The 47,899-nt window shown below is 65.7% G+C and carries 40 protein-coding genes and 2 tRNA genes; 15 read left to right on the top strand and 27 right to left on the bottom strand.

Annotated elements, in window-relative coordinates:
* From Q8R75_RS12160 to Q8R75_RS12140, 5 genes are all read right to left on the bottom strand, one after another.
* Window positions 1-2,144 (bottom strand): histidine kinase dimerization/phospho-acceptor domain-containing protein (locus tag Q8R75_RS12160; RefSeq protein WP_305663674.1); only part of this gene is annotated, 2,144 nt, incomplete at its 3' end.
* Between the two features lie 2 nt (window positions 2,145-2,146).
* Entirely contained in the window at window positions 2,147-2,344 is a 198-nt protein-coding gene (locus Q8R75_RS12155) for a hypothetical protein (protein WP_305614861.1), read from the bottom strand.
* 13 nt (window positions 2,345-2,357) lie between these two features.
* A complete protein-coding gene (locus Q8R75_RS12150; RefSeq protein ID WP_305614860.1) occupies window positions 2,358-2,711 on the bottom strand; it encodes a hypothetical protein in 354 nt (117 codons plus the stop codon).
* A 144-nt stretch (window positions 2,712-2,855) separates the two neighbouring features.
* Window positions 2,856-4,661: a sodium:solute symporter family protein gene (locus tag Q8R75_RS12145; protein WP_305614859.1), complete on the bottom strand. Its 1,806-nt coding sequence runs from the start codon at window positions 4,659-4,661 to the stop codon at window positions 2,856-2,858.
* A gap of 4 nt (window positions 4,662-4,665) precedes the next feature.
* Entirely contained in the window at window positions 4,666-4,920 is a 255-nt protein-coding gene (locus Q8R75_RS12140; protein WP_305614858.1) for a DUF4212 domain-containing protein, read from the bottom strand.
* A gap of 234 nt (window positions 4,921-5,154) precedes the next feature.
* Between Q8R75_RS12140 and Q8R75_RS12135 the strand changes: the two genes are divergently transcribed.
* Window positions 5,155-6,897 (top strand): potassium/proton antiporter, encoded by a 1,743-nt coding sequence (locus Q8R75_RS12135; protein WP_305614857.1) that lies wholly within the window; start codon window positions 5,155-5,157, stop codon window positions 6,895-6,897.
* Between the two features lie 409 nt (window positions 6,898-7,306).
* On the opposite strand, the gene Q8R75_RS12130 is transcribed toward Q8R75_RS12135, so the two are convergent.
* From Q8R75_RS12130 to ilvD, 14 genes are all read right to left on the bottom strand, one after another.
* Window positions 7,307-8,212, bottom strand: a complete 906-nt coding sequence (locus tag Q8R75_RS12130) for a hypothetical protein (protein WP_305663673.1) — start codon at window positions 8,210-8,212, stop codon at window positions 7,307-7,309.
* Between the two features lie 471 nt (window positions 8,213-8,683).
* Window positions 8,684-8,759: transfer RNA gene (locus tag Q8R75_RS12125), tRNA-Lys, on the bottom strand.
* Between the two features lie 39 nt (window positions 8,760-8,798).
* Window positions 8,799-8,874: transfer RNA gene (locus Q8R75_RS12120), tRNA-Lys, on the bottom strand.
* Between the two features lie 86 nt (window positions 8,875-8,960).
* Entirely contained in the window at window positions 8,961-10,076 is a 1,116-nt protein-coding gene (locus tag Q8R75_RS12115) for a YeeE/YedE family protein (RefSeq protein ID WP_305614899.1), read from the bottom strand.
* A gap of 39 nt (window positions 10,077-10,115) precedes the next feature.
* Window positions 10,116-10,805: a 7-cyano-7-deazaguanine synthase QueC gene (gene queC / locus Q8R75_RS12110; RefSeq protein WP_305614900.1), complete on the bottom strand. Its 690-nt coding sequence runs from the start codon at window positions 10,803-10,805 to the stop codon at window positions 10,116-10,118.
* 2 nt (window positions 10,806-10,807) lie between these two features.
* The gene (gene ybgF, locus Q8R75_RS12105) at window positions 10,808-11,572 is read right to left on the bottom strand and encodes a tol-pal system protein YbgF (protein ID WP_305614901.1); all 765 of its coding nucleotides are present in this window, start codon (window positions 11,570-11,572) and stop codon (window positions 10,808-10,810) included.
* Window positions 11,572-12,135 carry a peptidoglycan-associated lipoprotein Pal gene (gene pal, locus Q8R75_RS12100; RefSeq protein WP_305614902.1) on the bottom strand — a complete coding sequence of 188 codons (564 nt, stop codon included), beginning with the start codon at window positions 12,133-12,135 and terminating at the stop codon, window positions 11,572-11,574. Before pal ends, ybgF begins: the two co-directional genes overlap by 1 nt.
* A 67-nt stretch (window positions 12,136-12,202) precedes the next feature.
* Window positions 12,203-13,477: a Tol-Pal system beta propeller repeat protein TolB gene (gene tolB, locus Q8R75_RS12095; protein ID WP_305614903.1), complete on the bottom strand. Its 1,275-nt coding sequence runs from the start codon at window positions 13,475-13,477 to the stop codon at window positions 12,203-12,205.
* 34 nt (window positions 13,478-13,511) lie between these two features.
* A complete protein-coding gene (locus Q8R75_RS12090; protein ID WP_305614904.1) occupies window positions 13,512-14,348 on the bottom strand; it encodes an energy transducer TonB in 837 nt (278 codons plus the stop codon).
* The gene (locus Q8R75_RS12085) at window positions 14,348-14,758 is read right to left on the bottom strand and encodes an ExbD/TolR family protein (protein ID WP_305614907.1); all 411 of its coding nucleotides are present in this window, start codon (window positions 14,756-14,758) and stop codon (window positions 14,348-14,350) included. Before Q8R75_RS12085 ends, Q8R75_RS12090 begins: the two co-directional genes overlap by 1 nt.
* 14 nt (window positions 14,759-14,772) lie before the next feature.
* Window positions 14,773-15,462 carry a protein TolQ gene (gene tolQ, locus Q8R75_RS12080; RefSeq protein ID WP_069039064.1) on the bottom strand — a complete coding sequence of 230 codons (690 nt, stop codon included), beginning with the start codon at window positions 15,460-15,462 and terminating at the stop codon, window positions 14,773-14,775.
* A 2-nt stretch (window positions 15,463-15,464) separates the two neighbouring features.
* Window positions 15,465-15,932 carry a tol-pal system-associated acyl-CoA thioesterase gene (ybgC, locus tag Q8R75_RS12075; RefSeq protein WP_305614905.1) on the bottom strand — a complete coding sequence of 156 codons (468 nt, stop codon included), beginning with the start codon at window positions 15,930-15,932 and terminating at the stop codon, window positions 15,465-15,467.
* 112 nt (window positions 15,933-16,044) lie between these two features.
* Entirely contained in the window at window positions 16,045-16,893 is an 849-nt protein-coding gene (locus Q8R75_RS12070; RefSeq protein WP_305614906.1) for a DMT family transporter, read from the bottom strand.
* Window positions 16,894-16,917: 24 nt separating this feature from the next.
* A complete protein-coding gene (gene ilvD / locus Q8R75_RS12065; protein ID WP_305625970.1) occupies window positions 16,918-18,783 on the bottom strand; it encodes a dihydroxy-acid dehydratase in 1,866 nt (621 codons plus the stop codon).
* 70 nt (window positions 18,784-18,853) lie between these two features.
* On the opposite strand from ilvD, the gene Q8R75_RS12060 reads away from it, so the two are divergent.
* The 3 genes from Q8R75_RS12060 to Q8R75_RS12050 all read left to right on the top strand — a co-directional run bounded on the left by Q8R75_RS12060 (window position 18,854) and on the right by Q8R75_RS12050 (window position 21,616).
* Complete coding sequence (locus Q8R75_RS12060; RefSeq protein WP_305611086.1) at window positions 18,854-19,933, top strand: glycosyltransferase; 1,080 nt, start codon at window positions 18,854-18,856, stop codon at window positions 19,931-19,933.
* A gap of 179 nt (window positions 19,934-20,112) precedes the next feature.
* Complete coding sequence (locus Q8R75_RS12055) at window positions 20,113-20,703, top strand: CBS domain-containing protein (RefSeq protein WP_305611088.1); 591 nt, start codon at window positions 20,113-20,115, stop codon at window positions 20,701-20,703.
* Between the two features lie 136 nt (window positions 20,704-20,839).
* The gene (locus tag Q8R75_RS12050; RefSeq protein WP_305611090.1) at window positions 20,840-21,616 is read left to right on the top strand and encodes a ferredoxin--NADP reductase; all 777 of its coding nucleotides are present in this window, start codon (window positions 20,840-20,842) and stop codon (window positions 21,614-21,616) included.
* Here the strand turns inward: Q8R75_RS12050 and Q8R75_RS12045 are convergent, their stop codons facing one another.
* The 4 genes from Q8R75_RS12045 to Q8R75_RS12030 all read right to left on the bottom strand — a co-directional run bounded on the left by Q8R75_RS12045 (window position 21,617) and on the right by Q8R75_RS12030 (window position 26,833).
* Window positions 21,617-23,329, bottom strand: a complete 1,713-nt coding sequence (locus Q8R75_RS12045) for a glycosyltransferase family 2 protein (RefSeq protein WP_305611091.1) — start codon at window positions 23,327-23,329, stop codon at window positions 21,617-21,619.
* Window positions 23,326-24,522, bottom strand: a complete 1,197-nt coding sequence (locus Q8R75_RS12040) for a nucleotide disphospho-sugar-binding domain-containing protein (protein WP_305611093.1) — start codon at window positions 24,520-24,522, stop codon at window positions 23,326-23,328. Before Q8R75_RS12040 ends, Q8R75_RS12045 begins: the two co-directional genes overlap by 4 nt.
* A gap of 72 nt (window positions 24,523-24,594) precedes the next feature.
* Window positions 24,595-25,632, bottom strand: a complete 1,038-nt coding sequence (locus Q8R75_RS12035; protein WP_305611095.1) for a PEP-CTERM sorting domain-containing protein — start codon at window positions 25,630-25,632, stop codon at window positions 24,595-24,597.
* 124 nt (window positions 25,633-25,756) lie between these two features.
* Complete coding sequence (locus tag Q8R75_RS12030; protein ID WP_305611096.1) at window positions 25,757-26,833, bottom strand: glycosyltransferase family 4 protein; 1,077 nt, start codon at window positions 26,831-26,833, stop codon at window positions 25,757-25,759.
* Between the two features lie 146 nt (window positions 26,834-26,979).
* On the opposite strand from Q8R75_RS12030, the gene Q8R75_RS12025 reads away from it, so the two are divergent.
* Both Q8R75_RS12025 and Q8R75_RS12020 read left to right on the top strand, forming a co-directional pair.
* Window positions 26,980-28,203 carry a nucleotide disphospho-sugar-binding domain-containing protein gene (locus tag Q8R75_RS12025; RefSeq protein WP_305625971.1) on the top strand — a complete coding sequence of 408 codons (1,224 nt, stop codon included), beginning with the start codon at window positions 26,980-26,982 and terminating at the stop codon, window positions 28,201-28,203.
* A gap of 40 nt (window positions 28,204-28,243) precedes the next feature.
* Entirely contained in the window at window positions 28,244-29,338 is a 1,095-nt protein-coding gene (locus tag Q8R75_RS12020) for a lipocalin-like domain-containing protein (RefSeq protein WP_305611100.1), read from the top strand.
* A gap of 30 nt (window positions 29,339-29,368) precedes the next feature.
* Here Q8R75_RS12020 and Q8R75_RS12015 read toward each other — a convergent pair whose 3' ends face one another.
* Window positions 29,369-30,274, bottom strand: coding sequence for a demethoxyubiquinone hydroxylase family protein (locus Q8R75_RS12015; protein WP_305611102.1), 906 nt, complete (start codon window positions 30,272-30,274; stop codon window positions 29,369-29,371).
* A gap of 182 nt (window positions 30,275-30,456) precedes the next feature.
* Between Q8R75_RS12015 and Q8R75_RS12010 the strand changes: the two genes are divergently transcribed.
* The 4 genes from Q8R75_RS12010 (at window position 30,457) to sulP (ending at window position 37,007) form a co-directional block, all read left to right on the top strand.
* A complete protein-coding gene (locus tag Q8R75_RS12010) occupies window positions 30,457-31,032 on the top strand; it encodes a TMEM165/GDT1 family protein (protein ID WP_305611103.1) in 576 nt (191 codons plus the stop codon).
* A 230-nt stretch (window positions 31,033-31,262) separates the two neighbouring features.
* Window positions 31,263-34,241 carry an EAL domain-containing protein gene (locus Q8R75_RS12005; RefSeq protein ID WP_305611105.1) on the top strand — a complete coding sequence of 993 codons (2,979 nt, stop codon included), beginning with the start codon at window positions 31,263-31,265 and terminating at the stop codon, window positions 34,239-34,241.
* 56 nt (window positions 34,242-34,297) lie between these two features.
* A complete protein-coding gene (locus tag Q8R75_RS12000; RefSeq protein WP_305611107.1) occupies window positions 34,298-35,128 on the top strand; it encodes a spherulation-specific family 4 protein in 831 nt (276 codons plus the stop codon).
* A 187-nt stretch (window positions 35,129-35,315) separates the two neighbouring features.
* Window positions 35,316-37,007 (top strand): sulfate permease, encoded by a 1,692-nt coding sequence (gene sulP, locus Q8R75_RS11995; protein ID WP_305611109.1) that lies wholly within the window; start codon window positions 35,316-35,318, stop codon window positions 37,005-37,007.
* Window positions 37,008-37,037: 30 nt separating this feature from the next.
* Here sulP and Q8R75_RS11990 read toward each other — a convergent pair whose 3' ends face one another.
* On the bottom strand, window positions 37,038-37,955 hold the full coding sequence (locus Q8R75_RS11990; protein WP_305663672.1) for a hypothetical protein: 918 nt from the start codon (window positions 37,953-37,955) through the stop codon (window positions 37,038-37,040).
* Between the two features lie 37 nt (window positions 37,956-37,992).
* Complete coding sequence (locus Q8R75_RS11985; RefSeq protein WP_305611113.1) at window positions 37,993-40,113, bottom strand: type IV secretory system conjugative DNA transfer family protein; 2,121 nt, start codon at window positions 40,111-40,113, stop codon at window positions 37,993-37,995.
* 301 nt (window positions 40,114-40,414) lie between these two features.
* On the opposite strand from Q8R75_RS11985, the gene Q8R75_RS11980 reads away from it, so the two are divergent.
* From Q8R75_RS11980 to Q8R75_RS11970, 3 genes are read left to right on the top strand one after another with little or no spacing between them, the layout of a single operon-like run.
* Window positions 40,415-41,455 (top strand): aliphatic amidase, encoded by a 1,041-nt coding sequence (locus Q8R75_RS11980; RefSeq protein ID WP_305611118.1) that lies wholly within the window; start codon window positions 40,415-40,417, stop codon window positions 41,453-41,455.
* Window positions 41,452-42,306, top strand: coding sequence for a CbbQ/NirQ/NorQ/GpvN family protein (locus Q8R75_RS11975; RefSeq protein ID WP_305611120.1), 855 nt, complete (start codon window positions 41,452-41,454; stop codon window positions 42,304-42,306). The genes Q8R75_RS11980 and Q8R75_RS11975 overlap by 4 nt, the downstream gene beginning before the upstream one ends.
* A complete protein-coding gene (locus tag Q8R75_RS11970; RefSeq protein ID WP_305611122.1) occupies window positions 42,290-43,996 on the top strand; it encodes a VWA domain-containing protein in 1,707 nt (568 codons plus the stop codon). The genes Q8R75_RS11975 and Q8R75_RS11970 overlap by 17 nt, the downstream gene beginning before the upstream one ends.
* A 23-nt stretch (window positions 43,997-44,019) precedes the next feature.
* Here Q8R75_RS11970 and Q8R75_RS11965 read toward each other — a convergent pair whose 3' ends face one another.
* Complete coding sequence (locus Q8R75_RS11965) at window positions 44,020-44,934, bottom strand: LysR family transcriptional regulator (protein ID WP_305611124.1); 915 nt, start codon at window positions 44,932-44,934, stop codon at window positions 44,020-44,022.
* A gap of 133 nt (window positions 44,935-45,067) precedes the next feature.
* Here Q8R75_RS11965 and Q8R75_RS11960 point away from each other — a divergent pair, with 133 nt between their 5' ends.
* The gene (locus Q8R75_RS11960; protein WP_305611126.1) at window positions 45,068-45,526 is read left to right on the top strand and encodes a (2Fe-2S)-binding protein; all 459 of its coding nucleotides are present in this window, start codon (window positions 45,068-45,070) and stop codon (window positions 45,524-45,526) included.
* Window positions 45,527-45,536: 10 nt separating this feature from the next.
* Entirely contained in the window at window positions 45,537-47,753 is a 2,217-nt protein-coding gene (locus Q8R75_RS11955) for a xanthine dehydrogenase family protein molybdopterin-binding subunit (protein WP_305611128.1), read from the top strand.
* The last annotated feature ends 146 nt before the right edge of the window (window positions 47,754-47,899 follow it).

Below are 47,899 nucleotides of genomic sequence, written 5' to 3'. Positions count from 1 at the left end.
AGCTCAATCTTGGGGTCATCGCGCAGCATTTCGGCCAGCGCACGGATGGACGTGAGCGGCGTGCGCAGTTCGTGCGTCACAGACGACATGAAGTCGTCCTTGAGGCGGTCGAGGCTTTGCAACTGCTCGTTGGCGGCGCGCAGCTCGGCCGTGGCCTGCTCCAGCGAGCGCGACTTGCCCTCCAGCGCGCGCGAATAGGCACGAATCTGCGAGGCCTCGTCGAGAATGCGCAGCACGTCTTCGGGCGAGAGCGTTTCTTCCTCGGCCACCGAGGCCACCAGCGCACGGGCCGATGCACTGCCCACGGCCCCGGCCAGTTGGGTTTCGACAAACTGCACTAGCCGGGCGTCGGGCCGCAGCGCCTGTGCGTTGCGCACGCCCAGGCTTTGCGCATAGCCGTCGAGCAGCGCCTGCGCCTTGGCGGCGCCGAGAAAACGCTCGCACAGGCGCAGCAGGTCTTGCGTGTTGGCCCGCCCGCGCCAGAACACCGGGCTGGAGCCAGACGTGCGCTGAAACACATCCACAAACAGCAGTGCCTGGCTGGCCTCGCGGCCCGAGGGCGCGCGCCACAGCGACACCCCGACATAGGCCACCACATTGAGCAGCATGCTCCAGAACAGCGAATGCGTGAGGCCATCGAACCCCTGCAGGCCCAGCAACTGCTCGGGCCGCAGCCAGGCCAGGCCCCAGGGGCCGTGGGCAATAAACCCCATGTCGATCCAGCCCGACTTGGCAATCGACGGCAGCATGAGGGTGTAGGCCCACATCAAAAAGCCTGCCAGCAGGCCTGCCAGCGCGCCCAGGCGGGTTCCGCCCTTCCAGTACATGCCGCCCAGCACCACCGGGGCGAACTGCGCCACGGCGGCAAAGCTGATGAGCCCGATGCTGACCAGCGCATACGCCTCGCCCGCCAGATGAAAATACACATAGCCCAGCACCAGCACGCCCAAGATGGCCGCACGCCGGATGCCCAGCAAAATGCGCGTCAAGTCCTGCCCGCCGCTGCTGCGCAGGTGGCGCCAGCGCAGCAGCAGGGGCAGCACCAGCTCGTTGCTGACCATGGTGGAGACCGCCACGGTCTCCACGATGACCATGCCCGTGGCCGCCGACAGCCCCCCGACAAAGGCAAACAGCGCCAGCGCGTGCTGACCGGCCGCCAGCGGCAGCGACAGCACGAAGTTTTCGGCGTTGGCCTGCCCCGGCCCGAAATACAGCAGGCCGCCCAAGGCAATGGGCAGCACAAACAGATTGATGAGCAGCAGGTAGAGCGGAAACACCCAGACCGCGCGGCGCAGGTGGTCTTCGCGCACGTTTTCCACCACCATCACCTGAAACTGGCGGGGCAGAAACACCACCGAAAACATCGACAGCAGCATCAGCCCGAACCACTGCGCCCAGGCAAACTGCCCGCCCTGTTCCAGGCGCAGCAACTGCTGCAGTTCGGGCACGGCCTGGGCACGGGCGAACAGGTCGCCCAGGCCATCGAACAGGCCATACACCACAAAAAACCCGACCATCAGGAAAGCCACCAGCTTGACCACCGATTCAAACGCAATGGCGGCCACCATGCCCTCGTGCCGCTCGGTGGTGTCGAGGTGGCGCGTGCCGAACACCATGGTGAAGCCGGCCAGCGCGAGGGCGACGTACAGCGTGCTGTCGCGCCACCATTGCGCCGCCCCGGCGGCGCTCTCTCCCGGCATCGCGGTAAGGACGGCGTAGCCACTGGAGACCGCCTTCAACTGCAGTGCGATGTAGGGAACGATGCCGACCACGGTGATCAGTGTCACCAGCCCGGCCAGCAAGGGGCTCTTGCCGTAGCGGCTGGCGACGAAGTCGGCGATCGAGGTGATGCGGTAGGTGCGGGCGATGCGGATCATCTTGCGCACCACCATCCACGCCAGCACCATCGCCAGCGTCGGCCCGAGGTAGATGGGCAGGAACCACACACCCGAGGTCGAGGCGCGCCCGACGCTGCCGAAGTAGGTCCAGGCAGTGCAATAAACGGCCATCGACAGGGCGTACACCCAGGCGTTGCCGATCACCGAGCGCCCCTGCCGAGCCCGATGGTCGCCGTACCAGGCGATGGCGAACAGCACCAGCAGGTAGGCGAATGAGGTGCCGACGAGCAGCGGGGCGGACAGCACGGTCAGCGCTCCGGACGTTCGATGATCCAGCCGAGCAGCGCGATCAGCGCGCCCCACACGACGAACAGCGCGGCCGGGAACAACGGCAGGCCGAGCAGCGTCGCGTCACGGTCCCACAGCGCGAGCAGCGGGAAGTTGAACAGCAGCAGCGCCGCTGCGAACAAGGCCAGAAGGCGCTGGGTGCGAAGCGAGACCGTCACGGACGTCTCCGCCTCAGGCCGTCTTCTTGCCGGTCTGCAGATGGGCGTGCCGGCTCAGCGCAAAGCTGGCGAAGAACTTGCACCAGATGGTCGAGCCGGCGATGGCCGACCAGACTTCATACTCGAGCGAACCGCTGACCACGCCGAGGATGACGAACACCACCACGATGCCGGCCACCAGATTGATCGTCATTTCATAGGGTGCCCAGCGCGCCGCGTCGGCCGGCGGCTCGCCACGCTTGATCGCCACTTCGGAGAAATCGCGCTTCACCATGATGCGCCAGGCACGGCGCAGCCAGAAGAAGGCCATCGGGAACAGCGCGAGAAACAATATCCACGTCATTGCGACGCTGATGTCGAAAACCATGTCGGGCTCCTGACCTGCTCCGCCGGCAGATCTGCGCGGCGGATGCGGGAGAAAAAAGGCCCCGCCGGCAGGACCGGCGAGGCCTCACATTAAACCATCAGTCCGCGCGGCGGGCCGATGGTCCGGTCAGCATGAACCGCGTGCTCAGTGCGCGCCGTCCACCGCCTTGGAACCGCGCGGAATGCGCACGGCTTCGACCATGTGCTGGATGTGCTCCGGCGGCTCCTTGGTCACCTTGTCCACCAGGAAGGCGACGATGAAGTTCACCAGCGCCCCGATCGCACCGAAGGCTTCCGGCGTGATGCCGAAGAAGCTGTTGGCGCCGCCGATCATGTCGACGAACTCGGTGCCCTTCACGAAGAAGATGCCCTTGTGCGCAAACACGTAGAACAGCGTGACGGCCAGACCTGCCAGCATGCCGGCAATGGCGCCTTCCTTGTTCATCTTCTTGGAGAAGATACCCATCATGATGGCCGGGAACAGCGACGACGCCGCGATACCGAAAGCCAGCGCCACCGTACCAGCCGCGAACCCGGGTGGGTTCAGACCGAGCCAGCCCGAGATCACGATGGCAACCGCCATGGCGATCTTGCCGGCCAGCAGCTCGTTCTTCTCGCTGATGTCAGGAACGAAGATGTTCTTGATCAGATCGTGCGACACGGCGGACGAAATGGCCATCAGCAGGCCGGCGGCGGTCGACAGCGCCGCAGCCAGACCACCCGCAGCCACCAGCGCAATCACCCAGTTGGGCAGCAGCGCGATTTCCGGATTGGCCAGCACGATGATGTCGGCGTTCACCGTCAGCTCGTTGCCCTTCCAGCCGGCCGCTTCGGCCTTCGCTGCAGCTTCTTCGCTCTTCGTCTTGTCGTTGTAGTACTGGATGCGACCGTCGCCGTTCTTGTCTTCGAACTTCAACAGACCGGTCTTTTCCCAGCGCTTCATCCAGTCCGGACGATCTTCGGCCTTGATGCTGGACTCTTCGGCGTACAGGTCGCCGCCCGTGACGACCGCAGTATTCACCGTGCCGTGCAGGTTGAGCTTGGCCATGGCTGCCACGGCCGGTGCGGTCGTGTAGAGGATGGCGATGAACACCAGCGCCCAACCGGCCGAGCTGCGTGCGTCCTTGACCGTCGGAACGGTGAAGAATCGCATGATCACGTGCGGCAGACCGGCGGTACCGATCATCAGCGACAGCGTGTACACGAACATGTTGAGCGTGGAGCCCGCCGTGGTCGTGGTGTATTGGCCAAAGCCCAGATCGGTCACGACCATGTCGAGCTTGCTCAGCAGCGACACATCGGTACCCACCATGTTCGAACCCAGACCCAGTTGCGGGAGCGGCATGCCGGTGAGCTGCAGCGAAATGAAGATGGCCGGCACCGTGTAGGCCAGGATCAGCACGATGTACTGCGCAACCTGCGTGTAGGTGATGCCCTTCATGCCGCCGAACACGGCGTACAGGAACACGATGCCCATGCCGACATAGATGCCCACTTCGGACGACACGCCGAGGAAGCGCGAGAACGCCACGCCCACGCCGGTCATCTGGCCGATGATGTAGGTGATCGATGCGGTCAGCAGGCAGATCACCGCCACCATCGAGGCCGACTTCGAGTAGAAGCGGTCGCCGATGAACTGCGGCACCGTGAACTTGCCGAACTTGCGCAGGTAAGGGGCCAGCAACATCGCCAGCAGCACGTAACCGCCGGTCCAGCCCATCAGGAACAGGCCGCCGCCGTAACCCATGTTGGAAATCAGGCCGGCCATCGAAATGAACGATGCCGCCGACATCCAGTCGGCTGCGGTCGCCATGCCGTTGGTGACCGGGTGCACGCTGCCGCCGGCAGCGTAGAACTCGCTCGTCGATCCTGCACGAGCCCAGATGGCGATGCCGATGTAGAGCGCGAAGCTCAGGCCGACACCGATGTAGATGGTTGTTTGCAGATCCATGGCATCAATCCTCGTGTACGTCGAACTGACGGTCAATGTCGCCCATCTTCTTGGCGTAATAGAAGATCAGCACGATGAAGACGTAGATCGAGCCCTGCTGTGCGAACCAGAATCCGAGCGGGTAGCCGCCCAGCTTGATGCTGTTGAGGGCATCCGCAAACAGGATGCCGGCGCCGAACGACACCACGAACCAGACAATCAGGATCTTGGTGAGCAGGCCCAGTGTGGCTTGCCAGTAGCCACTGTTACCTTTTTCCATGGGTGTTTCTCCTCCGATGTTTTTGAACTACCCGGTTCCGCGGCTGTTGTGCCGGGGGCTTTTCTGACCGTAGTTCCGGGCGCCCTTTACTGCTGCGTGCCGGATACTAGGGTGCTTACCTTACGGCAAGCTTATGCGGCGCCGGTCGCAGCGCGACCAGCGCGCGATGGCACCCGCGCACCCCGGACGACCGTCCGGCGCGGCAAAACCGTCATCCCGTGGTAGTTTCGGTGCATGGTCGCAATCAACGGATATCTTCTGCTGGCCGGCCTGCTGCTGTTCGTAAGCGTGCTTGGCAGCACCGTGTCCACCCGGCTCGGGCTGCCGCTGCTGCTGCTGTTTCTCGTGGTCGGCATGCTGGCCGGCGAAGACGGGCCCGGCGGCATCATGTTCAGCGATTTCACTGCCGCCACGCTGGTCGGTCAGTTGGCGCTCGCCGTCATCCTGCTCGATGGCGGCCTGCGCACCCGTACCGAAACCTTCCGCGTGGCGCTGCGCCCGGCGGCCGTTCTGGCCAGTTGGGGAGTGGTCGCCACCGCTGTGCCGCTCGGCCTGTTCGCCACCTGGCTGCTCGATGTGGATTGGCGGCTCGGCATGCTGCTGGCCGCCATCGTCGGCTCGACCGACGCCGCAGCGGTGTTCGCGTTGCTGCGCAACAGCGGGGTGCGCCTGAACCAGCGCGTGAAGGCGACGCTGGAGATCGAATCCGGCGCCAATGACCCCATGGCCATCCTGATGGTGACCATGCTGGTCGAAATGCTGCTGCACCCGGAACAGTCGAGCCCGCTGCGCTTCGCGCTGATGCTGGTCAGCCAGATGGGGTTGGGTGCGCTGGCCGGCCTCGCCGGCGGCTGGGTGCTGGCGCGCCTGCTGCGCCGGCTCAAACTGGCCGAAGGCCTGTATGCCTTGCTCATCCTGTCCGGTGGTCTGCTGATCTTCGCCGCCACCAACCTGATCAACGGCAGCGGTTTTCTCGCCATATATATAGCGGGGCTCATCGTGGGCAACCGGCGCAGCCACGCGACCGAACACGTGCTGCGCGTGATGGACGGCCTGGCCTGGCTCGCGCAGGCCGGCATGTTCGTCGTGCTCGGCCTGCTGGTCACGCCATCGCACCTGCTCGACCACGCGTGGGAAGCGCTGGCCATGGCGGTGTTCCTGATCCTGGTTGCGCGCCCGTTCGCCGTCGCCACCGGCCTGCTGCCCTTCCGCTACCAGCCGCGCGAAGTGGCCTACATTTCGTGGGTCGGCCTGCGCGGCGCGGTGCCCATCGTGCTCGCCATCGTGCCGGTCATGATGGGCGTGCCTGATTCGCTGCTGCTGTTCGACGTCGCCTTCGCCGTCGTGCTGCTGTCGCTGCTGGTGCAGGGCGCCACCGTGCCGGTGGCCGCGCGCGTGTTAGGCGTCGAGGTGCCGCCGCGCGACGAGCCGGTGGACCGGCGCGAAGTGTGGGTCGGCGGCGACGCCGCGCTGGAGTTGCTCGAATATCTCGTCGGCGCCGGCTCGGCCGCCGAAGGGCGCCACCCGGACGACATCGCGGCCGACTTCGGCGAACCCGGCGAAGTGCGCTGCGTCGCCGTCACGCGCGCGCAGCGTCTGGTACGCCTGCAGCCCGCGTCCCGGCTGGCCGAAGGCGACGCGGTGTGGTTCGCCGCGCCGGAAGCGCTCGCCGAACCGATCGCCCGCGCCTTCGGCGCCGTGTCCGGCGGCCTGAGTGCGCACGCGGGTTTCTTCGGCGAATTCGTCGTCGACCCCAGCTGTCGCGCCGGCGACCTCGCACTGAACTACGGCTTCGAACTGTCGGCCAGCGATGCCGAACTCGACCTGAAGACGCTGATGCTGTTCCGCCTCGGCCGTGGCGCCGTCGTCGGCGACCGCGTCAGCGTCGGCGCCATCCAGCTCACCGTGCGCCGCATGGACGCCGCCGGCAACGTCGTCGCGGTGGGATTGAAGGTGCCCCAGGCGGGGGAGCACTGAGCGCCGGCCTGCTGGCGGCACGGGTTCAGCGCGCTTGCTCGACCGCCGCGACGGTGAATTCTTCAGTGAAGCGATGAACCGACTGCTTCTCTCCCAGACACATTTTCGGCTTGCCTTGATTGTAAGCTACATAGTAGCTAAACGCGGGACGAGTCAGCCCCCCGGATGCACGCGCATAAAATGGGTTGAATCGCGTGCGGCTAAGTCGCGCTAATCAGGATATGAACTTGGTTTTCAGGCGTTTAGTCCTGTATTCCCTTTTTTAGCGTAGAAAATGTTTGACTGATTTGCTGCGCGCTTCGGGAAACTTCTTTCAGGGTTGAAAGAAGATCTGTGTTTTTGGAATCTTTCGGTGTTCCGCTCTTTAATGGAACGGGTGGGCGAAGTTGACTAGCTTGAGATTTTTCTCTCATTGACATAATCCCTTCAGGTTCTCAAGTGTGAACTCGAGTTCAAGACGAAGTGCAAACATTTTAAGAATACTTTCGTACTCGCGCTTATGACGCTCTATGAATGCTTTCTTTCTAGGATAGAACACGGACACAACAAGTACAACATTTTTTCTGATGGTAGGAACCGGGTAGCAGATCAATGAACCGTCTACTGAATCAGAGTCGTCGCCTAAAAGAATATATCTCGGATTGTGGCCGGCGGCTTCGTTCAAAACACTAGGTACTACAAATATTTTCTTTGTCTTGATGCAATGCATTAATGCAGAGTGCGGAGTGTTCAGTTTCTCGATTACATCATGTGTAAAGACGGCCGTCTCTGGAAGATGTTGAACGAGTTCGACTGCTTTGCCATCTTCAACGCGAACCAAGCTCACGAGCGCCTGCATTGGTTGGTCTTTGTCTCCTCGGGCGGCATGATCAAAAAAAGAATAAATAGCCGAAACCAAACTCTCTGTTTGCTTTAAAGGCTCCGTGATCTTTTTGAAAACTTCTTTGCAACAAATTGCTGGTGCTGCTTGGGCGGTCGCTAGTGAGGTGCCCCTCTGCTTGAGGTAAAAGCCACTATAGGCGTCTCTGAATCTCCGTAGTTTCGCCGAGACTACGGTATTCAGTGCAGCGTGCATAATATTTGATGCATCCTTCCACCCTGTAGGCTCGCGCCGAATTCTTTCCGTAACTACATTGCGTAGCGTTTCAAGGATAGGAATCCATGCGGTGGCAATTAATGTCATTACAAGTGGCTCATTCTCGAGCCAATTGCTAAGCACAGGCCAGTTGGCCGCAAAATCCTTAGAGAACGGTTCGTTGGTGTAAACGTTGATGACCAAAAAGGATGGGGCTAAAGTTATTCCGCTCCAGATCATGCGGAATATTATTCTGTGATTCCAAAAAAAATCCTGTGCGAGAACGAGTACATGGTTAATTCCTCTCCCAACGCGCTCGTTCCATCCCGCCATCTGTTGCCGAGTACTCCGAAAAAAACCAGTTCTGCCCGACATCCGACGGCGCGCAGGTCCACTTGTTCCACCTCGGCGAGGTCTATTGTTCTTTGCCATGGCGCGCATTTTCAGCAAAGAACATGCATTCGTCAAACTGAAAAATGTCGCGCGAGCAATGCCTGAGTTATTAGCGCCCCCGTTTGCCCTCAACTTCGGCGTTGTAGACGAGCGGCTCGCGTACCAGCGAACCGACGCCAGTTTCTGCGCGTGTAGGGGATTAGTTCCCCGCCTGCTGACCGAGGGCGAACAACGCTTTCGTTTAGGCAACAAATTGTTACCTTGCGCCGGAAAAACAAAAGGCCAGCCCCGAGAGGCTGGCCTAAGTACTTGTTTTACTGGTGGGTTGTGAGTGGCTCGAACACTCGACCTACGGATTAAGAGTCCGCTGCTCTACCAACTGAGCTAACAACCCGAAACTGGATCGCAATAACTGACCTTTCGGCCCACCGGATGGTGGGTCGGGCGAGACTCGAACTCGCGACCAACGGATTAAAAGTCCGCTGCTCTACCGACTGAGCTACCGACCCTCGCCTTGCGAAGAGGGCGGATTATAGGAAGCGGGTTTTGATGCGTCAAGGCTTTCCGGCATCGGCGGCGTGCGGGCGCGTTCCGGCTACTCGCGCATCAGCCACCACATCGACGCCTTCATGGTCAGTGCCGAGCCGATGATGATGGCCAGCAGCGCGATCGCCGAGCCGAGCGCCAGCGTCGATACGCCGGTGATGCCCTGGCCCACGCTGCAGCCGGACGCCAGCACGCCGCCGATCGCCATCAGGGCGCCGCCGATGCCGTGGCGCACCAGGTCGGCGCTGCTGCGGAACCACTCGACGCGGAACTTGCCGGCCACGATGGCGTACAGGAAGGCGCCGACGATGACACCGACCAGCGCCATGATGCCGAAATTGAGCAGCGCGGTATTGGTCGGATCGAGCAGGTAGCGCGCGCTGTCGGCCATCGGGCCGACGAAGGTGTAGGACTGCGCTTCGACGCGGCTGGGCAGCACGTCGGCGAATTCGGCCCACTCCTTCCATTCCGCGGCGCGCGGGCCGGCGGTGAGCCACCAGCCGGCCAGCACGGCCAGCCCGAAGCCGAGGCCGCCGGCGATGTTGTCCGGGTCGCGCCGGAACTCGGCATTCGAGAAGGCCCAGACGGCAAGCGCGGCGGCGATCAGCCAGGCCAGCGCACGGTTCAGCGTGGCGGCGTCGCCACCGATCGTGCCGGCGACGACCGAGCCGAGCGCCTGCGAGTCGATGCCGCGCGCGTCGAGCGACAGCGTGAAGCTGCCCATCCAGCCGAAGGCCAGCGCGTAGAACTCGGTGAAGATCATCAGGTAGGCGAACAATGCGCCGACCGCCAGCACGAATACCGACTTGAGATTGCCGCCGCCGATGCGCACCAGCGTCTTGTTGCCGCAGCCGCTGGCCAGCGTCATGCCGACGCCGAACAGCAGGCCGCCGGTCAGATAACGCAGCCAGGCGAGTTGCGGGCTGCGGTAGGGCGGATAGGTGGTGCTCAGGTCGATGACACCGGCCGACTCCATGCCGACCAGGCCGGCCATCGCGGTGGCGATGGCGAGCATCCACGAGCGCATGCGGCCGAGGTCGCCGATGTTGATCCAGTCGGACACCGCGCCCATGGTGCAGAAATTGGTGCGCGAGGTCAGCGCGCCAAGCGCGATCGACAGCCCGAGCACGGCGGCCAGTGTTTCGGTGTGGATGTTGAGGTCCATCGTGTTCGGGTCCGGTTGTCGGCCCCTCGGACGGGGGCTCTATCTGTACGGCGTCGGGTCCGCGATGCCCGCGGCAGCGAAGCCTTCACTGCGCAGGCGACACGAATCGCACACGCCGCAGGCGCGGCCGTTGTTGTCGGCCTGGTAGCACGACACGGTCAGACCGTAATCGACACCCAGATCTGCGCCAGCGCGGATGATACCCGCCTTGGTCAATGCAATCAGCGGCGCGTGCACCGTCAGTTTTGCACCCTCCACCGCAGCCTTGGTGGCGAGATTGGCCATCGCTTCGAAGGCCTTGATGTATTCCGGCCGGCAGTCGGGGTAGCCGGAGTAGTCGACCGCATTGACGCCGCAGTGAATGTCCTGCGCGCCAAGCACTTCGGCCCAGGCCAATGCCAGCGACAGCATGATGGTGTTGCGTGCCGGCACATAGGTGACCGGGATGCCGGGCGCCACGCCGTCGACCGGCACGTCGATCGCGCTGTCGGTCAGCGCCGAGCCGCCGAAGGCTCTCAGGTCGAGCCTCAGCGTGCGGTGGCTGGCAGCACCCAGCGCCTTCGCCACGCGCGCGGCGGCTACCAGTTCGGCGCGGTGGCGCTGGCCGTAATCGACCGACAGGCAGTGGCAGTCATGTCCCTGCGCGCGCGCCATCGCCAGCACGGTGGCCGAGTCGAGCCCGCCCGACAGCAGCACGACGGCCGGCCGCGAAGAAGCGCCGCGCGTCATGGCTACTTCTTCTTCGCCGGCGGAGCCAGTTGCTTCAGGCGCTGACGTGCGACATCGGCCGCCGGCGTGCTGCCGTATTCGGCCACCACGGTGTCCAGCGTCTTCTTCGCGCCCTTGGCGTCGCCCTGAATCTGCTGCGTGTTGGCCAGCCCGAGCAGGGCCTCCGGTGCGCGCACGTCGGACGGCCACTGCGCATGCACCGTCTGGTAAAGCTCGGCGGCTCGCAGGTAATTCTTGGCCTGGAAGCCCGAGCTGGCGGCCCAGTAGTGCGCCGCAGGCTGGAAGCTGCTCTGCGGCCAGGCGATGATGAAGGCTTCGAAGGCGCTCTGCGCATCGGCAAACTTGCCGCCCTTGAGCAGGTTGAGCGCCGCTTCGTAGTCGCGTGCCTCGGCTGCCGGATCGGCTGCAGGTGTCGCCGCGGCGGCGGCGGCCGGTGCGGCTTCGAGCGTGCGCAGGCGATTGTCGAGATCGAGGTAGAAATCCTTCTGCCGCTTGGTGGCGGCTTCCAGTTCGTAGGTCAGCACCTCGTTCTGGCCGCGCAGCTTGGCGATTTCGCTGCGCAGCGCCTCGATCTGGTTGGTCAGATCAAGCTGGACGCGTTGCGACTGTTCAAGCTGCGCATCAAGCTTGCCCAGCCGTGTGGTGGATTCAAGCTTCAGCGTTTCGATGCGCTGACGCGCCACGTCGTCATCGAACAGCGCCCATGCCGGGGCGCTGCCGATGGACAACATGGCCAGCGCCGTCGCGATGCCGCGACGGGCCAGCATCAGAACTCACCCGAATAGAGCATTTCCGAGCGGCGGTTCTCGGCATAGGCGGCTTCATCGCTGCCTTCCATGCGCGGCTTTTCTTCACCCAGGCTGACCGATTCGATCTGCGCTTCCTGCACGCCCAGCAGCATCAGCGAGCGCTTGACGGCTTCGGCACGTCTCTGGCCGAGTGCCAGGTTGTATTCGCGCGAACCGCGTTCGTCGGTGTTGCCCTGGATCAGCATCTTCAGCTTCGGATTGGCGGCCAGCACCTTGGCGTGCGCCGAAATCAGGCTGGCGTAGCTGTCCTTGATCGCGTAGCTGTCGTAGTCGAAATAGATGATGCGCTTGGACAGCGGGCTGTTCGGATCCTTCAGCGACGCCATCAGCGCCTCTTCCGGCGTCATGGTCTTGCCGCTGACAGCGGGCGGGGCGACCGGCGTGCCGCTTGGGCCGGAGGGCGCAACCGGCGTCTTGCTTTCGGTCGGGGCGGCGGGCTGCTCCGGACCGGATGACGAGCACCCCGCGAGCAGTGCGAGGGTCAGGGTGGCGATGGCGATCTTGCTGGCGGACGTTTGCATGGCGGGGGCCTTTCTTGTGGTCGGAACGGGGAGTGTGACGTGAATCAAAGGTTTCATCTGTGCGGCGTCAGGGTTGATTGAACGGTCCCCAGGCCGGTTCGCGGACATCGCCGCCAGCCTGTCCGGACAGTTTCTGTTTCACGCGGCCGTCAGACGATACCGCCGACAGCACGCCCCGCCCGCCCACTTCCGATGCGTAAAGGATGGTGCGGCTGTTGGGTGCGAAAGACGGCGATTCGTCGCGCGACGAATCAGTGAGTATCTGGATCTGCCGGCTGGCCAGATCCATCACCGTGACCTGGAACCGGCCGCCGTTGCGCGATACGTAGGCCAGCAACTTGCCGTCCGGCGACAGCCGGGGCGACACGTTGTAGCTGCCTTCGAAGGTGACGCGCTCGGCGGTGCCGCCGGCGGCTGCGACGCGGTAGATCTGAGGGCTGCCACCGCGGTCGGACGTGAAATAGAGATACTGGCCGTCGGGCGAAAACTGCGGCTCGGTGTCGATGGTGGACGAGCCAGCGATGCGGCTCAGTCCGCTGCCGTCGGGGTTGATGGTGTAGATCTGCGAACTGCCGTCCTTGGTCAGCACCACGGCCAGCCGCTTGCCGTCCGGCGACCAGGCGGGCGCCGAATTCGAGCCCTTGAAGTTGGCCACGACGGTCTGCGCGCCGGTCGCCAGCGAATGCACGTAGATGATGGGCTTCTTGGCCTGGAAGGACACATAGGCCAGCCGTGTGCCGTCAGGCGACCAGGCGGGCGAAATGATGGGCTCGCTCGAGCGCAGCGCGGTGCGCGGATTCTGCCCGTCGGCGTCATCCACCTTGAGCTCGAAGCTCTTGCCGGTCTTGACCACATAAGCGATGCGGGTCGAGTAGACGCCGCGCTCGCCGGTCAGCTTTTCGTGGATGAAGTCGGCAATTCGATGGCCGGTTTCACGTACGGTCGAGGCACCGAACAGGAAAATCATGCCGTCCGGCTTGTTCTGCCGCGCGATGTCGTAAAGACGCATGCGCACTTCGTAGCGGCCGCCGGGCGCCGGCAGGATGCTGGCCAGCGCCAGCGCGTCGGCGCCGCGGTCTTTCCACTGGTTCAGGTCGATGGCAGCGTTCTCCGGTACCGGAGTGGTGCCCGGATCGACCAGCTTGAACAGGCCGCTGCGCTCCAGATCGGCGCGCACGACTCCGGTCAGCGCCTGTGGCAGCAGTCCGTCGCCGGCAAAGTTGGCGATCGCGACCGGAATGCGGTTGGCCCCGGCGCCGGTGATCTCCACCGTGAGCTGCGCCTGGGCGGCGGTCGCTGCAAGCAGCAGCGTGGTGGCCATCAATCTGAATACCTTGAACATCTGATCCTTTCGGTGAGAAGTGGTGGTTCGGTGGCTACTGTCCGAGCGGCCGGAACACCAGATCCAGGTTGCGCACGAAGACCGACGGATCGTCAGGTTTCGGCAGCGGTGACGACTTCACGATGGCGCGTAGTATCGCGTCATCGAGCGCCGGATTTCCGGTCGATCTTTTCAAGCGCGGTTCGCCAACCACCGAACCGTCCGGCAGCAGCGCAATGGCGACCAGCGCTTCCGGGTTGCCACTGGCGCCCGGCGGCAGCACGATGTTGCTGCGTATCCTGGCGCTGATCTTGTCGCCCCAGGCGCTCGCAGCGTTCCGGCGCGCGCCTTCCGCGGCTGCCTGTGCGATCAGGTCCGCTTCGCGCGAAGCCTCGCGCTTTGCCTGTTCAGCACTCTCGCGGGCCATCGCTTCCTTCAGCATCTTCTCCTGTGCTTCGATCTCGCGCCTTGTGTCCGGCACCGCCGGCTGCGGTTCTGGCTTTTTCTCGACCGGTTTCGGTTCGGGCTTCGGTTCGGGTTTCGGCTTGGGCTCGGGCTTCGGTTCGGGCTTCGGCTCCACCTTGGGAACCGGTTTCGGCTTCGGAGGTTCCTTGAACGTAATGTCCGGCTTGGCCGGCGGCGGCGGGGGGGGCGGCTCGACCACCGGTTCCGGTCGTTTCTCGACCACCGGCTCGGGTGGCGGGGGCGGACGCACCGGCGCTGCCACCGTCGGCATGCTGCTGATCAGTTCCACCTGCACGGCAGCCGGCTTGCTGGTCTGCCAGCGCACGCTGTAGAACAGGAACAGCCCGAGCAGCAGATGCATGCCGGCGGCCAGCACGGCCGATTGCCATTTGCCGGGTTCCGGGCGTTTGAGTGCGTGCTCGGGCATCAACGGGCCGGTTTCGCAGCCTGGCCGGTCTGCACCAGCAGACCGATACGGGTGATGCCGTTGCCTTGCAACGTATCCATCACCTTCAGGATTTCTTCGTAGCGCGCCGCCTTGTCACCGGCCACCACCACGGCGCGATCGGGTTTTGCGCCCTGCAGGTCGCGGATGCGCGTCACCAGCGCATCGCGTGTGACAGCTTCTTCCTTGCCGCCCTGGTCACGGTCGCGCAGCGCCAGCTTGCCGTCGGCCTTCACGATGACTTCGATCGGCTGCGCCGGGGTCTGCGACGCCTGACCGACGCTGGGCAGTTCGATGCTGCCGGTTGGCGTGGCCTGAGGCGCCACCATGAAAATGACGAGCAGCACCAGCATCACGTCGATATACGGCACGACGTTGATCTGGTTCATCAGACGGCGCTCTCTTCTCATTGCGCCTTACCGGGGCCCTGGCGCTGCAGGATGTTGGAAAACTCTTCCATGAAGCTTTCCCAGCGGATGGAAATGCGGTCGATGTCGTGCGCGAAGCGGTTGTAGGCGACCACCGCCGGAATCGCTGCGAACAGTCCGATTGCCGTGGCCACCAGCGCTTCGGCAATGCCCGGCGCGACCTGGGCCAGCGTCGCCTGGCCGACGTTCGACAGGCCGCGGAAGGCATTCATGATGCCCCACACGGTGCCGAACAGGCCGATGTAGGGGCTGACCGAGCCGGTCGAGGCGAGAAAGGCGAGGTGCGATTCGAGTTCGTCGACCTCGCGCTGGTAGGTCGCGCGCATGGCGCGGCGCGCGCCATCGACTGCGGTGGCGGTGTCGATGTTCTGCCGCCCTCTGAGCTTGGTGAATTCGCGGTAACCGGCTTCGAAGATGCGTTCCATGCCACCCGCGTTGTGCCGGTCGTTGGCCGCGCTCTGGAACAGCGCGTTCAGGTCGCCGCCGGACCAGAACTCCAGCTCGAACTTGTCGGTGCGGCTGCGTGCGCCGCGGATGGCAAAGGATTTGCGGAAAATCCAGTACCAGCTCATGAATGAAATGCCGATCAGCAGCGCCATCACCAGCTTGACCAGCAGGCTGGCGTTCATGATGAGCGAAATGATCGAGAGGTCTTCTGATAGGTTCATGGTCAATTCGTGAGCGGGGGCAGAAGAGGAAGCGGGGCTGAAGGCACGAGCCGCGCGCGCAGTGCGGGCGGGATGGACACCGGACGGCCGCGCGCCGGATCGATGCAGATCACGCGCACCAGACCATCGAACAGCAGCGTGTCGCCGCGGTACAGCCGCTGCGCGAAGTCGATGGCGACCCGGCTGACGCTGGCGATCGTGCTGCGCACTTCAAGCGCGTCATTGAAATGCGCCGGCTTCAGATATTCGCCGGTGACCGAGCGCACGACAAAGCCGTGTCCTTGCGCAGTCATGTCGACCTGATCGAAGCCGAGCGCGCGCAACCATTCGGTGCGCGCACGTTCGAGAAAGCGGAAGTAGTTTGCGTAATAGACGACGCCATAACTGTCGGTATCTTCGTAGTAGACGCGAACCGGCCACGAAAAACCGTCGGCGTGCGGGCCGTCATCGTGCTGCGCGGATGGAGTCATGGGCCGCGATTTTACCCGAGCGGCCGGTCCGGCTTGCTGCATGGCATCAAAAAGCCTCGCAAGGGGATGTAACAGGCGGCTGGGCGGCGTGGAGGCGGGCAAGCGGCAGCGTTCAGCGGCGGGTGGTCACGACCAGCGCGATGCCGCCCAGCGTGGCGGCCGACGCCAGGGCCAGGCGCGCGGTCAGCGGTTCGGCCAGCAGCAGCGCGCCACCGAGTGCGGCGATCACCGGCACGCTCAGTTGCACCGTGGCGGCCTGTGTCGCCGACAGCCCGCGCAGCGCGCTGTACCAGATGGCGTAGCCGACGCCCGATGCCAGCGCGCCGGACAGTACGGCGTACAGCACGCCCGCCAGATCCATCCGGGCGTCGGCCGCCGACACCATCGACAAGCCGATCGCCAGCGGCACGGCGCGCACGAAATTGCCGGCTGTCATGGCCAGAGGCGTGCCGCGTGCGCGGCGCCCGCGCAGCGAATACACGCCCCAGGCCAGTCCGGCCAGCACCATCAGCAGCGCCGCATCGACCGGCGGCGCGCTGACGCCGGGTGCCAGCAGCACCCCCAATCCGGCCAGCGCCACCACGAAGCCGGCGATCTGCAGCGGCCGGAAGCGCTCGCCCTTGAACAGTCCGGCGGCAATCATGCTCACCTGCACCGTGCCGAACAACAGCAGCGCGCCGGTGCCGGTCGGCAGCGCGCGGTAGGCGAACGAGAACGCGGCGGCATAGACGAACAGCGCGCACGCACCCGGCCAGTCGCCGGCCAGCCGGCTGCCCGACTGGCGGCGCACCAGCGCCCACAGCACCAGCGCACCCGCGGCCAGACGGATGAGCGTGAAACTGGCGGCATCAATCGCCGTATCGGCCAGCGCCAGCCGGTTCAGCACCGAATTGGCGGCGAAGGCGAACATCGCCAGCGCGGTCAGCGCGGCGATGCGGCCGGCGGAAAGCGGCGCGGTCAAGATCTGTGCGACGGCGCCGCGATCTTACGGGCGGCGCAACTGCGTCAGGTCGCGCACCGCGCCGGTATCGGCGCTGGTGGTCATCAGCGCGTAGGCCTGCAGCGCCTGCGACACCACGCGGTCGCGCTGCTTCGGCGTCCACGCGTCGGCGCCGCGTGCTTCTTCGGCCGCCCGGCGATGCGCCAGTTCGTCATCGGCGATGACCAGATGGATGGTGCGGTTCGGAATGTCGATCTCGATCACGTCGCCGTCCTTGACCAGCGCAATCAGACCGCCCTGCGCCGCTTCCGGCGACGCATGGCCGATCGACAGGCCGGAGGTGCCGCCCGAGAAGCGGCCGTCGGTCAGCAGCGCGCACGCCTTGCCCAGATCCTTGGATTTCAGATAGGTCGTCGGGTAGAGCATTTCCTGCATGCCGGGGCCGCCCTTCGGTCCTTCGTAGCGGATCACGACCACTTCACCCGGCTTCACCTCGTCGCCGAGGATGCCGGTCACCGCGTCGTCCTGGCTTTCGTACACCCGGGCCGTACCCGAGAATTTCAGGATCGAGTCATCGACGCCGGCTGTCTTCACGATGCAGCCACGCTCGGCGATGTTGCCGTACAGCACCGCGAGGCCGCCGTCCTGGCTGAAGGCATGCGCCTTGTTGCGGATGACACCATTTTCGCGGTCGAGATCGAGCGTCGGATAGCGCCGGTCCTGCGAAAACGCGACCTGGGTCGGGATGCCGCCGGGTGCCGCGCGGTAGAAGGTGCGCACGGCTTCGTCTTCCGTGCGCACGATGTCGTACTTGTCGAGCGCCTCGCCCAGCGTCGCGCTATGCACCGTCGGCAGGTCGCGGTGGATCAGACCTGCGCGGTCCAGTTCGCCCAGGATGGCCATGATGCCGCCGGCGCGGTGCACGTCTTCCATATGCACGTCGGACTTGGCTGGCGCGACCTTGGACAGGCAGGGCACGCCGCGCGATATGCGGTCGATGTCGGCCATCGTGAAATCGACGCAGGCTTCGTGGGCGGCAGCCAGCAGGTGCAGCACAGTGTTGGTCGAACCGCCCATCGACACGTCGAGCGTCATCGCATTCTCGAACGCCTTGAAGCTGGCGATCGAGCGCGGCAGCACCGATTCGTCGTCGTTTTCGTAGTACCTGCGGCACAGCTCGACCGCCAGCTGGCCGGCGCGCAGGAACAACGCCTTGCGGTCGGCATGCGTGGCCAGCGTCGAGCCGTTGCCGGGCAGCGACAAGCCGAGCGCTTCGGTCAGGCAATTCATCGAATTGGCGGTGAACATGCCGGAACACGAGCCGCAGGTCGGACAGGCGCTGCGCTCGTAGGCGTCGGACTCTTCGTCGGAACAGTTGCTGTCGGCGCCCTTGACCATGGCATCGACCAGATCGACCGCGATGATCTTGTGGCCCCCCGGGCCGGGCAGCACCACCTTGCCCGCTTCCATCGGCCCGCCGGACACGAACACGGTCGGGATGTTGAGCCGGAGCGCGGCCATCAGCATGCCCGGGGTGATCTTGTCGCAGTTCGAAATGCACACCAGCGCGTCGGCGCAGTGCGCGTTTGCCATGAATTCGACGCTGTCGGCGATCAGTTCGCGGCTGGGCAGCGAATACAGCATGCCACCGTGGCCCATCGCGATGCCGTCATCGACCGCGATGGTGTTGAATTCCTTCGCCACGCCGCCGGCCTTCTCGATCTCGCGGGCGACCATCTGGCCCAGATCCTTCAGGTGCACATGGCCCGGCACGAACTGCGTGAAGCTGTTCGAGATGGCGATGATGGGCTTGCCGAAATCGCCGTCCTTCATGCCGGTGGCGCGCCACAGCGCGCGGGCGCCGGCCATGTTGCGGCCGTGGGTGGAGGTACGTGAGCGGTAGGCGGGCATGGCGGCTCCTGCTGGAAATCGGGTAGAAACAGGATTCTATCCGTCCCCCGGCCTGCCGGCCCGCATGTTGATGACCCGACCGCGCGTGCTGTTCGTGACCCGCAGCCGCTACTGGCGCGCCGGCAACGGCGAGGCCACCCGTACGCGCACCCTGGTCGAGGCCCTGGCCGGTGTGTGCGATCTGACGGTTTTCTTCCTCGAAGCTGCCGACGCCGATGCGTCAGCCGCTGTGGCGGCGAGCCCGCACCGCTACCGGCTGGCAGTCGGGGGTGCCGACAAACCCGGGCGCGGCGCCGTGCTCGCTGCCCTGCGTCGCCTGTGCGGACAGTGCAGGCCCGACGTTGTGCTGCTGTCGCGTCTGCAACTGGATTTCCTGCGCCAGGCGGTGCCCGCCGGCACCCGGCTGGTGATCGACACCCACGATCTGGTCAGCGACAACGCCGCCTCGCGCCGGCAGGCCGGCGTGCCGGTCGACGAGCCGCTCGATTTAGAGCGCGAGATTGCTTTCCTGCGCCGGTACGACCGGGTGCTGCTGATCCAGCCGGACGATCATGCACGGGTGGCGGCCGTGCTCGGCGAACGGGCGCTGTGCGTCCCGCATCCGGTGGTGCTGCCGGTGCAACCGGTGCGCCCGGGGTCACGCGTGCTCGGCTACACGGCAAGTCATTCGCCGGCCAATCGGCACGGTGTGCAGTGGTTTTTCGGGCAAGTGTGGCCGCAGCTGGCCGCGCACCGGGTCGAACTGCAGCTGGCCGGCCCGCTGTCGGCACTGCTGCCGCAGCCCTTGCCCGACGGCGTGCGCGCGTGTGGGTTCGTGCCGTCGCCCGATGCGCTGTGGGCCGGTGTTGACGTGGCAATCAATCCGGTGCGCTGGGGCTCCGGCCTGAAGATCAAGACGGTCGAGGCGCTGGCTTCCGGGTTGCCGCTGGTCACCACGCGCGAAGGCGCACGCGGGCTTGAGCATCTCGCCGGCGAGGCGTTCCTGCTGGCGGACGATCCCGCCGCCTTTGCCGGCGCCTGCCTGCGGCTGCTCGATGACGTGGACGCGCGCCGGGCGATGTCGGCGGCAGCGCGCCGCTGGGCCGGTGCGAACCTGTCCGGGGCGGTGTGTTTCGGGGCGTTCTTCAGCTGGCTGTCGGGAATTTCATGAATCTGCGCCGGAAGCTTTCCGGCGGCTTGCAGAGCCGGAACCCGGTCTGCGGTCTACAGTCAGGAGTGCGTATCCGACGCGTTCAGCGCGACACGTTCATTGCGACCTGCGCGTCGCGAAACGCATATCGCGTCAGTCGTATACCGAACCGACCGCCTGACAAGAAAAGGAGATCCGCCATGTCACATCCCGCGTTGTCGACCTACCGTTTTGCCGAAGGTACCTGCATCGCCCAGGCCACGCCGCCCGAAGCGGCCCGCGTGTCGCTGGACAGCCCCGCGACCGCCGTCATGACCGATCTGACCAGCGTGCGCGCCGCCTGCATCGGCCCGCGAGCCTCGCTCGATGCGGCCGAGCAGCGCATGCGCGAAAGCGGCGTACGCATGCTGTTCGTCATCAGCGACATGCCCTGCGTAGACGGCATCGTCACGCTGTCAGACCTGCAGGGCAGCAAGCCGATCAGGCTGATACAGGCGCAGGGGCTCACCCGCGCCGAGCTGACGGTGAAGCAGGTGATGCAGGCGCTGAGCGACATCGACGCCGTGGATTTCGAGGCGCTCCGGCGCGCCACCGTGGGCAGCGTCGTGTCGGCGCTGCAGCACTACGGCCACCCCTACCTGCTGGCGGTCGAGGCGGCGACGCGCGGCGCGCCGCCGCGCATCCGCGGCATCTTTTCCGCGGCGCAGGTCGAGCGCCAGCTCGGCGCACCGTTGAATTCGGTCGAGGTCGCCACGACCTTTGCAGAAATCGCGACAGCGCTGCGCGGTTGAGTTGGTGCGGCGGCGTTGGCCGCCGCACCAACTCAATCGATAACCGCTGGTTATCAAATCATTGGTTGTTCGCCTATTGAGTTATAGGTGACGACCCCGCTATAAAGCAGACTGTTCAACGAATCGCGTTCTTGCCATGGCCACCGTCGCACCCGAAAAAGTCCTCAGCGTGCATCACTGGAACGACATGCTGTTCAGCTTCAAGACCACGCGCGACCCGAGTCTGCGTTTCCGCAACGGTCATTTCGTCATGATCGGGCTGGAAACTGGCGGCAAGCCGCTGCTGCGTGCCTACAGCATCGCCAGCGCCAATTACGAAGAGCATCTGGAGTTTTTCAGCATCAAGGTGCCGGACGGCCCGCTCACTTCACGCCTGCAGCATCTGAAGGAAGGCGATGAAATCCTGGTCGGGCGCAAGCCGACCGGTACGCTGGTGCTCGATGATCTCAAGCCGGGCAAGCACCTTTACCTGTTCGGTACCGGCACCGGGCTGGCGCCCTTCCTGAGCCTGATCCGCGACCCGGAAGTCTACGAGCGTTTCGACAAGGTGATCCTGTTCCACGGCGTGCGCCATGTGAACGAGCTGGCCTATCAGGACTACATCGAGCGCGAACTGCCGGACGACGAGTTTCTCGGAGAATACGTGCGCGAAAAGCTGCTGTACTACCCGAGCGTCACGCGCGAGCCCTACCGCAACCGCGGCCGCCTGACCGACCTCATCATCAGCAACAAGATGACCGACGACCTCGGTCTGCCGCCGCTGAACCCGGACACCGACCGCGCAATGATCTGCGGCAGCCCGAGCATGAACAAGGACACAGCCGACCTGCTCGACGCGCGCGGCTTCGTCGTATCGCCGGGTGTCGGCGAGCCGGGCGACTACGTGATCGAACGGGCTTTCGTCGAGCGCTGATCAGCCACGCTGGGCGTCCAGCCAGGCCGGAAACCGCTGTTGCCAGGCCCCCGGCAATCGCGCCGCGAGCATGTCCCGATGTCCGGCATGCCAGCTGCGCAGCCATTTCGTCACGCCAGCGACCGCCGGTTCGACCACCCGGCCGTCCGGTGCGTGCGGCGCCGACAGCCAGCCGTAGCTTGCCTGCGTGCCGCTGGCCAGTCGCACGCTGCACAGCGTTTCCCGGAAGCGCAGCAGACCTGACGTGTGCAGCGCCAGCTGCACCGGCCACCAGCCACCCGCTTCAGCCATGTCCGCCGGCCACGGCTGGCCGTCCGGTGCGCTGGCCAGTTCGACCAGCAGGTCGCGCCGGAACATGCAGGCCGCCAGCGGCGGGGCGACCCATTGCGCCAGGCCGGTCGCGAACGGCGGAATCTGCTGCACCGCCTGCGTCCATGCGCCGCTTTGCGCGAACGCGTTCTGATGCACCAGTTCGCCCGCCGGCGTTACGAGCCGGATGTCGCTGCATGTCACGCCGACCAGCGCGCCGTACTGGCGATAGAACAGATGGCGTTCGACGAAATCGCGGTCCAGGCGGTCACCGACCGGCAGGAACGCGATGGATTCACCCGACGCCGCGCGCGCCGCAGCGATGAGGCGCGTCAGTGCGTCAGCCTCATCCGCGCCGTCGTCGTAGCGGCGGATTCCTGCAGCGTCGGGCGTGGCAGGGCCGGGCAGCGCGGCAGGCAGCAGCACTTCGCAGTCCGGATGCCGCTGGTCGAGCGCCGAAGCAACGCTTGCCGACACAGCTGCTGCGTCGCCCCGGCCGATCAGCGCGATACTGATGCGCGGCGCCGCAATGCCGCGGTCGCCGGTCGGCATGCGCTGCAGCTTTTCCCAGCGCCGGAAGTAGCCGCGGGCGCGGGCGTGGTGCGCCGGTTCCAGATCGGCCATGTCCACCCACTGGTCGAGAAAGTGCAGCTGGCGTGGCGTACGGTCGCGCAGGTCGATGCGCGGCGTGTAGCGACCGTTGCGCAGGCTGCCGAACTCGTTGGCCGAATGGATGCGATAGATACCCAGCGTCTGCCGCAGGTAATGAACGCAGCCGCTCCTGATCAGTGCCGCCGGGCACAGCGCGCCGTCGGCTCCGCGCGGAAATGCCCAGGCCGGAATCGCGGCGAGACATTCCGTGACCAGCGTGCGCCCGAACACCAGACCGGTTGGCACCGAGAACGGGAAAAACATCGGCCGGCCGTCGAGATCGTAGATGTCTTCCAGCTTGTCGATGCCGACGATGCGGAACCAGGTGTCAAGCGCCGATTCGCCGGTGCGCTCGTCGCGCAGGATGAGGTCGTGGCACAGGAACAGCCGCTCGGTGTCGATCGTCTTCGAAGCGATCCAGGCGGCTACGGTCGACAGTTTCTCCGGCAGGCACAGGTCATCGGAGTCGAGCAGACACACCAGTTCGCCGCTGGCTGCCCGCACCCCGGCGTCGAAGGCGGCGGTCTGGCCGCGGTTGGGCTGCTGCACCACCTTCACCTGCGGATGGTCGCGGTAGCGCGTCAGCACCGCGAGCGAATCGTCGGTCGAGCCGTCATCGACGACGACGACCTCGACCTTGTCGGCGGGGTAGCGCTGCGACAGCGCGCTGTCGATCGCCTGACCGATGAACTGCGCGTAGTTGTAATTGCAGATGACGATGGAAAAAGAGGGTGTGCGGGACGGCGTGCTCATCGGCGCGGCTCCAGCAGGGCTTCGCAGCGATCGGCGACTGCCCGGATCGTCTGCCGCGGCTCATACCCGTCGTGACGCTGCGCGAAGGCGCGCGCCGCCTGACCGAGAGCGGCATCTGCAAGGGCCTTCCGGAACAGCGCCGATACGGCAGCCGTGGCATCCGGCATCACCACGGCGGCGACACCGAGGGTTTCGAGACGTTTGGCCGTCATGACCTGTTCCATCTGTGACGGCAGCACGATCAGCGGTTTGCCGGCCAGCAACATGGCCGACACCGTGCCGTTGCCGCCATGGCAGATCGCCAGATCGCAGTCCCGCCGGGCGGCTTCCATGTCCAGCGGCTCGCCGCTGATGCGCATCGACGCGCGCGAAAACGTGGCGACGGTCTGTGCCGAGGTGCCCGGCACATGGGCCAGCACGCGCGCCGGCAATTTCGCCAGCGCGCCCAGCGCAGCATCGATCGCCGGATAACCGGGTTTGAGATAGGCAAATACGCGCGGGCCGGTGCCCTCCGGCCAGATGACGTCGGTGCCCTGACCGAGGCTGAACAGCGGTCCGAGCCAGTGCGCGCCCGGGTGACCGGCGTAGTGATCGAGTTCGGCGAAGGCCAGCATCAGCGATGCGTCGCAGGCGGTCAGTTCGGACAGGCTCGCCAACGGTGGCGCGTCCAGCGCAAACAGCACTTCGTTCGCGGTTTTCCAGACGTGCGCCTCAGAATCGGCGACACGTTTCAGGTTCTCCTGCTGCCACCAGCGAAACGGCGGCATCGGCCGGCCCGTTGGCGGAATGCAGAAGCCGTCGCCCAGATTGACGCGCGGAGTGCCCAGCCCGCGGGTGGCGAGCAGCGCCGTCGGCGCGTGGTCCATCACCAGCAGGTCGGGTTGGACGAGGTCGATCAGCGCGCGCCAGGCCCGCGCGACACCGGTCAGTGCGCGCGTGTTCAGGAAGCCGAAGCGCATCAGCAGTTCGGCATGGCTGATCGGCGGCGGAAGACCGGTGACCTGGCCGATCCACAACGGCGCCTGCAGCCAGCGCAGGTGATGCCGATGCAGCAGCGCTTCGGCGCCGAGCAGGTCGCGCACGGCGAACACCGGTTCGTGTCCGCGTTCGCGCAGCGCCAGCGCGATCGGCAGCAGCCGCGACAGGTGACCGTAGTCACCGCCCAGTTCCCAGCAGAAAAGAATGCGCGCCATGGGTGCGATGGTAGCGGCTGGCCAAACAACAACGGCACCCGCAGGTGCCGTTGTGTGAAGGCTGTCGTGAAATCAGCCGGGTTTGCGTCGTCGCGCCGCGGCCAGTCCGGCCAGCGCCAGTCCAGCCAGTGCCAGGGTCGTCGGTTCAGGCACCGTGTTGTCCACCGCGCGCTGCGTGATGGCGAACGGCGAGGCGTTGTTCGCCGGAATCACCAGTTGCTGCGGGCCGGGATTGGCGAACGAGAAGTTGTTGGGGTCGCCGCTGCGTGCGATCGCCTGGCCGGGGCTGCAACCGAAACCGGGGATCAGGATCGGTTCTTCACCATCAACCGTCGCGGCCGCGAACTGGGGTTGCTGTTCGACGACATTGCCGAACTGGATAGCGCCGTTGCCGTAGCCGTCTTCGACGAATTCGCCGTAGGAGCTGCAATCGGTGCCGCCCAGCATGTTGCCGGACACGGTGGCGATGATGTCGTACTGCAGCGTGAAGTCGCCCGAGCGGATGCCCAGATCGGCCGAGAAGTCGCGCGAGTTCTGCGAAATGCTCGCCAGCGCCGAGGGCGGGCATTCGATGTAGCTGTCGAGCTGACCGGTGCCGGCGTCGGTACAGGTAATCGTGCCGGTCGCCGCCAGGTCAAGGCGGATGTCTTCACGCGTCAGCTCGGTGCCGTCAATGCTAATGACCAGCTCGAGCCGGCTGCTGCCGGTCTGGCCGATGAAGGCGTTGTAGAAAGCCAGTTCGGTGTTGTCGACGCGGAAGTCGAAGCGGACTGCCTGCGTGCCGGTGACATCCACCAGCGTGCTGTAGCTGACCCGGCTCCACGCCGTGAAGATGCCTTCGCCGGACGAACGCGCGCCGAAATTGGCCTGACCGCCGCTTTCATAGCCGTAGGTATGGAAGAACACGGAGTTGCCGCCGGGGGTGTCCTTCCACAGGTAGTAGTCAACATTGCTGCCGGTCAGCGTCGGTTCGATGATTTCCGGGCCGCCGCCGAGGCTGTAGCGCGCGTCGACCGAGATCGGATTGGCCTGCGCCTGCAGTGACAGCGCGCTGAAGGCTGCACCGAGTGCGATGGCGATGGTTTTTGCGTTGGGAAGTCTGGCTTCCATGGGCTTCTCCGGTGTGGGTTGATGTGTGAAGCCACCCAAGCAAAAAAAAGGCCTGAAAAAAAAGGTCGAATAATCAGAGGTATGGTGAAGCTCTGTTACCAAAGTGTTAAAAAATCTGACGGATCTAGACTGACAGCGCACGAATCAATGGCGCGAAACAGGTTTGCGGCGAGAAGTGCAGAGCCGCATAGTCATGGCCTCGCGCGCCGGTTTGTTCGCGCAGCGCCGCATCCGCCAGCAGTTCGCGGCAGTGGCGCGCAAAGCGGTCAGGATCGTCGGCCACACGGAAGCAACGGCCGGCGTCGTCATCCAGTCCGCGTGCGCCTTCGGTCGTCGTGACCAGTGGCACGCCATGGCCGAGCGCCTCGACGTTCTTGATCTTCAGGCCGGACCCCCAGCGCACCGGATTGATGGCGACGTCGATGCGGCCCCAGATGGCGGCGTAGTCCGCGACGAAGCCGTGTGCGATGGCGGTCACCCCGGCGGGCGGTGCCCAGACCTGGCACACCGACCCCCACACGTGCAGCTCGGTCGGCACGCCATCCAGCGCCGGCCAGACCTCATGTGCGAACCAGTCCAGTGCATCGACATTGCCTTGCCAGCCGCTGGCGACAAAGCCCAGCACGCGGCCCTGTGCCCGCACCGGCTGACGGGCGAAACTTACCGGGTGCGGCACGCACAGCGCACGCGACCCGATGGCGGCCGCCACGCGGCGCGCATCGTCCTGCTGGATCAGCAGTACGTGATCGTAGCGGGCCAGCCGCTGCATTTCCTCATCGAACGACAGATCGATGCCGCCCCAGGGCTCAAGGCCGGCGCGCGCGCGCGATGCCACGTTGTCGCTGACCAGGTCGTGCGTGTCCAGGATGCGCAGCACGCCGGGCGACAGCGCGTCGGCCAGAAAGTCGAGCCGCAGCTTGGCAAGGATGCAGGCATGGGCGCCGATCTCGCTGACGATTTCGGCCAGCCTGCTGAAGGCGGCTGCAGGTTCCGCATCGGCGCAGGGATGCAGCTTGGCAGACACGCGCAGTGCGGCAAGACGCTTGCGGTCGGCGTCGCCGACCGGCGCGAGGCAGAAAAGGTGAAGGTCGAACAGCTGGCCCAGCATCCAGGCCAGCGCCAGATTGCGCGTGCGCTCGCCGCCGCCCAGACGCCAGAACGGGTCATGGGTGACGAACAGCACAACACGGCGCGCCGTCATGCCCGGGTGCCCGGCGCGTGACAGGGCGCGTGCGGCGCCCGTATGCTCTGCGCCTGCATCATGTCATTGCCGGATGGATCGGACACCATGGAAAACCCCTGCGCTCGGTCGGAATGGACGCGCGATTCTTGCACAGGCGTATCGCGGTGAGCCGCGTGCTGCTTGCGTGGGAACTCGGCGCCAACATGGGTCACCTCGACCGCATGCTGCTGACGGCGCGCGAGCTGCGCCGGCGCGGCCATGAGGTGACGTTTGTGCTGAAGGATCTGTCGCGCGCGCACGGCCGCGTGGTCGGCGAAGGATTTGCCGTGATGCAGTCGCCGATCTGGCTGCCGCGCATGGCCAGACCGCCCGGGCTGGTCAATTTTTCAGCGGTGCTGGCGTCGGCCGGCTGGCTCGACCCCGCCGGACTGGCCGGGTTGCTGTCCGGCTGGCGCACGATGTTCGACCTGTGTCGCCCTGATCTGCTGGTGTGCGACCACGCGCCGAGCGCGATGCTGGCGGCGCGCGCCTACCGGTTTCCGGTGGCCGCTGTCGGCAACGGTTTCGAAGTGCCGGCCTTCGGCGATGTGTTTCCGGCGCTGCATTACTGGGACGCGGCCGATAGCGCCGCCTGCGCGGCCAGCGATGCCACCGTGCTGCGTGCGGTCAATGCCGCGCTCGCTGCGATGGATCAGCCCGCGCTGCCCCGGCTCACCGCGCTGTTCGCCGACGCCCTGTGCATCGTTGCTTCGCTGCCGGAGCTGGCGCATTACCCGGCCTATCCGGACAGCGTGGTGCGTGTCGGCCCGAGTTTCGTCGACGACGCCGGCGCGGTGCCGCAGTGGCCTCAATGTGAAGGCGAGGGCGGTAGCGGGGGCATCCCGGTGTTTGCCTATCTGTCGCCCGAGCATGCCGATTTCCCTGCGCTGATGGCGGCCCTGCGCCAGCCCGGGCTGCGCAGTGTGGTACATGCGAAAGGGCTGTCGGCGGCGACAGCGCGCGAACTGGGTGCGCCGAACATCCGTTTCGAACCGGCGCCGGTGCGTATGGACCTGGCCACCGCGCAGGCGCGCATCGTGCTGTCGCACGCCAGCGTCGGCACGGTCAGCGCGGCCGCGCTGGCCGGCTGCGTGCAACTGGTGCTGCCCAATCACATGGAGCAGTACATGGTGGGTCGCCGCGTGGTCGAAGCCGGCATCGGGCTGATGGTCGAGCCGGGCAGCCGCGGTACCGACTACCCGGCGCTGTTGCGCAGGCTGCTCGACGACACTTCATTCTCAGCGGCCGCGATGGCGCTGGCCGGGCGCCATGCCGGCGTGCGACCGGACCATACCGGGGTACAGGTTGTGGACGCGCTGGAGCGGTGCCTCGCGCACGGTGCGGCGTGACCGGCAGCGGAACCCCTGCCGCGGCGGGCGTCCAAGGCGCATGACGCCCTCTCACGCAGACCTTTTGCTGCGACGCCTGCTGCTCAAGCTGCCGCTGCTCGCCGCCCTGCCGGCGCTGGCGCACGGCCCGGAGTTCGATCCGGTCGTGCGCGGCACGCCCCTCGCGCTGCCGCGCGACCACGGCGCGCACCCGCGCCACCGCATCGAGTGGTGGTACATCACCGGCTGGCTGGAGCGCGAGGGCGCCGCGCCGGTCGGCTTCCAGCTCACCTTCTTCCGCGTGCGCCAGCCGGCGCACGACGCCAGCGCCAGTCGCTTCGCACCGGGCCAGATCCTGTTCGCGCATGCCGCCGTGTCGGACGGCGCGCGCGGCCGCCTGCTGCATGCTCAGAAGATTGCGCGCGCCGGCTTCGGCCTCGCCGAGGCGTCGGTGAGCGATCTGGATGTGCATATCGACGACTGGAGCCTGCGGCGCGACCCTGCACCGGAGCATCTGACGGCGCGCATCGCTGCGCCTGACTTCGGCTATGCACTCGACTTCACGCCGACCCAGCCGGTGCTGTGGCAGGGTGACGCCGGCTTCAGCCAGAAGGCAGCCGACCCGGCGCATGCCAGTCATTACCTGAGCTGGCCGCAACTCGCGGTCGCCGGCACGCTGGACATCGGTCGCCGCCGGCAGCGCGTGCGCGGCCGCGCCTGGCTGGACCATGAATGGTCCAGCGCGCTGATGCCGGACGGCGCAACCGGCTGGGACTGGCTGGGGTTGAATCTGGATGACGGCGGCGCATTGATGGTGTTCCGCATGCGCGATGGCGAGGGCCGCGCGATGTGGGCGGCAGCGACGCTGCGCGACGCCCGCGGCGAGCGGCAGTTCGCACCGGCCGATATCGAATTCAGCGTGCGGCGCAACTGGCTCAGCCCGCGCACCGGCGGCCGCTATCCGGTCGCCATGAGCATTCGTGTCGGGTCACGCCGATTCGACCTGCAGCCGCTGATGGACGACCAGGAACTGGACAGCCGCGCCAGCAGCGGCGCCATCTACTGGGAAGGCGCGGTCAACGCATCGGAGGCGGGGCGCCCGGTCGGGCGCGGCTATCTCGAGCTGACCGGCTACGCGGGCGCGCTGCGCCTCTGACCGGTCCGGCGATCGCGATCAGATCGGTGCTCAGAGCCGCCGCGCAATCGTCACCGCAAACGCCGACCCGCTGCCCACCAGAGCGCACCAGGTGCGCATCAGCCAGCCGTCGGGCCGGTCGCCATGGCTCAGCGCTTCGTCGCGATGGGCGCATTCATCGGCCTGACATTCGACCAGCAGCGCGCGCAGTTGAGTGTGGCGGCCGTCGTCCGGCAGGCGGTCGATCTGCTGCTGGTAGTGGTGGTCGACGAAGGTTTCGACAGCGCCGATGGTGCCGAACACCGCGCGCGCGCCGAACAGCGCCGGCAGTGCACCGGTCAGGAAGCCCGCAACGCGCCAGCCGGGCAGCAGCACGCTGCGCCGCAGGGGCGGCAGCAAGGCCGAGATGCGTTCGAGGTGCTGCTGTTCGGTCACCCCGTGGCGCTGCGCGAATTCGCGCACGACCGGATCGCGCGACACGGCGAGGATGCCGCGGTAGATCCACACCGCGCCGGTTTCACCCGCATGGTCGGAGCGCAGTTCGCCGATGAGTTCGTCCGGCACGCCGGGCGTGTCGAGTGCGCGCGCGACGCGCTGCATCGATGGGCGCACACGCAGGAAGCCCCGGTAACCGACTTCGAGCACGCTGGCCACGCCCGGCAGCGCACCCGCGCGGGCCAGCCAGCGCCAGCCGGGCAGGGCCGCCCACAGTGCGATGAAGGCGCGCGCGCCGCTGAGCACTTCGCCGCTGTCACGCCGAACATGAAAGCGCGCCAGATAGCTCGCCCGGTCGCCGGCCGTCGGCAGCGGCACCTGCGTGTCGCTGACATCCACCCAGTGCAGCGGCCGCAGCGGCCGCAGGCCGCGATAGACACCGACTTCGCGCCGGCACAGCGGGCAGTCACCGTCGTAGAGCACGGTCAGGCCGTTCACGGAATCGGTATCGGTTGGGGTCATGGCGGAACGTGGTTCGAAAGACAAAAGGTGGCAACGACGAACAGTGGCGCGGCAATCGCCGGGGTGACACTCAGACGCGCCCGTCCGGCATTTGTTCAACCCGCGGCGGTAGGTCCGGCGGCTGTCCATTCATGCTAAGTTCGCGCCCCGGCCGCCCTCTGACCGATAAACCGGAAAGCATCATGGAAGCCTTCATTGTGTCGACCGGCGTGGTCGCACTGGCCGAAATCGGCGACAAGACGCAGTTGCTGGCCTTCATTCTGGCAGCACGGTTCAGGAAACCTTTGCCCATCATCGCCGGCATCCTGTGCGCGACGCTGGTCAATCACGGTCTGGCAGGCGCGCTCGGCGGCTGGATCACCTCGGTGCTGAGCCCGGAAGTGCTGCGCTGGGTGCTCGGTCTGTCCTTCATCGGCATGGCCATCTGGACGCTTATCCCGGACCGGATCGAGGAGGAGGAAACGAAGGTCGCCGCGCGCTTCGGCGTGTTCGGCGCCACGCTGGTCACTTTCTTCCTGGCCGAAATGGGCGACAAGACGCAGATCGCCACCATCGCCATGGCGGCGCACTACGCCAGTCCGCTGCTCGTTGTCATGGGGACCACGCTGGGCATGCTGATCGCCGATGTGCCGGCGGTGTTCGTCGGCGACCGCTTCGGTGCGAAGATTCCGATGAAGCTCGTGCACGGCATCGCTGCCACGATCTTTGCCACGCTGGGCGTGCTGACCCTGCTGGGTGTCGATCGACTGCTCGAGTAGTTTCACAACGCAACACCCGATGCAGCCGTTCAAGGAAGCGTGAAATTTTTCCGATAATGATTGCACGAGACGCTTTGCGCCTGAACTGCACCGGCATATTTCGTTCCACGGGTCACCCGGGCAACGCCGGCAGTTTGTGCGGATCCGTCGTCTGATGTCCTTCTGAATGGCACAACGGCGGCAGGCGCGCGGGAAAGAACCGTCAACGGGGCAGGCAATACACATTCAGCATGCACGACAGGGATACGTCCATTGATGAGGAGTCGAAACGTCTCGACACGCTGAGGCGCTACGACATACTCGATACGCCGCGCGATGAGCGTTTTGACCACATCACCGCGCTGACCGCCGAACTCATGCAGGTGCCGCTGGCCCTCGTCACCCTGGTCGATGCCGACCGTCTGTGGTTCAAGTCGGCGCATGGCCTCGATGTACGCGAGATTCCGCGCTGCCACGGCCTGTGCTCGTCCGCCATCCAGCAGGACGGTCCCTACATCGTCGAAAACGCCCTCGAGTCGCCGGTCGAGCGGGAACACCCGTTGGTCACCGGCCCGCTCGGGCTGCGCTTCTATGCCGGCGTGCCGCTCAGGGCCGACGACGGCCGCGCCCTCGGCGTGCTGTGCATCGCCGATCGTCAGCCCCGCCAGCTCACTGCGCATGCGATCAGCCAGCTGCAGGCGCTGGCCCGGATGGTGATGGACCAGTTCGAGCTGATACGCGCGCTCAGGCACGTCACCTTGATCGCCGAAGACGACAGGCGCTTCAAGCTGCTGTTCGACAAGATCGCCGATCCGATGCTGTTGCTCGATCCTGCGTCGGGCGTGTTCCTCGACTGGAATCCGGCAGCCATGGAAATGCTCGGTTATCCGCATCGGGACGAAATCCGTGCTCTCAGCCCGGCCGACATTTCACCGCGGCGGCAGCCGGACGGGCGCGATTCGGCCGAGAAGGCCCTGGAAATGAATGCCATCGCTGCGCGCGAAGGCAGCCACCGTTTCCAGTGGGCCATCTGCAGTCCTTACCGCGACACGCTGGTCATCGAAGTGCTGCTCACCGCGCTGACGATGCAGGGCCGCCGGGTGTTCATCACCACCTGGCGCGATCTGACGTCGCAACGGCGCGCCGAGCAGAAACTGCTCGACAGCGAAATCCGCTGGAAATTTGCCATCGAAGGTTCGGGCGACGGACTGTGGGACTGGAACATTCGCGACAGTACCGTTTTCTTCAGCCGGCGCTGGAAAAGCATGCTGGGCTTCGAAGAGCACGAGATCGGCTCGGACCTGTCCGAGTGGTCGTCGCGCGTGCATCCGGATGACATGCCGTCGGTGATGGCGGATGTGCAGGCACACCTGCGCGGCGAGACGGCGTCCTTCATCAACGAGCACCGCGTGCGCTGCAAGGACGGTGCGTACCGCTGGATACTCGATCGCGGCAAGATCGTCAGCCGCGATGACGCAGGTGAGCCGCTGCGCATGGTCGGCACGCACACCGATGTGACCGATCGCCGGCGTGTGCTGATGGAACTGGAAGCCGCCGAGTTCGGCCACCGCGCGCTGCTCAATGCGATGGCCGACGGCGTGTTCGTGTCGCAGGACTTCCGCTTCGTGTTCAGCAACCCGGCGCTGCCGCAGATGCTGGGCTACGCGCCCGATGAATTCACCGGCCTGCCCTTCGACCAGATCGTGCACCCGGACTTTCTCGAACTGTGGACCGAACGCTTCGTCCAGCGCATCAGCGGTGCCATCGAACCGGTGCGTCAATACGAGGCCAAGTTCCTGCGCAAAGGCGGTTCCGAGGTCGTCTGGATCGAACTGATCGCCTCGCGTTTCATCTTCCAGGGTGCGCCAGCATTGCTGGGCATCGTGCGCAACATCAACGAGAAGAAGAAGACCGAGGACATCATCTGGCGTCAGGCCAATTACGATGCACTGACGCAGTTGCCCAACCGGCTCATGCTGCTTGACCGGCTCGATCACGAGATACGCCAGTCGCGCCGCACCGGTCAGCCGCTGGCGGTCATGTTCATCGATCTCGACCGCTTCAAGGAAATCAACGACACGCTCGGTCACCACCGCGGCGACCTGCTGCTGCAGCTGGCGGCGCAGCGCCTGTCGTCCTGTCTGCGCGAGACCGATCTCGTGGCCCGTCTGGGCGGCGACGAATTCACGATTGTCGTGTCCGGGCTAGACGACATGGGCACGGCTGAGCGCATCGCGCAGAACATTCTCGACGCCCTGCAGCGCCCTTTCCATCTCGAATCGGAACTGGCTTACGTGACGGCCTCGATCGGCATCACGCTCTATCCGCATGACGCGCGCTGCATCGAAGATCTGCTCAAGCAGGCGGATCAGGCGATGTATGACGCCAAGCATCTGGGCCGCAACCGTCTCAGCTATTTCACGCCGTCGATGCAGCAGCGTGCGGAAAAGCGCATGCGTCTGGTCGGCGACATGCACGAGGCCATCGCGAAAAAGCAGTTCTACATGGAGTATCAGCCCATCGTCGATCTGGCGACCGGGCAGACACGCAAAGCCGAGGCGCTGATCCGCTGGAATCACCCGGAGCGGGGCATCGTTTCGCCGGCCGATTTCATTCCGATTGCCGAAGAGACCGGCCTCATCATGGAGCTGGGCGACTGGATCGCGCGCACCGCGCTGGCCTTCGCGCTCTATCTTCAGCAGCAGTTCGACGAACCGGTGCAGATCAGCGTGAATCAGTCACCGGTGCAGTTCCGCAACAAGAAGTCGCAGTATCCCGACATCGTCGATGTGCTCCTTCAGGCCGATGCGACCGGCGAACTGGTCACGGTCGAAATCACCGAAGGCACGCTGCTCGACGCCGATGCGCAGGTGCTCGACAAGCTGCGTCGCATGCGCGAAGCGCATGTCCAGGTGTCGCTGGACGATTTCGGTACCGGCTATTCGTCGCTGTCCTATCTGAACAAGTTCGCCATCGATTACCTGAAGATCGATCGCTCGTTCGTGCAGGGCCTGGCGCCGCATTCGAGCGAGCTGGCGCTGTGCGAGGCAATGATCGTCATGGCGCACAAGCTGGGCATCAAGGTGATCGCCGAAGGCGTGGAAACTGCCGGACAGCGCGACCTGTTGACCCAGGCTGGCTGCGATTATGCGCAAGGCTATCTGTTCGCCCGTCCGCTCACCGCCGAGGCGTTCGAAGCCTTCCTCGAACAGGGGCCGCAGCCGCTTTGATCGACAAGGCCGCACAATGACCGGATGATCTCTGCATCGCCCGATCCGGAGTCGTCATGAAAAAGCTCATCGCCAGCGCCTTCATCATGTTCAGCAGTCACACCGCCCACGCCCTCGAATTGCTGGTACCCGCCTACTTCTATCCGGTGGATGATGGCGTCGCCTACTGGCAGACGCTTGCCGAGGCCGCGCCGGACGTGGCAATCACCGCCATCCTGAACCCCGACAGCGGCCCCGGTGCGGCCTTTGACGGCGACTACGCAGCCGTGGCAAATGCCTTCCAGGCGGCCGGCGGTCGCCTGATCGGCTATGTGTACACCGGCTATGGCGCGCGCAGCGAAGCGCTGGTGAAGGCCGAGATCGACCTCTATTACGCCCAGTACGGCGTCGATGGCATCTTTCTCGACGAGGTGTCGAATCTCGCGCAGCACCTCGGCTATTACCAGTCGCTGCACGCCTACATCAAGGGCGGCTTCGAGCGTAACCACATCGTCGCCAACCCTGGCACGCAGACGCCCGAGTCCTGGCTGGCGACCGCCGACGTGCTGGTCACCTTCGAAAGTCCGGCCGCCGAATACGCCGGCTACCAGCCGGATGCGTGGACCGCGGTGCACGACGCCTCGCGTTTCGCGCATCTGATCTATGACGTGGCGGATGCCGACGCGATGCGCGCCGTCATCGACACGGCGCGGGCGCACAACATTGGCCACGTCTATGTCACCGATGACCGGGGCGACAACCCGTGGGACACGCTGCCGTCTTACTGGGCAGCGGAAACCGCCCACGCGGCCGCCGTGCCGGAGCCCTCCGCATGGGCCGGCCTGCTGGCGGGTCTGGCGTTGATCGCTTCCCGCCTGACGCGACGAAGCCGTCGGGGCGGGCACTGAGCCTGGCGCCGCGTCAGGCCGGTCGCGCTGGACAAGCCCGCGCCCCGGGCTGAGAATCGACGCATGCCCACTTCCCGACCCGCCACCTTGCTGACGCCCACACGGCGCTGGGTGGCGCTGCAGCATGCCGGTCGCGGGCGACTTTCTCCGCACATCGCATGGCAATCCTTTTCGATGCGGAGATTTCATGAACATCCAGTTCCGACCCAAACTGCTTGACACGCTGCGCGGCTATGACCGCGGGCAATTTTCGGGCGACCTGTCGGCGGGTATCACGGTCGGCGTGCTCGCGCTGCCGCTGGCCATGGCGTTCGCGATCGCCAGCGGCATGTCGCCGACCGCCGGCATCTGGACCGCCATCGTCGCCGGTTTCCTTGTTTCGGCGCTGGGCGGCTCGCGGGTGCAGATCGGTGGTCCGACCGGCGCCTTCATACCGATCATCTACGCCATCGTCGTCGACTACGGCGTGCAGAACCTGCTGATCGCCACGATGATGTCCGGCGTCATGCTGCTTGCCATGGGCGCGTTCCGGCTCGGCAGCATGATCCGTTTCATCCCGCTGTCGGTCGTCATCGGCTTCACCAACGGCATCGCGGTCGTCATCTTCGTATCGCAGATCAAGGACTTCCTCGGCCTGCGTGTCGACAGCCTGCCGGGCGAGTTCTTCGGCAAGATGGAAGCGCTCTATCGGGCGCTGCCGACGCTCGACGGCGCCACGCTCGCGCTGTCGTGCGCGTCGCTGGCCGTGCTGCTGGGCTGGAACCAGCTGGCAAAGCAGGTGGCGTGGATGCGTCGCCTGCCCGGTCCGCTGGCGGTGCTGGTCATCGCAACGGCGGTGAATGCCTTCATCCAGCTTCCTGTCGACACCATAGGCAGCCGCTTCGGCGGCATTCCAAGCGAGTTGCCGGACATCGGCCTGCCGGCGCTGTCGTTCGGCCTGCTCGGCAAGCTGATCGCACCGGCACTGACCATCGCGCTGCTGGGCGCCATCGAATCGCTGCTGTCGGCGCGCATCGCCGACAGCCAGATCGACGACCGGCACGACCCGAACCAGGAACTGATGGCGCAGGGCATCGCCAATGTCGCCGCCCCGCTGTTCGGTGGTTTCGCCGCCACCGGCGCCATTGCGCGCACCGCGACCAATGTGCGCACCGGCGGCCGCACGCCGGTGGCCGGCATCATCCACGCCGGCGTGCTGCTGATCATCGTGCTGGCGCTGGCGCCGCTGGCCAGCCACATTCCGCTCGCCACACTGTCGGCCATCGTCGTCGTCGTGGCGGTCAACATGGGCGAATGGCACGCCTTCGCGCCGAAGGAACTGGCGCGCTACTCGACGCCATATCGCACCATCCTGCTGGCGACCTTCTTCGTCACCGTGGTGTTCGACCTGACACTGGCGGTCGAACTGGGCATGGCGCTGGCCAGTTTGTTCTTCATCTACCGCATGTCCGACCTGACGCGCATCGAGCGCCTGCCGCTGGAGGAACATTACGGCGTCGAGGCGCTCGCCCGGCCCGATGGCACGCCGCGCATCCTGGCCTACCGGCTGACCGGCTCGCTCTTCTTCGGCGCCGCCAACAAGCTGGAAAACCTGCTGCTGATGCAGGACGGTCACCCGGACGCGGTCATCCTCGACCTGGAAAAGGTGATCAGCGTGGACACGACTGGGCTGGACATCCTGCAGACGCTGCAGCGCAACCTCGCCCGGCGCGGCGCCACGCTCATCCTGTGCGACCTGAACGAACAGCCGGGTTCGCTGATCCGTCGCTCGGGCTTCGCCGACCAGCTGGGCCAGGAGAACATTGCCGGCAATCTGACCGATGCGCTGCTGCGGGCGCAGACGGTGATGCCCGGCAAACCGTGCGTGTCCTACGTCTGACGGCGCCAGCCACCGGATCGGTTTGCGTCGCTACCGGCCGTCGTCACGGTTCCTGGCGAGGTCGGCCATCTGCCGGGCCTGCGCGTCGAGCGCCCGTTGCCGCTCCTGCTCCTGCGCCTTTTCGAGCTGTGCGCGCAATTCCTCGAACTGCTTGTCGAGCTTGGCCTGAAGCGCCAGCTTCTCGTCGGCGCTCTTGTCGGCATGGCGCTCGTCGAACTTCTCCTGCAGCGTGGCAAGCTTGCCGTCAAGTTCCTGCTTCTTCTGTTCGTACTTCTCGTCGATGGCTGCGATGGCCGGGGCGACATCCATCCGGACCTGCTGCGACATCGCGAGAATTGCGGCAGGCTGTTCCTGAAAGGTTGCGCCGCCGGGCAGCTCATGGACGCCCGTCTCCGAAAGACTTCGTTCCTGCGGTGCGACAGGCTGCTGCGACGGCTCAAGCGCCAGCTCGGCCGGCTGCGGTGCCTCCGGCACCTTGATTTCCTGCTGCTTCGACGTCAGCACACCCGCTGCAAGTGCCCCCATCATCAGCATGGCATCCAGCGGACTGGGTGTTTCCGCGGCTTGAAAGGCCTGATCGGTGTTGATGCCGGGTGCGATCTGAACCTCGGTGTTCAGCGTTGGCGGCAGGTCCGGTTCAATGATCTTTGCAGCGTTCTCCGCCAGCACTGCAAAGCTCTCCAGGCGTTGCCGTTCTTCATCGACCTTGACCAGTTCATTCAGCTCCTGTCGGGCGAGCACCAGGTCCTTCGTCGTCTGTTCGATCTGCGCGTCAACCCGCGCGATATCGGCCGTGATCACTTCCGGCACGCGCGACGACGGTACGATCTCATGGCCGGGGTGCGGTGCCAGCTCGGCAGCCTGCCGTGAAATCGCAAGTTCGTTCAACAGCACACCGCGCTGTATCGCAAGCCGTTCCAGTTCAAGCCGATAGTCGGGATGGCTCATCGGGTCACTCCGGTTGACTGGCCGCCATGGCCCGGTTTCATACGCTGCCCATGCGCGCCTTCAGGCCTTCGTTGCGCCACGCATAGTCCTTGCTGACCTTGGCCGGACGCGTCGCCAGACCGAGCACGATCTGCTGTTCGCGGTAGTTGGGTCCGGCCAGTTCCGACGCTTCGACCAGCTTCTTGCGCGAACCATCGAGCGCATCGACGAAGCCGATCTCGTCCGACAGCCGTTCGGCCAGGCCGTCGGCGCCGGTCGGGTTCATGAAGATGCGTACCGCGCAGCTTCCCAGCATGCCATCGGCGTTCTTGTAGGCGTTGCGCAACTGCCCCACGCTCTGCGCGAACATCCACAGCCGCAGCCCGTACTTGCGGCCGATGTTGAGCGCTTCATCGACCGGTGGCATTTCCTTCAGGCGCGGCAGCTCGTCGAGCATGATCAGGATCGGTGCCGAACCGCGCGCCGGAACCTTGCCGCCGGTCAGCATGCGGATGTGCTGGCCGATGAACACGCGCAGCAGCGACAGATAGGATTCGACTGCATTGGGCGGCACGACGATGTAGATGGTCGGGTTGCTGCCGCTGCGCAGATCTTCCGGGCTCCAGTCAGAGCGATCGGTGATGCGCGCCACGCGCTCGCCCGTCCATGCGTTGAGGCTGGAACGAGCCGTCTGCAGCACGCTGGAGCGGGTCTTTTCCGGCATTTCGCCGAGCGCGGTGGCGGTCTGCATCATGACGCGCACGTCCACCGCGGTCGTCAGCTCCAGAATCATGGTGTTCCAGGCCTCGCCGCCGAACATCACGTCGAGCACCGCATGCATCGGACGCTTTTCGGGCGGGTTCTGGTAGCACACGTTGGCGATGGCCGCGCACAGCACGGTGCGTGCCTCGTTCTCCCAGAACGGATCGGCGGCGCCGCTCGGCACGATCATCATGTCTGCCAGCAGGCGCGCGTCCTCCCAGATGAATTCCGGTGCGCTGCGCACGAAGGCGAGCGGGTTGTAGTGGTGGCTCTGGTCCGGTTCGAGCGGATTGAAACGGAACACCGGCCCGACGTTTTCGGCGCGCCATTTGCTGGTGTTCTCGTAAATGTCACCCGACACGTCGAGCACCACCGCAGGCCCGGCCCAGGCCAGCAGATTCGGAAATACGTTGCACTGCGTCTTGCCCGACCCGGGCGGTGCGATGGTGACCATCGATCCTTCCCCCGAATAGGTCAGCGGCGTGCCGTCGGCAAACGACCCGATGTGGAGCGGGAAATCGCCCGATGCAGCGAACACGGTCTTGCCGATGTCGGCCGGCCGCAGCCAGGTGCTGCCACCGCCGATCAACTGGTCGCTGGCTTCCTGCACCAGCTCCAGGATGCCGGCCGGCAGATCGGGCTTGCCCTTCAGTTCGGCGAGATGGCTCAGGATTTTCGTGATGACGTTGTCGACCGAAAAATGGAGTCGCTCGACCGCATGGTCGAGCGCCTGACGCGGTGTCTTGGCCTCGTTGTTTGCATTGCCCAGATTCCACTGCGACGCGCCGCTGGTTCCCTTGCCCTGTGACCACACCAGCGCAAATCGCCAGCCACGGTAGAGCGGATTCTTGCCGTCAGCCGAACTGTTCAGCAGTTCGGCGATGCGCAGGAACTCGCGTTCCTTGTTGTCCATGGCCGCCAGGCTGCGGCTGACGGTTGTCCAGTAGTAGGCGTCCATCCAGCGGTCGTTCTCGCCCGCGTACTGCCAGGTGGAGTAGTGGCTCACATCAAGCGTCTGCGACCGTTCGGTGAACAGGGCATCGATGACCGGCACGCGCGCCGCATGGGTCGGGCCGAGGCTTTGCAGCCATTGCTCGGCCGCTTCGTCGGCCTTTTTCTTCAGATCCTTTTCCTTCGAGTAGGTCACCTTTTCGGCACCCTTGGGCTTGAACCACAGCCAGCCGCAGATCCCGAGCACGATGGCGCTTCCGAGGACATCGAGCATCCAGGTTGCGATGACGCCCACGATGAGCGCCACGAAATGCTGCCTGAACCATTGCGGCAGGAAGGCGGCGAAGTCCGCCGGCACCGAGGCCGAGTCGGCGCCCGCCAGCTTTCTGCGATGCCAGAAGAATCCGAGCGCTGCAAACCCGGCCAGAAAGATACCGATGCTGAACAGTCTGAAGAAGAACTCCATGCGTAGTGACTCCCGGTTGATCGGCAATCCGCATCGGCTCGGGAACGGCGACGTGTCCGTCCCGGCTCCGTGTCGTCCTGTTGTCGCGGATGCACCAGTTTTTTGTATCGAGTTGTCGAACGGGGCTGACCGCCCCGGGGGGAGTCTGCGGGCGCTGGCGCGCACGCGCAAGGCTTGCGGCACACGACCGACCGATCGGAAGGCACCATGACACGCTGCCCGATACGTCAATCGACGTATTGGCGCGCGAACCGACGTTCGCACAATGGGCAGTTGATTCCATTCTGCCAGCGAGGATTTCATGCACCACGGAGACATTTCGAGCAGCAAGGACACGGTCGGCGTCGCGGTTGTCAATTACAAGATGCCGCGTCTGCACTCCAGGGCGGAAGTGCTCGACAACGCACGCAAGATCGGCGACATGCTGATCGGCATGAAAGCCGGCCTGCCCGGTCTCGATCTCGTCATCTTCCCGGAATACAGCACGCACGGGATCATGTACGACTCGAAGGAAATGTATGACACGGCGACCACCGTGCCCGGCGACGAGACGGCGATCTTTGCCGAGGCCTGCCGCAAGGCCAGGGTATGGGGCGTGTTTTCGCTGACCGGCGAGCAGCACGAGGAGCACCCGAACAAGGCGCCGTACAACACGCTCATCCTGATGAACGACCAGGGCGAGGTGGTGCAGAAGTACCGCAAGATCATGCCCTGGGTGCCGATCGAAGGCTGGTATCCGGGCGACTGCACCTATGTGTCCGAGGGCCCCAAGGGTCTGAAGGTGAGCCTGATCATCTGCGACGACGGCAACTACCCGGAAATCTGGCGCGACTGCGCGATGAAGGGCGCCGAACTGATCGTGCGCTGCCAGGGCTATATGTACCCGGCCAAGGAGCAGCAGATCATGATTTCGAAGGCGATGGCCTTCGCCAACAACGTCTATGTCGCGGTATCGAACGCGGCCGGCTTCGATGGCGTGTACTCCTACTTCGGCCACTCGGCCATCATCGGATTCGACGGCCGCACGCTGGGCGAATGCGGCGAAGAAGAAATGGGCCTGCAGTACGCCGCGCTGTCCAAGAGCCTGATCCGCGACTTCCGCAAGAACGGTCAGTCGGAAAACCACCTGTTCAAGCTGCTGCACCGCGGCTACACCGGCCTGATCAATTCGCGCGAAGGCGACAAGGGCGTCGCCGCCTGCCCGTACGACTTCTACTCGAAGTGGATCAACGATCCGGAAGGCACGCGCAAGGCGGTCGAAGCGTTCACGCGCGACACCGTCGGCACCGAAGAATGTCCGATCGAAGGGCTGCCCAATCCGGCCACGATCGGCCACAGGTGATTTCACCCGCGACCGCAGACCTGCGGCTGGCGAACGGTGCGACGGGCGCAGATACGCTGTCAGACTGGCGCGTCGCCGACGAGCCGTACTACACGGCCGCCGGCGACGAGGTCGAGGCCTTCGAGGCGGCGCATGCGCGGCACCTGCCGGTCATGCTCAAGGGCCCGACCGGCTGCGGCAAGACGCGCTTCGTCGAATACGTGGCGTGGAAGCTCGGCGTCCCGCTCATCACCGTCGCCTGTCATGAAGACCTTACCGCGGGCGACCTGATCGGGCGCTTTCTGCTCGACGCCGAAGGCACGCGCTGGCAGGACGGCCCGCTGACGCGCGCGGTACGCTTCGGCGCGATCTGCTATCTCGACGAAGTGGTCGAGGCGCGCGCCGACACCACCGTGCTCATCCATCCGCTGACCGACGCACGGCGCCAGCTGCCGCTGGCCGCGACCGGTGAGCTGCTCCACGCGCACCCGGATTTCCGGCTGGTCGTGTCGTACAACCCGGGCTACCACGGCCTGCACAAGACGCTCAAGCCGTCGACCCGGCAGCGCTTCACCGCGCTCGAATTCGGCTATCCGGACGCCGCGCACGAGTGCGCCATCGTCATGCACGAAAGCGGTGTCGAGGCCGGCACCGCGCGCCAGCTGGTGGCGCTCGCCGAACGCACGCGGCGGCTGGCCGGTGACGGGCTCGACGAAGGGGCGAGCACCCGCATGCTGATCCACGCCGGCGCGCTGATCGCGCAGGGCCTGTCGGCGCGTTCCGCCTGCCGGCAGGCGGTTGCCGGCCCGCTGACCGACGACCGCGAGGTCGCAGCGGCGCTGATCGCGGCCATCGATGCCAGCTTCGCCTGACCCCGGAAGTTCGCGCGCGCTGTCGCTCTACCTGCGCGCGCTGTGGAACGTCGCACCGCGGCTGGCGGCGCTGCCGGCGACCCATGACACGGCGCGTCCGATACTGGGCATCGAAGGCAGCCGGCCGGTGCTGCATCTGCCGGCCACGGGCGACGCAGCACTGCAGCGCGCCCGTGCCGCGCACGCGGCCGCGCATCTGAGCTTCGGCGGCGAGCCGTTCGAGCGCGCCCGGCTCAAGCCGGTGCAGCGCGCCTTGCTCGAAATCCTCGAAGACGCGCGCGTCGAATGGCTGGCCATGCAGGCGCTGCCCGGGCTGCGCCGGCTGTGGGCGCCGCACCACGTTGCCGATGCCAGCTGGGGCAACGGTGCCGAAGCGCTGCTGGCGCGGCTGTCGCGCTGCCTGTTCGAGCCGGCGCACGAGGATGGCCACGCATGGATGGCCAGGGTACGCGGCCTGTTCTTCACGCCGGACGGGCGACTGGCCCTTGAAACACCGGCTCAGTTGCGCGACATCGCATCCCGGCTCGGGAACGACGTCGGCCAGATGCGGTTGCGCCTGAACCCCGGTGGCTGGCAGATCGAACCCGTGGCCTACCGCGACGACAACCATCATCTGTGGCCGCGTGACGACATGCTGCCGCCATCAGCCACTCCGCTGGAGCAGGAACGTCCGGATGCAAACGGCGCGTCGGACGACGACGACGCCGACACGACCTTCGAACGCCCGCCGCCGCAGGGCGCACCGGGTAGCGACGCCGGTGACGCTGCGGCGAGCGTGCTGCAGATCGAATCGGCGCTGCGCACCGTGACCTATCCGGAATGGGATCGGCTGATCGGCCGCACGCGGCCCGACTGGTGCACCGTGATTGAAGCGCAGGCTCCCCGGTCGGACGCCTCGGCCTTGCGCGCCGGACTTGAGCGCCACCTCGCGCGCACGGTGCGCCTGCTGCAGGCGTCTGCCATGTCGGACCGCCGTCCGACCCAGGGGCGCAGCAAGGACGGCGATCTGCTGCACACCGGTGCACTGATCGACGCCGGCATCGCGCTGCGCGCCGGACGCGACCCGGAGCATCGGCTCTACCGCGACAGCGCGGCGCGGGTCGAATCGCTCGACGTACTGCTGCTGATCGACACCTCCGCCTCGACCGCGCTGTCGCTGCCATCCGGCCGCACGGTGCTGGCGACGCTGCGCGAAGCCGCGCTGCTTGCCGCCGCGGCACTGGAGGCAACCGGACATCGCTGCATCGTGCAGGCCTTCGCATCCGACACGCGCCATCGCGTGCGCGTGCAGCGCGTGAAGGACCGTGCAGAGAGGACCGGCGACGACGCCGTGCTGGCGCGCGCCGGCGGTCTGGTCAGCGCCGGCTCGACCCGCATGGGCGCGGCGCTGCGTCACGCCACGGCACAGATGCCGATCCGGTCGCGCAGCCTCATCCTGCTGCTGACCGACGGTGAGCCGCACGACGTCGACATTCACGATCCGCGCTACCTGACCGAAGACCTCGCGCACGCACTGAACGAGGCACGGCGCGCGGGCGTCGCCGTCGCCTGCCTGCACAGCGCACCCGACGGCGCCTCATCAACGCTGCGCCGCATCTTCCCGACCGGCGGCTACGTCGCACTGCGTGCGCCCGAACATCTGCCGCACCTGCTCATCCGCCAGATGCAGACCGCCACCGGCAAGTTCTGACCTTGCTCCTTGCTCCTTGCCCCTCACCCATTCGCACCTTGAAAGTGGTCGATGAATACGCGCAGCCGCGCCGGCATCTGCGCGCGGCTCGGAAAGTACAGATGAAAGGCGGACAGCGGCATTTCGAACGGTTCGAGCACGCGCACCAGGCGGCCGTCTGCCAGATCGGCGGCGACCAGCGATTCCAGTGACTGGGCCAGCCCGAAACCGCGGCAGGCGAGGTCGATTTCGGCCTCGGCGTCATTGACGATGAAGCGGCCGCCGACTTCCACTTCGAGCGTGCGGTCGTCGCGCTGGAACACCCAGCGCGCGGTGCGCCCGCTCGACAGATAGCGGTAGCGCACGCACTCATGCGCGGCGAGGTCTTCGGGCGTGCGCGGCGCCGGGCGCCGGGCGAGGTAATCCGGCGCGGCGATGGTGATCATGCGTTGCGCGGCGCCGATGCGCACCGCCACCATGTCGGCTTCGATGCTTTCGCCCAGCCGCATGCCGGCATCGAAGCGCGCAGCGACGATGTCGGCCAGGCCGTCGTCGAGCGCGAATTCGAGCCCGACTTCGGGGTGGTGCACGGCGAAGCTGGCCAGATGCGGCGCAATCAGCAGGCCGTAGGCGACGCGCGGCATGTTGATGCGCACCGTGCCGGTGGCCTGGCCGCGCGACTGCGCCAGCAGTTCGAGCGCGCTGCCCAGTTCGTCCAGTCCGACGCGCACGCCGTCGTAGAACCGTTCGCCCTCTTCGGTCAGCGCGACGCGGCGCGTGGTGCGGGTGAGCAGACGCACGCCGAGGCGTTGTTCGAGCCCGCGCACCGACTGCGAAAGCGCCGACGCCGACACGCCCAGTTCGGCCGCCGCGCGTGAAAAACCGGCGTTGCGCGCGACGCACTCGAAGGCGGTCAGCGCGGGCAGGATGGCAGCGTCTATCTTTAAGTATGGCTTCATAGGTCTTGCAAGATTAACCAGTCGATCTAATAAAACAAAGCGGATACCGTGCAGTCCATCGCATACGGCTGCGTCATTCGCGTGCGTCTTGGCGCAGCGCAAACGCTCCTGCTGCCTTTCCCGGAGGATTCCCATGGCAAAGATCAATCTGAACGGCCGCGACGTCGCGGTCGACATGCCCGACGACACGCCGCTGCTGTGGGCGCTGCGCGACGGCCTCGACATGACCGGTACCAAGTTCGGCTGCGGCATTGCGATGTGCGGCGCCTGTACGGTGCATGTCGACGGCCAGCCGACGCGCTCCTGTGTCACGCCGCTGTCGGCCGTGGCCGGCAAGAAGATCACCACCATCGAAGCGGTCGGCGAAGCGAAGGTCGGTGCAGTCGTGCAGGCGGCATGGCAGAAGCTGGACGTCGTGCAGTGCGGCTACTGCCAGTCGGGTCAGATCATGTCGGCCACTGCGCTGCTGGCGACCAACCCCAAGCCGAGCGACGCCGACATCGACGCCGCGATGAGCGGCAACGTGTGTCGCTGTGCCACCTATGTACGCATCCGTGCGGCCATCCACGAAGCCGCCAAATCACTGGCTTGAGGAGCGCACCATGAACTTCAGGATCGAAAATGCATTCCAGACGACCCGTCGCGGTTTTCTGAAGGGCGGCGCCGGTCTGGCGCTCGCCATCGTCACGCCGGTCATGGCTGACACCCCCGCAGCAGGTCCCGGTCTGGCCGGCAGCGCCATGGTCGACGGCGAATTTTCGCCCAGCGCCTTCATCCGCATCGGCAGCGACGGCACGGTGACCATCGTGTCCAAGCACCTCGAAATGGGACAGGGCGTCTACACCGGGCTGGCAACACTGGTGGCCGAAGAGCTGGACGCCGACTGGTCGAAGGTGAAGGTCGAAGGCGCGCCAGCTGATGCCAAACGCTACAACAATCTGTTCTGGGGCCCGGCACAGGGCACCGGCGGCAGCACCGCCATCGCCAATTCGTTCGAACAGATGCGCAGTGCCGGCGCCACCGCGCGTGCCATGCTGGTGGCCGCTGCCGCCGAACAGTGGAAAGTGCCGGCCAGCCAGATCAGCGTCAAGGCGGGCGTCGTGTCGCATGCGGCCAGTGGAAAGAAGGCCGGCTTCGGCGAACTGGCGGAAGCCGCCGGGAGGCAGGCCGTACCGGCCGAGGTGAAGCTGAAGGACCCGAAGGACTTCACGCTGATCGGCCGCTCGGCACCGCGAGTGGACAGCGTGTCCAAGACCACCGGTCGCGCGGTGTTCACGCAGGACGTGAAGTTGCCCGGCATGCTGACCGCCGTGGTCGCCCACCCGCCACGCTTCGGCGGCAAGGTCGCATCGGTCGACGACAAGGCGGCGCGTGCCATCGCGGGCGTGACCGACGTGGTCACCATTCCGAATGGCGTGGCCGTGCTGGCGAAGGATTTCTGGAGCGCGAAGAAGGGCCGCGACGCGCTGAAGATCGAGTGGGACGAATCCGCCGCCTACCGTGGCAGCAGCGACGCCATCGTCGCCCGCTACCGCGAACTGGCGCAGACGCCGGGTCTGGCCGCGCGCAAGGACGGCGACGCCGAAGCGGCGCTGGGTGCCGCGGGCAAGGTGATCGAGGCGGAATTCGCCTTCCCATTCCTGGCCCACGCATCGATGGAGCCGCTGAATTGCGTCATGACGCTCGACGCCACCGGCTGCGAGGTGTGGAACGGCGAACAGCTGCACACCGGCGACCAGTTCGCGCTGGCGAAGATGTTCGGGCTGAAGCTCGAGCAGGTGAAACTCAACATGGTGTACGCGGGCGGCAGCTTCGGCCGGCGTGCCAATCCGCAGTCCGATTACCTGCTCGAAACCGCGCAGATCGTGCAGGCCATCAAGGGCCGGGCGCCGGTGAAGCTGGTGTGGACGCGTGAAGACGACACGCGCGGCGGCTACTACCGCCCGATCTATCTGCACCGGGTGCGCGCCGCGCTCGACGCCAGGGGCATGCCGGTCGCCTGGCAGCAGCGCATCGTCGGTCAGTCGATCGCCACCGGTTCACCGTTCGAAGGCATGCTGGTCAAGGACGGCATCGACATGTTGTCGGTCGAGGGCGCGTCCACGCTGCCCTACGCCATCCCGAACCTGCATGTCGATCTGCACACCACCAACGCCGAAGTGAAGGTGCCGGTGCAGTGGTGGCGCTCGGTCGGTTCGACCCACACCGGCTTCGCGACCGAAGTGTTCATCGACGAACTGGCCGGCGCTGCCGGCAAGGACCCGGTGGCCTATCGCATGGCGCTGCTCGACAAGCATCCGCGCCACGCCGGCCTGCTCAAACTCGCGGCAGAGAAGGCCGGCTGGAACAAGCCGCTGGCGCCGGCCAAGGACGGCGCCAGGCGCGGCCGCGGCGTGGCGGTGCACGAATCGTTCGCCAGCTTCGTTGCCCAGGTGGTCGAGGTAACTGTGCAGAAGGACGGCACGTTCAAGGTCGACCGCGTGGTGTGCGCGGTCGATTGCGGCATCGCGGTCAATCCGGACGTGATCGCCGCGCAGATGGAAGGTGGCATCGGCTACGCGCTGTCGGCCGCGCTGACCGGGTCGATCACGCTCAAGGACGGTGTCGTCGAACAGTCGAACTTCAGTGATCACCCGGTGTTGCGCATCAACGAAATGCCGAAGGTTGAAGTGCATATCGTGAAGTCGGCCGCCAAGCCCACCGGCGTCGGCGAGCCGGGTGTGCCGCCGCTGGCACCGGCGCTGGTGAATGCATTGCACGCAGCCACCGGCAAGCGCATCCGCACGCTACCGATCGGCGAACAGTTGCAGACGGCATAGTCGGGTGTGTTGGGCATCGCTGCGCTCACCCCAACCTACGTTGCACTTCGCACGGTCCGGTCCGTAGGTTGGGGTGAGCGCAGCGATGCCCGACATCACCCGGACAGAAAAGCGCAGGACCCGTAGGTTGGGGTGAGCGCAGCGAT

It is taken from the genome of Methyloversatilis sp. (assembly GCF_030696805.1).
Lineage (GTDB): Bacteria > Pseudomonadota > Gammaproteobacteria > Burkholderiales > Rhodocyclaceae > Methyloversatilis.
Note: the sequence above shows the minus strand (reverse complement) of the source record. Positions and strands in the feature narration are given on the sequence as shown.

What these genes read in the sequence shown, in the direction of transcription:
- Q8R75_RS12150 (WP_305614860.1), bottom strand. Translation starts at nt 2,711, where the DNA reads ATGGTTTTCGACATCAGCGTCGCAATGACGTGGATATTGTTTCTCGCG.
- Q8R75_RS12145 (WP_305614859.1), bottom strand. Translation starts at nt 4,661, where the DNA reads ATGGATCTGCAAACAACCATCTACATCGGTGTCGGCCTGAGCTTCGCG.
- Q8R75_RS12140 (WP_305614858.1), bottom strand. Translation starts at nt 4,920, where the DNA reads ATGGAAAAAGGTAACAGTGGCTACTGGCAAGCCACACTGGGCCTGCTC.
- Q8R75_RS12135 (WP_305614857.1), top strand. Translation starts at nt 5,155, where the DNA reads ATGGTCGCAATCAACGGATATCTTCTGCTGGCCGGCCTGCTGCTGTTC.
- Q8R75_RS12130 (WP_305663673.1), bottom strand. Translation starts at nt 8,212, where the DNA reads ATGATCTGGAGCGGAATAACTTTAGCCCCATCCTTTTTGGTCATCAAC.
- Q8R75_RS12115 (WP_305614899.1), bottom strand. Translation starts at nt 10,076, where the DNA reads ATGGACCTCAACATCCACACCGAAACACTGGCCGCCGTGCTCGGGCTG.
- queC (WP_305614900.1), bottom strand. Translation starts at nt 10,805, where the DNA reads ATGACGCGCGGCGCTTCTTCGCGGCCGGCCGTCGTGCTGCTGTCGGGC.
- ybgF (WP_305614901.1), bottom strand. Translation starts at nt 11,572, where the DNA reads ATGCTGGCCCGTCGCGGCATCGCGACGGCGCTGGCCATGTTGTCCATC.
- pal (WP_305614902.1), bottom strand. Translation starts at nt 12,135, where the DNA reads ATGCAAACGTCCGCCAGCAAGATCGCCATCGCCACCCTGACCCTCGCA.
- tolB (WP_305614903.1), bottom strand. Translation starts at nt 13,477, where the DNA reads ATGTTCAAGGTATTCAGATTGATGGCCACCACGCTGCTGCTTGCAGCG.
- Q8R75_RS12090 (WP_305614904.1), bottom strand. Translation starts at nt 14,348, where the DNA reads ATGCCCGAGCACGCACTCAAACGCCCGGAACCCGGCAAATGGCAATCG.
- tolQ (WP_069039064.1), bottom strand. Translation starts at nt 15,462, where the DNA reads ATGAACCTATCAGAAGACCTCTCGATCATTTCGCTCATCATGAACGCC.
- ybgC (WP_305614905.1), bottom strand. Translation starts at nt 15,932, where the DNA reads ATGACTCCATCCGCGCAGCACGATGACGGCCCGCACGCCGACGGTTTT.
- ilvD (WP_305625970.1), bottom strand. Translation starts at nt 18,783, where the DNA reads ATGCCCGCCTACCGCTCACGTACCTCCACCCACGGCCGCAACATGGCC.
- Q8R75_RS12060 (WP_305611086.1), top strand. Translation starts at nt 18,854, where the DNA reads ATGACCCGACCGCGCGTGCTGTTCGTGACCCGCAGCCGCTACTGGCGC.
- Q8R75_RS12055 (WP_305611088.1), top strand. Translation starts at nt 20,113, where the DNA reads ATGTCACATCCCGCGTTGTCGACCTACCGTTTTGCCGAAGGTACCTGC.
- Q8R75_RS12050 (WP_305611090.1), top strand. Translation starts at nt 20,840, where the DNA reads ATGGCCACCGTCGCACCCGAAAAAGTCCTCAGCGTGCATCACTGGAAC.
- Q8R75_RS12045 (WP_305611091.1), bottom strand. Translation starts at nt 23,329, where the DNA reads ATGAGCACGCCGTCCCGCACACCCTCTTTTTCCATCGTCATCTGCAAT.
- Q8R75_RS12040 (WP_305611093.1), bottom strand. Translation starts at nt 24,522, where the DNA reads ATGGCGCGCATTCTTTTCTGCTGGGAACTGGGCGGTGACTACGGTCAC.
- Q8R75_RS12035 (WP_305611095.1), bottom strand. Translation starts at nt 25,632, where the DNA reads ATGGAAGCCAGACTTCCCAACGCAAAAACCATCGCCATCGCACTCGGT.
- Q8R75_RS12030 (WP_305611096.1), bottom strand. Translation starts at nt 26,833, where the DNA reads ATGACGGCGCGCCGTGTTGTGCTGTTCGTCACCCATGACCCGTTCTGG.
- Q8R75_RS12020 (WP_305611100.1), top strand. Translation starts at nt 28,244, where the DNA reads ATGACGCCCTCTCACGCAGACCTTTTGCTGCGACGCCTGCTGCTCAAG.
- Q8R75_RS12015 (WP_305611102.1), bottom strand. Translation starts at nt 30,274, where the DNA reads ATGACCCCAACCGATACCGATTCCGTGAACGGCCTGACCGTGCTCTAC.
- Q8R75_RS12010 (WP_305611103.1), top strand. Translation starts at nt 30,457, where the DNA reads ATGGAAGCCTTCATTGTGTCGACCGGCGTGGTCGCACTGGCCGAAATC.
- Q8R75_RS12005 (WP_305611105.1), top strand. Translation starts at nt 31,263, where the DNA reads ATGCACGACAGGGATACGTCCATTGATGAGGAGTCGAAACGTCTCGAC.
- Q8R75_RS12000 (WP_305611107.1), top strand. Translation starts at nt 34,298, where the DNA reads ATGAAAAAGCTCATCGCCAGCGCCTTCATCATGTTCAGCAGTCACACC.
- sulP (WP_305611109.1), top strand. Translation starts at nt 35,316, where the DNA reads ATGAACATCCAGTTCCGACCCAAACTGCTTGACACGCTGCGCGGCTAT.
- Q8R75_RS11990 (WP_305663672.1), bottom strand. Translation starts at nt 37,955, where the DNA reads ATGAGCCATCCCGACTATCGGCTTGAACTGGAACGGCTTGCGATACAG.
- Q8R75_RS11985 (WP_305611113.1), bottom strand. Translation starts at nt 40,113, where the DNA reads ATGGAGTTCTTCTTCAGACTGTTCAGCATCGGTATCTTTCTGGCCGGG.
- Q8R75_RS11980 (WP_305611118.1), top strand. Translation starts at nt 40,415, where the DNA reads ATGCACCACGGAGACATTTCGAGCAGCAAGGACACGGTCGGCGTCGCG.
- Q8R75_RS11970 (WP_305611122.1), top strand. Translation starts at nt 42,290, where the DNA reads ATGCCAGCTTCGCCTGACCCCGGAAGTTCGCGCGCGCTGTCGCTCTAC.
- Q8R75_RS11965 (WP_305611124.1), bottom strand. Translation starts at nt 44,934, where the DNA reads ATGAAGCCATACTTAAAGATAGACGCTGCCATCCTGCCCGCGCTGACC.
- Q8R75_RS11960 (WP_305611126.1), top strand. Translation starts at nt 45,068, where the DNA reads ATGGCAAAGATCAATCTGAACGGCCGCGACGTCGCGGTCGACATGCCC.
- Q8R75_RS11955 (WP_305611128.1), top strand. Translation starts at nt 45,537, where the DNA reads ATGAACTTCAGGATCGAAAATGCATTCCAGACGACCCGTCGCGGTTTT.